This is a genomic window from Leptolyngbya sp. ST-U4, from assembly GCF_039962215.1.
Taxonomy (GTDB): Bacteria; Cyanobacteriota; Cyanobacteriia; order Elainellales; family Elainellaceae; genus Leptolyngbya_A.
In genome coordinates this window covers 57,672-115,342 of the sequence record NZ_JAMPKZ010000003.1, presented here as the reverse complement: position 1 = coordinate 115,342, position 57,671 = coordinate 57,672, and the positions used below count along the sequence as shown (strand labels likewise).

At 51.4% G+C, this 57,671-nt stretch carries 50 protein-coding genes and 1 pseudogene (1 of these 51 only partly in view); 22 read left to right on the top strand and 29 right to left on the bottom strand.

Translation table 11 applies throughout. The annotated features are described in order from the left end of the window. Positions 1–826: the 5' portion of a gephyrin-like molybdotransferase Glp gene (gene glp, locus NDA02_RS07925; RefSeq protein WP_190790838.1), read on the bottom strand. 428 nt of this gene lie to the left of the window's left edge; only the first 826 of its 1,254 coding nucleotides appear in the window; it begins with the start codon at positions 824–826; its stop codon lies off the left edge, out of view. Between the two features lie 102 nt (positions 827–928). On the opposite strand from glp, the gene rpmG reads away from it, so the two are divergent. The 4 genes from rpmG to xth all read left to right on the top strand — a co-directional run bounded on the left by rpmG (position 929) and on the right by xth (position 4,408). Then, entirely contained in the window at positions 929–1,117 is a 189-nt protein-coding gene (rpmG, locus tag NDA02_RS07920; protein WP_190790837.1) for a 50S ribosomal protein L33, read from the top strand. 79 nt (positions 1,118–1,196) lie between these two features. Next, entirely contained in the window at positions 1,197–1,412 is a 216-nt protein-coding gene (gene rpsR / locus NDA02_RS07915; protein WP_088892805.1) for a 30S ribosomal protein S18, read from the top strand. Between the two features lie 88 nt (positions 1,413–1,500). Further along, complete coding sequence (locus NDA02_RS07910) at positions 1,501–3,534, top strand: ribonuclease R family protein (RefSeq protein ID WP_348254748.1); 2,034 nt, start codon at positions 1,501–1,503, stop codon at positions 3,532–3,534. 88 nt (positions 3,535–3,622) lie between these two features. Then, the gene (gene xth, locus NDA02_RS07905; protein ID WP_190790835.1) at positions 3,623–4,408 is read left to right on the top strand and encodes an exodeoxyribonuclease III; all 786 of its coding nucleotides are present in this window, start codon (positions 3,623–3,625) and stop codon (positions 4,406–4,408) included. A gap of 87 nt (positions 4,409–4,495) precedes the next feature. On the opposite strand, the gene gloB is transcribed toward xth, so the two are convergent. After that, entirely contained in the window at positions 4,496–5,269 is a 774-nt protein-coding gene (gene gloB, locus NDA02_RS07900; protein WP_190790834.1) for a hydroxyacylglutathione hydrolase, read from the bottom strand. Positions 5,270–5,965: 696 nt separating this feature from the next. Between gloB and NDA02_RS07895 the strand changes: the two genes are divergently transcribed. Beyond that, complete coding sequence (locus NDA02_RS07895) at positions 5,966–7,156, top strand: glycosyltransferase (protein WP_190790833.1); 1,191 nt, start codon at positions 5,966–5,968, stop codon at positions 7,154–7,156. A 77-nt stretch (positions 7,157–7,233) separates the two neighbouring features. On the opposite strand, the gene NDA02_RS07890 is transcribed toward NDA02_RS07895, so the two are convergent. After that, positions 7,234–7,800, bottom strand: a complete 567-nt coding sequence (locus NDA02_RS07890; protein WP_190790832.1) for an NADPH-dependent FMN reductase — start codon at positions 7,798–7,800, stop codon at positions 7,234–7,236. 203 nt (positions 7,801–8,003) lie between these two features. Next, entirely contained in the window at positions 8,004–8,957 is a 954-nt protein-coding gene (gene crtR, locus NDA02_RS07885) for a beta-carotene hydroxylase (RefSeq protein WP_190790831.1), read from the bottom strand. A gap of 135 nt (positions 8,958–9,092) precedes the next feature. Here crtR and NDA02_RS07880 point away from each other — a divergent pair, with 135 nt between their 5' ends. Together NDA02_RS07880 and NDA02_RS07875 are read left to right on the top strand one after the other, a co-directional pair. Beyond that, positions 9,093–9,290, top strand: coding sequence for a hypothetical protein (locus NDA02_RS07880; protein WP_190790830.1), 198 nt, complete (start codon positions 9,093–9,095; stop codon positions 9,288–9,290). Between the two features lie 495 nt (positions 9,291–9,785). Further along, the gene (locus NDA02_RS07875; protein ID WP_199296419.1) at positions 9,786–10,481 is read left to right on the top strand and encodes a tetratricopeptide repeat protein; all 696 of its coding nucleotides are present in this window, start codon (positions 9,786–9,788) and stop codon (positions 10,479–10,481) included. A 106-nt stretch (positions 10,482–10,587) separates the two neighbouring features. On the opposite strand, the gene NDA02_RS07870 is transcribed toward NDA02_RS07875, so the two are convergent. The 4 genes from NDA02_RS07870 to NDA02_RS07855 form a co-directional block, all read right to left on the bottom strand. Next, positions 10,588–11,076, bottom strand: coding sequence for an FkbM family methyltransferase (locus NDA02_RS07870; protein WP_190790828.1), 489 nt, complete (start codon positions 11,074–11,076; stop codon positions 10,588–10,590). A gap of 72 nt (positions 11,077–11,148) precedes the next feature. Then, positions 11,149–11,394, bottom strand: a complete 246-nt coding sequence (locus NDA02_RS07865; protein WP_190790827.1) for a hypothetical protein — start codon at positions 11,392–11,394, stop codon at positions 11,149–11,151. Between the two features lie 329 nt (positions 11,395–11,723). Continuing rightward, positions 11,724–11,942, bottom strand: a complete 219-nt coding sequence (locus NDA02_RS07860) for a hypothetical protein (protein WP_190790826.1) — start codon at positions 11,940–11,942, stop codon at positions 11,724–11,726. A 225-nt stretch (positions 11,943–12,167) separates the two neighbouring features. Next, on the bottom strand, positions 12,168–12,473 hold the full coding sequence (locus NDA02_RS07855; protein ID WP_190790825.1) for a hypothetical protein: 306 nt from the start codon (positions 12,471–12,473) through the stop codon (positions 12,168–12,170). 134 nt (positions 12,474–12,607) lie between these two features. Here NDA02_RS07855 and NDA02_RS07850 point away from each other — a divergent pair, with 134 nt between their 5' ends. Then, complete coding sequence (locus NDA02_RS07850; protein WP_190790824.1) at positions 12,608–12,784, top strand: hypothetical protein; 177 nt, start codon at positions 12,608–12,610, stop codon at positions 12,782–12,784. 30 nt (positions 12,785–12,814) lie between these two features. Here NDA02_RS07850 and NDA02_RS07845 read toward each other — a convergent pair whose 3' ends face one another. Continuing rightward, entirely contained in the window at positions 12,815–13,231 is a 417-nt protein-coding gene (locus NDA02_RS07845) for a VOC family protein (protein ID WP_190790823.1), read from the bottom strand. Between the two features lie 92 nt (positions 13,232–13,323). Further along, positions 13,324–15,339, bottom strand: a complete 2,016-nt coding sequence (locus NDA02_RS07840; RefSeq protein WP_190790822.1) for a DICT sensory domain-containing protein — start codon at positions 15,337–15,339, stop codon at positions 13,324–13,326. 348 nt (positions 15,340–15,687) lie between these two features. Here NDA02_RS07840 and NDA02_RS07835 point away from each other — a divergent pair, with 348 nt between their 5' ends. Next, positions 15,688–16,437, top strand: a complete 750-nt coding sequence (locus tag NDA02_RS07835) for a HEAT repeat domain-containing protein (protein ID WP_190790821.1) — start codon at positions 15,688–15,690, stop codon at positions 16,435–16,437. 11 nt (positions 16,438–16,448) lie between these two features. Here the strand turns inward: NDA02_RS07835 and NDA02_RS07830 are convergent, their stop codons facing one another. Both NDA02_RS07830 and NDA02_RS07825 read right to left on the bottom strand, forming a co-directional pair. Further along, on the bottom strand, positions 16,449–16,952 hold the full coding sequence (locus NDA02_RS07830; protein ID WP_190790820.1) for a GNAT family N-acetyltransferase: 504 nt from the start codon (positions 16,950–16,952) through the stop codon (positions 16,449–16,451). Between the two features lie 116 nt (positions 16,953–17,068). Next, positions 17,069–18,229, bottom strand: a complete 1,161-nt coding sequence (locus NDA02_RS07825) for an RpoD/SigA family RNA polymerase sigma factor (protein ID WP_277879058.1) — start codon at positions 18,227–18,229, stop codon at positions 17,069–17,071. Between the two features lie 1,051 nt (positions 18,230–19,280). Between NDA02_RS07825 and priA the strand changes: the two genes are divergently transcribed. Continuing rightward, on the top strand, positions 19,281–21,845 hold the full coding sequence (priA, locus tag NDA02_RS07820) for a primosomal protein N' (protein ID WP_348247463.1): 2,565 nt from the start codon (positions 19,281–19,283) through the stop codon (positions 21,843–21,845). Between the two features lie 105 nt (positions 21,846–21,950). Here priA and NDA02_RS07815 read toward each other — a convergent pair whose 3' ends face one another. The 9 genes from NDA02_RS07815 to NDA02_RS07775 form a co-directional block, all read right to left on the bottom strand. Continuing rightward, positions 21,951–22,394 (bottom strand): ferredoxin, encoded by a 444-nt coding sequence (locus NDA02_RS07815; RefSeq protein WP_190792269.1) that lies wholly within the window; start codon positions 22,392–22,394, stop codon positions 21,951–21,953. A 72-nt stretch (positions 22,395–22,466) separates the two neighbouring features. Continuing rightward, positions 22,467–22,865 (bottom strand): DUF1257 domain-containing protein, encoded by a 399-nt coding sequence (locus NDA02_RS07810; RefSeq protein WP_190792267.1) that lies wholly within the window; start codon positions 22,863–22,865, stop codon positions 22,467–22,469. Between the two features lie 65 nt (positions 22,866–22,930). Next, positions 22,931–23,140 (bottom strand): DUF2997 domain-containing protein, encoded by a 210-nt coding sequence (locus NDA02_RS07805; RefSeq protein WP_190792266.1) that lies wholly within the window; start codon positions 23,138–23,140, stop codon positions 22,931–22,933. Between the two features lie 496 nt (positions 23,141–23,636). Next, complete coding sequence (locus tag NDA02_RS07800) at positions 23,637–24,221, bottom strand: hypothetical protein (RefSeq protein WP_190792265.1); 585 nt, start codon at positions 24,219–24,221, stop codon at positions 23,637–23,639. A 99-nt stretch (positions 24,222–24,320) separates the two neighbouring features. Beyond that, positions 24,321–25,556 carry a type II secretion system F family protein gene (locus tag NDA02_RS07795; RefSeq protein WP_190792264.1) on the bottom strand — a complete coding sequence of 412 codons (1,236 nt, stop codon included), beginning with the start codon at positions 25,554–25,556 and terminating at the stop codon, positions 24,321–24,323. Positions 25,557–25,713: 157 nt separating this feature from the next. Then, positions 25,714–26,829, bottom strand: coding sequence for a type IV pilus twitching motility protein PilT (locus NDA02_RS07790; RefSeq protein ID WP_190792263.1), 1,116 nt, complete (start codon positions 26,827–26,829; stop codon positions 25,714–25,716). 71 nt (positions 26,830–26,900) lie between these two features. After that, a complete protein-coding gene (locus NDA02_RS07785) occupies positions 26,901–28,901 on the bottom strand; it encodes a GspE/PulE family protein (protein ID WP_190792262.1) in 2,001 nt (666 codons plus the stop codon). A gap of 357 nt (positions 28,902–29,258) precedes the next feature. Beyond that, a complete protein-coding gene (locus NDA02_RS07780; RefSeq protein ID WP_348247465.1) occupies positions 29,259–29,768 on the bottom strand; it encodes a J domain-containing protein in 510 nt (169 codons plus the stop codon). A gap of 575 nt (positions 29,769–30,343) precedes the next feature. After that, positions 30,344–31,186, bottom strand: a complete 843-nt coding sequence (locus NDA02_RS07775; RefSeq protein WP_190794448.1) for a hypothetical protein — start codon at positions 31,184–31,186, stop codon at positions 30,344–30,346. 133 nt (positions 31,187–31,319) lie between these two features. Between NDA02_RS07775 and NDA02_RS07770 the strand changes: the two genes are divergently transcribed. Together NDA02_RS07770 and NDA02_RS07765 are read left to right on the top strand one after the other, a co-directional pair. Beyond that, entirely contained in the window at positions 31,320–32,393 is a 1,074-nt protein-coding gene (locus NDA02_RS07770) for an FAD-dependent oxidoreductase (RefSeq protein WP_190794447.1), read from the top strand. Between the two features lie 343 nt (positions 32,394–32,736). Continuing rightward, positions 32,737–35,373, top strand: coding sequence for an ELWxxDGT repeat protein (locus NDA02_RS07765; protein WP_348247466.1), 2,637 nt, complete (start codon positions 32,737–32,739; stop codon positions 35,371–35,373). 397 nt (positions 35,374–35,770) lie between these two features. On the opposite strand, the gene ruvB is transcribed toward NDA02_RS07765, so the two are convergent. Continuing rightward, positions 35,771–36,883 carry a Holliday junction branch migration DNA helicase RuvB gene (gene ruvB / locus NDA02_RS07760; protein ID WP_190794445.1) on the bottom strand — a complete coding sequence of 371 codons (1,113 nt, stop codon included), beginning with the start codon at positions 36,881–36,883 and terminating at the stop codon, positions 35,771–35,773. Positions 36,884–37,075: 192 nt separating this feature from the next. On the opposite strand from ruvB, the gene NDA02_RS07755 reads away from it, so the two are divergent. After that, positions 37,076–37,600 (top strand): hypothetical protein, encoded by a 525-nt coding sequence (locus tag NDA02_RS07755; protein ID WP_348254746.1) that lies wholly within the window; start codon positions 37,076–37,078, stop codon positions 37,598–37,600. 102 nt (positions 37,601–37,702) lie between these two features. Further along, entirely contained in the window at positions 37,703–38,155 is a 453-nt protein-coding gene (locus NDA02_RS07750; RefSeq protein ID WP_190794443.1) for a hypothetical protein, read from the top strand. A gap of 10 nt (positions 38,156–38,165) precedes the next feature. On the opposite strand, the gene NDA02_RS07745 is transcribed toward NDA02_RS07750, so the two are convergent. The 4 genes and pseudogenes from NDA02_RS07745 to NDA02_RS07730 form a co-directional block, all read right to left on the bottom strand. Beyond that, positions 38,166–39,506, bottom strand: a complete 1,341-nt coding sequence (locus tag NDA02_RS07745) for an O-antigen ligase family protein (protein ID WP_348254745.1) — start codon at positions 39,504–39,506, stop codon at positions 38,166–38,168. Between the two features lie 9 nt (positions 39,507–39,515). Continuing rightward, positions 39,516–40,958, bottom strand: coding sequence for an undecaprenyl-phosphate galactose phosphotransferase WbaP (wbaP, locus tag NDA02_RS07740; RefSeq protein ID WP_190794441.1), 1,443 nt, complete (start codon positions 40,956–40,958; stop codon positions 39,516–39,518). A gap of 24 nt (positions 40,959–40,982) precedes the next feature. Further along, positions 40,983–42,116 (bottom strand): glycosyltransferase, encoded by a 1,134-nt coding sequence (locus NDA02_RS07735; protein WP_190794440.1) that lies wholly within the window; start codon positions 42,114–42,116, stop codon positions 40,983–40,985. Between the two features lie 83 nt (positions 42,117–42,199). After that, positions 42,200–42,709 (bottom strand): annotated as a pseudogene (locus tag NDA02_RS07730) (M23 family metallopeptidase); the annotation flags it as partial. A 998-nt stretch (positions 42,710–43,707) separates the two neighbouring features. Here NDA02_RS07730 and NDA02_RS07725 point away from each other — a divergent pair. The 4 genes from NDA02_RS07725 (at position 43,708) to NDA02_RS07710 (ending at position 50,175) form a co-directional block, all read left to right on the top strand. Next, positions 43,708–46,167 carry an adenylate/guanylate cyclase domain-containing protein gene (locus NDA02_RS07725; RefSeq protein ID WP_190794439.1) on the top strand — a complete coding sequence of 820 codons (2,460 nt, stop codon included), beginning with the start codon at positions 43,708–43,710 and terminating at the stop codon, positions 46,165–46,167. A gap of 279 nt (positions 46,168–46,446) precedes the next feature. Then, positions 46,447–47,250 (top strand): alpha/beta hydrolase, encoded by an 804-nt coding sequence (locus NDA02_RS07720; RefSeq protein WP_190794438.1) that lies wholly within the window; start codon positions 46,447–46,449, stop codon positions 47,248–47,250. A gap of 553 nt (positions 47,251–47,803) precedes the next feature. Then, complete coding sequence (locus NDA02_RS07715; protein ID WP_190794437.1) at positions 47,804–48,187, top strand: response regulator; 384 nt, start codon at positions 47,804–47,806, stop codon at positions 48,185–48,187. Between the two features lie 113 nt (positions 48,188–48,300). After that, on the top strand, positions 48,301–50,175 hold the full coding sequence (locus NDA02_RS07710) for an ABC transporter ATP-binding protein (RefSeq protein WP_190794436.1): 1,875 nt from the start codon (positions 48,301–48,303) through the stop codon (positions 50,173–50,175). A gap of 4 nt (positions 50,176–50,179) precedes the next feature. Here NDA02_RS07710 and NDA02_RS07705 read toward each other — a convergent pair whose 3' ends face one another. Continuing rightward, positions 50,180–50,821 carry a class I SAM-dependent methyltransferase gene (locus tag NDA02_RS07705; RefSeq protein ID WP_190794435.1) on the bottom strand — a complete coding sequence of 214 codons (642 nt, stop codon included), beginning with the start codon at positions 50,819–50,821 and terminating at the stop codon, positions 50,180–50,182. A gap of 252 nt (positions 50,822–51,073) precedes the next feature. Here NDA02_RS07705 and phnD point away from each other — a divergent pair, with 252 nt between their 5' ends. Both phnD and NDA02_RS07695 read left to right on the top strand, forming a co-directional pair. After that, positions 51,074–51,982, top strand: a complete 909-nt coding sequence (gene phnD / locus NDA02_RS07700) for a phosphate/phosphite/phosphonate ABC transporter substrate-binding protein (protein WP_190794434.1) — start codon at positions 51,074–51,076, stop codon at positions 51,980–51,982. Between the two features lie 156 nt (positions 51,983–52,138). Continuing rightward, positions 52,139–53,923, top strand: coding sequence for an ATP-binding protein (locus tag NDA02_RS07695; RefSeq protein WP_190794433.1), 1,785 nt, complete (start codon positions 52,139–52,141; stop codon positions 53,921–53,923). A gap of 126 nt (positions 53,924–54,049) precedes the next feature. Here NDA02_RS07695 and NDA02_RS07690 read toward each other — a convergent pair whose 3' ends face one another. Continuing rightward, positions 54,050–55,540 (bottom strand): 1-acyl-sn-glycerol-3-phosphate acyltransferase, encoded by a 1,491-nt coding sequence (locus NDA02_RS07690; RefSeq protein WP_190794432.1) that lies wholly within the window; start codon positions 55,538–55,540, stop codon positions 54,050–54,052. A 123-nt stretch (positions 55,541–55,663) separates the two neighbouring features. Further along, a complete protein-coding gene (locus NDA02_RS07685; protein ID WP_347277930.1) occupies positions 55,664–55,873 on the bottom strand; it encodes an SMR family transporter in 210 nt (69 codons plus the stop codon). Positions 55,874–56,035: 162 nt separating this feature from the next. On the opposite strand from NDA02_RS07685, the gene NDA02_RS07680 reads away from it, so the two are divergent. Further along, positions 56,036–56,866, top strand: a complete 831-nt coding sequence (locus tag NDA02_RS07680; RefSeq protein WP_348247476.1) for an AraC family transcriptional regulator — start codon at positions 56,036–56,038, stop codon at positions 56,864–56,866. A 165-nt stretch (positions 56,867–57,031) separates the two neighbouring features. Continuing rightward, positions 57,032–57,511 carry a DUF3291 domain-containing protein gene (locus NDA02_RS07675; RefSeq protein WP_190794430.1) on the top strand — a complete coding sequence of 160 codons (480 nt, stop codon included), beginning with the start codon at positions 57,032–57,034 and terminating at the stop codon, positions 57,509–57,511. Positions 57,512–57,671: the final 160 nt, after the last annotated feature.

The following is a 57,671-nucleotide window of genomic DNA, read 5'->3' as shown; positions in this document are numbered from 1 at the left end:
CATGAATTTCTGCCCCCAACTCTGCCAGAATGCGATCAACATAATCATAATCCCCAACCGAAACGCCCCCCGACGACAGCACGAGATCCGCAGATTCGATCGCCTCAGCCATTTTTTCTTTCAGGACTTCCGGCTGATCGGGCACAATTCCGAGAGGCAGGGGCTTCGCTCCCATTTGAGCCACCAGCGCAGCAAGCGCGTACTGATTCGAGTCTACAATCTGTCCGGGCTGAAGCGGGCGATCGGGCGAAACGAGTTCATTTCCTGTGGAAAGAATTGCAACTTGGGGCGATCGATACACCGGAACCTGAAGACACTGAGCCGTCGCCAGCACTGCAATATCTGCCGCTCCCAGCCGAATGCCTGCATTTAATAAAGGTTGCCCTGCCTGATAAAAAGCGGCTCGATGTCGCACAAAGGCTTGAGGTTGAGGGGTAGTGAAAATCTTTACTCGATCGCCTTCTGGCTGGGTGTCTTCCTGCATGACGATCGTATCCGCCCCCAGAGGCAGCATCGAACCTGTGAAAATCCGCGCAGCTTGTCCGGGCTGAATCGTTTTCTGCGGCGCACTCCCTGCCGGAATTTCTTCGACAATTTCCAGCATCACCGGATCTTCTGCACTTCCCTGAGCCACATCCTGATGCCGTACTGCATAGCCGTCCATTGCAGAGTTATCCCAATAAGGAAAATCTTGCGTTCCTGTGACTGGGGCAGCAAGAATGCGTCCGGCAGCAGCGGGTAAATCGACCATTTCCCGATCGCTTTCTGGGTCGAGCGGCTGGGTCAGGTTCAAAATCAGAGCTTCAGCGTCTTGAGCAGAGAGCATAAGTTTTAGCAGGATTTCGCGTTTTCTTGCACAAGCTTGGATTCGTATGAAATAATAAGAATTTGTGTCTAATCGTCGCGCCCGGTAGAAACCGTTCCAACTATGGCTAAAGGTGTCCGAATTATTATCACTCTGGAATGTACGGAATGCCGTAGCAACCCAGACAAGCGTTCCTACGGGGTGTCTCGCTACACCACGCAGAAGAACCGCCGTAACACGACTGGCAGACTCGAACTGAAAAAGTTCTGCACCCACTGCAACCGTCACACGGCTCACAAAGAAATTAAGTAATTTCTTGCCTGAATCCTGGACTCACTGTTGACCGTTGATTTTTTCTAATTTCTTCTACAGATAAAGCAAATCTTGACCTATGACTTACTTTCGTCGCCGCGTCTCTCCGATCAAGCCTGGTGATCCGATCGACTATAAAGATGTTGATCTGCTCCGCAAATACGTCACCGAACGAGGAAAAATCCTGCCTCGCCGGATTACGGGTCTGACTGCCAAACAGCAGCGCGATCTGACTCAAGCAATCAAGCGGGCACGCATTCTCGCGCTCCTGCCGTTCGTGAATCAGGAAGGTTAGTGGATTCGGGTGTGGGTGGAGGGGATTCTATCCCGATATGCTGATAGTGGGAAAATTCCCTACGCTTACAACCCTCGTCACAGCACACATGGAAAAGGGCACTTTAGTTGAATTTCGACTGCAAGGCGATCAGCCGGAGAAAGGACGACCGCGCCGCTTGGCGGTAGTCGATCGCCCCGAAGGAAAAAAGCATTTGATCGTCCTTGATGAGCGAGGACAGTCCCACACGCTGCATCCTCGTCAAATCACCTATACGATCGCCAGAGAAGCTTATCAGTCCAAAGAGATTTCCGGCTTCTGGCAGTCGATTCAGCCCTATCTTGATCCTTCTAGCTTGGAAGTTGCCTGGGAACTGCTCGTGGAAGACGGAGAAGCAGTCGAACCCGCAACAATGGCAATGCTCCTTTTCTCCGACACAAGCCCATCGCTTTGCTATGCGGCTTATTATTTACTCTCCGAAGACAAGCTTTACTTTAAGCAAAAGGGCGATCGCTACGAGCCGCGACCCGTTGCCCAGGTGAATGAACTCAAGCATCAAGCCACGATCGAGGCACAGCGAGTCCAGGAATGGCAGGGATTTTTGTCACGCTTACAACAAGCCCTGACCGGAGAATCGATAGAATGGCAGGTGAGCGATCGTCCCCGGTTAGAAGCCCTTGAACGGTTCGCGCTGTTAGGTGAAGAAGCCACACATCGCACCCCAGCTCTGGAAACCCTGTCTGCACTGGGTAAACCGGAAACCGCCCAAGCTGCTTTTCAGCTTTTGGTAGACCTTCGCCTCTGGAGTCCCCACGAAAACTTGTTCTTGCGGCGGAGCCAGATTCCAACCCAATTCGCTCAAAGGGTACTTGAAATGGCTCACAGTCGCATTGCATCACCGCCGCCTGACCCAGACCGCGATCGGCTTGACCTGACTCAGCTCAAAGTTTATACAATCGACGACGAAAGCACCCGCGAAATTGATGACGGGGTGAGTGTCGAGTTTTTGCCAGACGGACGACACCGGCTCTGGGTACACATTGCCGACCCGACGCGCTGGGTCATGCCCGGAGACGACCTGGATCTGGAAGCCCGCCGCCGCAGCACCACAGTTTATCTGCCCACGGGAATGATCCCAATGTTTCCGTCCGAGCTGGCAACCGGCCCAATGAGCCTCAACCAGGGGCAGGTTTGTACCGCGCTCAGCTTTGGTGTGATTTTGGACGAGATGGGGGCGATCGAAGAATACGAAATTCATCCCAGCTTGATCAAGCCCACCTACCGCCTCACCTATGAAGATGTAGACGAAATGCTGGAATTACAGGTTGAGGCAGAACCCGAAATCGAAGCAATCTCAATCTGGGCAAAGCGACGCAACGCCTGGAGACAGTCTCAGGGGGCAATCAGCATTCGGATGCCCGAATCTTCGATCAAAGTGCGAGACGACGAGATTACGATCGACGTACTGGATGACTCGCTCTCGCGCAATCTGGTCGCCGAAATGATGATCCTGACCGGAGAAGTTGCCGGACGCTATGGCGAAGAACACCATCTGCCGCTGCCTTTTCGGGGACAACCCCAGCCCGAATTGCCTCCAGAAGAAGAGCTCATGCAGCTTCCCGCCGGACCCGTGCGCTACTGCGCGATTCGTCGCTGTATGCCTCGTAGCGAAGTTAGTTTGACGCCTGCCCGCCATGCGAGCCTCGGGCTCAACAACTATACGCAGGTCACTTCCCCCATTCGCCGCTATGCCGATCTGCTGGCACATTTTCAAATCAAGGCACACCTGCGGGGTGCACCGCTGCCCTTCTCGCCCGAAGAAGCCCAGGAACTGATTCAATCAGTTAGCAACACTGCCTACGAATCCACCCTGGTCGAGCGACAAACGAATCGCTACTGGGGCTTAGAGTATCTGCGTCGCCATGCCGATGTGGTCTGGCAAGTGCTAATGCTGCGCTGGCTGCGCGAACACGAGAATCTGGGACTGGTGCTGATCGAAGACTTGGGCCTGGAAATGGCAATGCGGTTTAACCGATCGGTTGAAGTGGGCGATCGGCTGGAAATCAAAGTGTCCTACGTTGACCCACGTCAGGACATTATCCAATTTACAGAAGTCACAGGCTCAATGGCGCAAACAGCTTAGGAGCTGCTTCGGCGTCCTCAAACAGCCCGAATTGCCGTAAGCTAGGAAGGCTGTTTTTTGCTGCCCGGACTGCCCTAGAGAGAGTGCCATGAAGATTGCCACCTGGAATGTCAACTCGATTCGATCGCGCCTTGATCAGGTGCAAACCTGGCTCAAATCCAGCGAAGTTGATCTGCTGTGCGTCCAGGAAACCAAGGTTGTCGATGAAGACTTTCCGCGATCGATCTTTACAGACCTGGGCTATCACACTTACATTTCAGGACAGAAATCCTATAACGGCGTTGCTCTGATTAGCCGCACCCCTCTGGAAGCTGTCAGCATTGGCTTTGCTGAAGTCGTTGGTAGTTCCGCAGCATCTTTTGAGGCACAAAAGCGAGTCATTAGCGGCGTTCTAAACGGCATTCGCATTGTGAATCTTTACGTGCCTAACGGCTCAGAAGTCGGCAGCGAAAAATACGAATACAAGCTAAACTGGCTTGCCGTGCTGCGCGACTACCTCAAGGCTTGGCAAACCGATCACGCTGAAATCCTGGTGTGCGGAGACTTCAACATTGCCCCCGAAGACCGGGACATCTACGACCCCAAAGGCAAAGACACTCACATTATGTCCTCGCCAGCAGAACGAGAGGCACTTCAGCGATCGGTTTTCGACCTGGGATTTACAGATGGCTGCCGTCAGTTTCATGAGGACGGGCAATTTACCTGGTGGGACTACCGCACGGGCGGCTTTCAGCGGAATCGCGGCTGGCGCATCGACCATCACTATCTCTCAGAGAAATTGCGCGATCGTGCCCAGACTTGTGCAGTAGATATTGTGCCTCGTGGCTGGGAGAAACCGAGCGATCATGCCCCTGTGACGGTGGAATTGCTTTAAGAGTGAGTGAATGGGGAGATGAAGCAAGGGGTTGAGACGATTCCCGGTAGGGAAAACTGCTTTGCGTCATCCTAGATTTGCATCACCCTAGAACTGATCCTTCATGCCTCGCAGTCGAGCGAAGGTTTGAATTGGGTCATGGCTTTTGACCTTCATTTGAAGGACAGGCTGATCCCAGCGTAGAAAGGGATTGGTCCGTTTTTCTTCCCCCAGCAGTGAGGGAATCGTTGCTTCCGATCGTCCTCTTAACTGATTAACCTGGGCTACGCGATGCTGTAAATCCTGGTTTTGCTCGTCCACCGTTAACGCAAACTGAAGATTTTTCTGCGTATATTCATGGGCACACCAGATGCGCGTATCATCCGGGAGCGATCGAATCTTGGTCAGGGAATTCACCATCTGCATCGGAGAGCCTTCAAACAGCCTGCCACAGCCGCCCGCAAATAGTGTATCGCCGCAAAACAGTTCACCGGGTTCTCCGGGATGAACAGGCGCGAAGTAATAGGCAATATGAGCCTTGGTGTGTCCCGGCACGTCCAGGACTTCCGCCGATCGATCAGCAAATGTCACTCGATCGCCCTCCTGCAAAAATATTTGCTGTCCAGGAATTCTGCCTCGATCGGATGCTCCACCGTGAACGATCGCCTCTGGAAAAGTTCGGAGAAGCTGAGCATTGCCTCCTACATGATCACTGTGGTGATGGGTGTTCAAAATCGAGACTAGTCTCGCATTCAGGTTGCTTAAACAGCGTAGAACTGGCTCTGCTTCAGCCGGATCAATTACGGCAGCAGTCTGAGAATTGGGATCATGCAGCACAAAAATATAGTTATCAGATAGGGCAGGAAGTCGGTGAATTTGCATTACTGAGTCCAGGGTTCACACAGTTCTTTCTGTATTTTCGCTCAGGTTTCCGAAAAATTGGCCTGCTAAAGTTAATTGAGGCTTTACAGGATTCTCACCCTCTCTTTGCCTGTGAGAAAGAAGCCTTTTGCGGAATAGAAGAACGGGCAAAGGCAACCAATTTGATTTCGCTTTAATTCATATCAGCTTCAACTCAAATCTAAACGTCCTGCCATCAGTTACGGTAGGAGTAGGGGTATAGAATGGTTCGCGTTACAGCTCAAAAATCAGCCGAAGCTGCTCGACGATTGATCAATCGCACCAGGTTAACCCAACAGATCAGCTGCAAAGATTATTTTTATCTAACTTCTGTAATTCTGGCAGATACATCACTTAGCGAGGCAGAAAGGCGACAGATTAATCGTCTTTTCGATGACGTTCAAACAGGGCATTTACATCTGATTGATTAGATTTGAGAGTTCGATTTGAATATATTTCAGTTTAGAGAAGTTTAGAGACATTAGTTCTTACTGCGCCAGTGCGTTCTTTGGGAAGGATGCACTGTTTTTTTCAGGTTCACTTTTTCTCGGTAATCTCCTCAAACTCCAGGGAATCCTAGAGCTAATCAAAGAGTTCGCCTAAATCAACCCCAGTGATGCCATTTTTTAACCTAAGTTGGCATCCATCACCTAACGCAGCAATTCAACATTAAAACTTATGGATTTTCAGCGTCGTACAACCAAGCCAACCGTCTCACTTGTAGTCAGTGACTTATCAAAAAGTGGTGCTGGTCGCTGGGGTGGAGGCGTTCGTCCGTTCCTACTGGCTCAAGCTTTACGGCAATTGGGACATCGCGTCAAAATTTTTGGATTTGGCGATGACCCTGCGATCGCTTATACAGTTGACTTGCCGATTGTGACGATCGCGCCAACGGATTATCCCAAATTCTTCCAGTCTGCGCGTCATCTCATGAAGCAAATTGATGGCGATATTATCTATGCCTACAAACCGAAGCCTACAAGCTTTGGAATTTCCCTGCTTCATCGTTTGAAAACACGCCGCCCTCTGATCCTGGACATTGATGACTGGGAGCTAAGCTGGCATGGCGGAGAAGATTGGAAATACTGCCCGACGCTAAAACAGTTTGCTAGAGATGTGTTGAAACCGAAGGGTGCTTTGCGACAGCCTGATCATCCGCTTTATCTAAGCTGGATCGAGAAGCTTGTCTCGCATGCGAATGCCGTAACAGTTCATACCCAATTTCTCCAGCACCGTTTCGGCGGCACGTGCGTTCCCAACGGCAAGGATATATCATTGTTCGACCCGCAGCGGTATGACGCTCAAGCGGCTAAACAGCACTTTGGACTTTCTGACTATCGAGTGCTGATGTTTCCGGGCGCACCTCGCCCCTACAAAGGGGTTGAAGATATTTTGATGGCGTTAGAGCAGCTCAACCAGCCCGACTTACGGTTAGTGATTGTGGGCGGCAGTCCCTACGACGATTACGACAGTCACCTGATGCAGCGATGGGGACAATGGCTGATCAAATTACCCGCGCTTTCGCATGAAAAAATGCCAGAGGCGATCGCCGCCAGCGATATTGTGGTTGTCCCCCAGCGAGACACGCCAGCAGCCCAGGCTCAGTTTCCGTTAAAGCTTACTGACGGCATGGCAATGGCAAAACCGATTCTGGCTACTCGTGTCGGTGATATTCCACAGATCCTAGGGAATACGGGCTATCTCGTTGATTCTAGTTCCCCCACTCAGCTTGCGGCTGAGATCACCCACATCTTTGCCAATCTTGCGGAGGCGATCGATCGGGGTCGGCGTGCCAGGGAGCGGTGCAGGGAGCATTACAGCCTGGAAGCAATGAGTCATCGGCTTGCCCCAGTGTTAGAAAACTGCTGATAATCGGTTAGAGGGCAGATTGGCAACTGCCCCAACAACCTGATTATGCTCTTACAGGAAATAGGGATAAGGAAACCCTAAACAGAAGCCATTTCACGCTCAGGCAAACTGCGAAGCTTGTGGGTGTTTTCCAGCAGGCTTTGAGCAAAGGCGTCTAATCGCTTCGAGAGATCAGAATCAACAAGTTCACCCTGCTGATTAAACGCTTTCCAGGCTTGTCCGATCGCCACCTGTTCAGGAATCGTCCAGGCATGAACCCAGCGCATGATAATTCGCAGATCATTCAGGGCGTTGCTGTTCGACTGTCCACCCAGAACGCTGATAAAGCCCGTTACTTTGCCAGAGAATTCTTCAAAGCCCATCAAGTCCAGCGCATTCTTCAGCACACCGCTAATGCTGCCGTGATATTCGGGGGTTGCCAGAATAATCCCATCTGCTTCACGGACTGCATCCCTCAGCTTCTCAACGTCTGGATGGTTAGGATAGTCTTTGCCACCATCACAAAAGGGAAGATCTAGCTCTCGTAAGTCTAAAACCTCGACTTCAGCGCCTAACGCCTCAATTCGCTCCATTGCAATTTCTAAGGCTTGCTGACTGTAAGAATCAGCTCTCAAACTGCCGCCAATACCAACAACCTTGATCATAGGGCTGAGTCCTTAGACAACTAATCTTAGCTATTTTTTAATATAGCTTAAGCAAAGTTGTAATGACTACGACTTAGGAGAGAGATGGAAAGCAGAGCTGAGGATGGAGAGCCGGAAACAAGAAAAGAGGGGAGTGAGATGTCCTTCGCTTTCTTCGGACGACCCATTCCCCCTAATGCAGCCAGAATCGGCAGCCAAAATCGCTATGCTGCTGATTGATGCGACTTATCCTGAATTGAGGTGATAGAAGCAGATTCAGCCTTTGCCGAGTCAGCAGTAAGCTTATGGCTGTGGAAATGGATTCCGAGAAAAACATCGTAAATGAAATTCCAGAAATCCTTGCCTTTCATCAAACCTAAAGTCTGATGGCAGCCTTTTGCGTCGAGGAGTGGCTTTGTGGCTCGATAAGCAGGCTGATACTTATACCAGGGAATCGAGGGCCATAGATGGTGGATCAGGTGATAGTTCTGCCCCATAATCAGCACGTTCAGAATTGGATTGGGGTAGACCCGCGCATTCTTCCAGCGATCGCGCTCCTGGAAGGGACGATGAGGCAGGTAGTCAAAGAACAGCCCCAAAGCCAGACCAACAATGCCCGAAGGAATAAACCAAAAATTAAAGATAAAGCCAACAAAGCCGTACTGTATCCCCAGGACGACGATCGTGATCACAATCAGCCGAGCGACTGCCCACTCTAGAAGCTCATATTTGCGCCACAGCCGTCGCTTAAAAAAATAAATTTCGTGGTAGAAGAAGCGAGCCGAAATCAGCCAGAGCGGACCGCCTCTAGACACATAGTGGTCGGGATCGTTCTCTGGGTCATTTACATTGGCGTGGTGCTGCATGTGGACGCGGGTAAAAACCGGATAGGAAAATCCCAGCAGCAGGGCACTGCCATGACCCATCAGTGCATTCACAATTCGATTGCTATGGGCAACGTTGTGGGATGCATCGTGAATGACTGTGCCCACCATGTGGAGCGCAAGAACATTGGCGCAAAAGCAGATCCAGTCGGGGACGTGCCAGCACCAATAGCCAATCGTGGATAGGATTGCCATGACTACTGAAACCAGGAACATGAGCAGCGTTGGATTCCATGCCCTCGGCGCGCCCAGGAATTCCCTCGGTACAGTCAGGGGCTGAACTGCCTCCGACATCGTCTGTTTTCTCCTTACAGCTAAATTGAGCGACTTGCCCTCGTTCGCAGGCCCATTCGCAGGAACGAGCAGGATGCACTGAGATAAAACTTTACACTATTTTCCCCTTGTTCTCAGAAAACGCGGCGCAGTTTTTTGTTTAAGACAAAGGAAGCGGTGCAAAAAAATATGTTTCAGGCAAGCTTTAAAGATTCTACGGTCAGAAGGGTTCGCTGTGCTGATTTCTACAAAATGCAGGAACACAAAAGAATGCAAGAACACAAAGTGGAACACACTCATTCGTCTCAGCGTCAGGCAATGCGGAACAATTCTTGCCTGGAGGCGATCGCATGAGGAAGGCAATTAACAATTTTGTTCAGCTTAAAAAGTCACTCCAGGTTTTAGTCAAACAAAAGGTTTATCGCAGCTTAAGAGAAATAATTTAGACTTCCTTAAACTTTTATAGAAAACGCAGGTTTACTCCGCAATACTACTGATAGAGATAGAAGCACGAACTAGCCGTGAAATCCTTACGGACTCTACCTAGCGACCCGTTTGCGGGAGATTGTCAAGATTCGAGAGCCTCCCTTGATTTCCGTAGTTTCAACCTTAAACTCGTACGATGGACAGCTTATTAAGTGACCTATAGAAGGATGTTTCAAACATCCAAAACTTAGAGACTGATCTTGAGATTCAAATCCGTTTGGCTCCACGAGCTTTAGCAACTGTGAGGATGGCATGAATATACGCACTTTCGCCAGCCAAAGTAAAAGAACTAATGGGAAGCAGTCCCCCTCACGGGATAACCGTACGCCCTGCCCAACTGGATCAGGAATACCCGATTGCAGCGTGAACCGTCCTCTTCAGCGACGCTGGCAGTCCAGGTTCACCAGAAAACAGCGAACAGCAGATTTTTCTCATACCCAGCCAACCATTAGTCGCGCAGAGCAAGACCAACTTCTGCGGCAGGAGGCACTGACCCAGGCGCAGCAAGGGCATTTTGATATTGCGGTTGCCCTGTTCAGCGAACTGATCGAGCGTTACCCCAATAGCGCAAGCGACTATAGCAACCGGGGCTTGGTTTACTTCCAGAGCGGACAGCTTGAGGCGGCGATCGAGGACTACAACCGGGCGATCGAACTCAATCCGCAGCTAGACAGTGCATACAACAACCGGGCGAACTACTATGCGGCTCAGGGTCAATTCCTGGAGGCAATTTTGGACTACGATGTTGCCCTCGATTTGAACCCTGCCAATGTCCGAGTCTGGATTAATCAGGGAATCACGTTCCGGGAACTAGAGATGTACGATCGTGCCCTGGAAAGCTTTGAGCTGGCGCTTTGTCTGGGTCGCCTGGAAGGACATATCTACGCCGAGCGAGGACGGACTTATCACCTGCGGGGCGACTGGAACTGTGCCGTTGGAGACTATCATCGGGCGATCGAAGCACTGCCCGCAACGAAAGGACAGTCACACCATCCTTCGGCTCGTCTGCGTCATCAGGTCGAAAGCTGGATGGGAGAGTTGCTCTACCCCTTTGCTTAAGTCATTTCTGCTTAAGACAGTTCCTGAGGCTTCTCAGACGCGAGTCACTGTTTGAAACCTCAATTTGAAGCCTTGCCTGGAGCCTTAATCGGCTACTAAACGCTTCTTAACCTTCTACCCATTCTCCAGAATCGGGTTGATGTCCTAATTGGCTGTAGAACGGCAGTAAGTAGTATCGCGGTGGGTGATAGTCATTTTCTGCGGTAAATGGTGCGGCGAAGCGATCGCCGACTAAATCTTCTCGCACAAAGAAAGCATTAACACCAGCAAGGTTGGAGCCAACAAGCCTGTAGCCTTTCTTTAAACCCAAGATTTCTAAAGCTTTGAGAGACGCACCAAAATAATCAGTCCCTCGCCATTCATGAGCAGGGTTATAGGCAATAGTCCAGTTCACAGGAGGGTGAAATTTGTCATTGTATTCAATGACAACGACCCGTGGAGAAACAGACTCAATGGCATTCCAAACATGGTAGTCATTACCATCAATATCAATACAAAGCAAATCGATTTCACCCTCGAAACCATTTTGAACAAATAAATCGTTTATGTTTTCTACAGTAATGAATTGATTGACGACTGTGAGAGCAATGGGCACAACAGGTTGAACGCTTTTTGCAATGATCTCGCAAAGCTTCTGACTGGCATCAATTCACAGTCCTCCCCACCTCTAGTAAAGCAGGTAAACAGTGTTATTTTCTAAGCCATCGCACACACCAAACTCAATGAATGCATGGTGTTTAATTCCAATTCTTTGAAAAATTTCTTGAATGATTCCGTCCTCATCGTTCTGGAAGTACGCCTTAAATCCAAAACGCTCCAGACGCTTGGGGTCTTCACATTTAGGGTCAGCTAATAGCTGCCTAATGAGCAGCCCCATATTAGCCGGATAGTTAAAATCGTTATACGCATTCATGCCATCAAGAAATAACTGTACTGCTCACTGCTCAACCTTTTGTCATTCAGTTCAATACAGCACTTCAACCTAGCATTTAATTGGAATGCAAATACAAATCGGAATGCAAATACAAAAATCGATCGCCGTCTGAATAGCATATCCCCCTTGCCATGAATAAACACAGGTTAGGAAAAGTGTGGCGATCGATCATTTTTGCGATTTTCTGATTGCCTAAACGATGATCTCTGCCTAGTGCAATCAATCAGGAAAGAGCAGTGCAGCATCTCGTTTAGCAAATCCTCTAACAAATCCTCAATCGGAAGGCTAATCCCTTCCAAGCTGGTGCTTTAATCGATCGAAATTTGCTGAGGACCGTTTCCGTTGCCATTGGTCTGGTTTGACGGCGTGCTTTGTGTGAGCGTGACACCAGACTGCTGCTCAAGCCAGCTCTTAACCGGATCGTCTGCGAGATTGAGCCGCAGTAGCCCAGAGACAAAACCTCCCAGAAAGGCGATCGGATGTCCGGCAAGTTCGCGGATTACAGGGGTCAATTCGTCCATAAACATGAGAGACACTTCGGGTAACTGTCACATTGATCCTAGCGTGAAGCGGGCAGACTCGCCTACGGGTTAGACAGTGGATTTAGCAGCTGGAGGGAGGGGAGAGAGGAAATGAGGAGGGGAGGAAGGGGATGGGGGGATAGCTAGGAGTGCGTGACCCAGGGCTGGAGCATGATTCTGTTGCCCGATCGTTGAAGGATTAGGGAAATGGGCGCGATGACTAAGCCCTGACTACCCAGACAAACTCGACCCGGGACAAATTTTATGGTTTCGGACGGCTGACCGAGTGCAGCGAGCAATGCCGTTAATTTGCATTAGCGGCAGGCCGACTGCCATCATCGCCCAGTTTTCTCTGGAAGGTGCGCCTTCTAACCAGAGTTCAAACAGTTTCCAGGCAAAGGAATCGGTTGCAGCACGATCGATCTGAGCCTGAACTGCCACAATGAACGGCTGGGAACTGTCTAATTTGCTTTGCCTCAGAGCGTTCAGTATTGCTTCAATTCGTGCATGATTCAGGCAATTATCCCCTTTAACCATCGCCGCGCCACTTGCGGAGCTTTTGACGACAGCATTAGCTCCAGCATAAACGGGGCTACTTCAGGAGCTTGAACACAGCTCGAAAACTCCTTGGTTAAGGAACGAGATGATCGTCCTTTTAACAGTTTTACCTTGTGCGAATCGCTCAGAAGGTGACGGAGCAATCGCCAGAGGAGGCTCAAGTTTTAGAATTTCTGGAACTAACCGACGCTACCCTCCGACTGCAAAAGACGCTCCTCCCATCAAACGAAACTCAGGAAGTCACGCTGACCGCAGTTGAAGACCAGTTCACCTGTCCCGACCTTCCCTGATAAAGACTCAGCCGCTCACTTGCTCACTCACTACCGGGCAAAAATCGCCTCATCCTGAGCAAACGCCTTAAATTCCAGCGCATTGCCGCTCGGATCGAGAAAAAACATTGTTGCCTGTTCGCCCACTTCTCCCTTGAAGCGAGTATAGGGTTTGATAATAAATTCAATGCCCTGCTGGGTGAGACGATCGGCGAGTATTTGCCATTCGTTCATTTCCAGAATCACGCCCCAGTGCTGCACCGGAACATTTTTGCCGTCTACAGGATTCGTGGGTGTCCCTGTGGCAGACGGAGCCAGGTGAGCGGTGATTTGATGCCCAAAAAAATTAAAGTCAATCCAGCGATCGGAGGTGCGCCCAATCGAGCAACCCAACAGGGTTTCGTAGAAATTGCGGGTTGCTGCCAGGTCAGTAACGGGAAATGCAACGTGGAAAGGACGAAGACTCATAGACTTGCGGTTAAAGCTTGAAAGAATGTTGGAGCAGTATCCGAGGTGCTGCATTGCCTCTTAAATCCCCATTAATAGGGGACTTTGAATGACTAACTCATTGCCGCCCGTCGATCGCTCGACTTCGATCGCGAAGATTTGGAGCTGCGAGGAGGCTTGGCGGGGGGAGGGGGAGGTTCCTTTTCCTGGGCGATCGGCAGCGTGAAATGAAACTGGCTGCCCTGGTCGCGTCCTGCCGATTCTGCCCAAATTTTACCGCCCAAGCCCAGCACAATCTGCCGACAAATTGCCAGCCCCAAGCCCGTGCCGCCTGCAGTGCGTCGCAGTGCCCCTTCTTCCTGATAGAAGCGATCGAAGACTGCCTCCAATCGATTCGGTTCAATGCCGCGTCCCGTATCGATAACCGTCACTTCCAGCATTTTGCCGCCGTTGGGCTTTGCCTCGATAGTCACTTCGCCTTCCGGGTTGGTGAACTTGCAAGCATTATCCAGCAGCTTCGATAACACTTCCACTAGCCATTCGCCGTCTGCCTTCACCGGGGGCAGCTCGATCGGCACTTCTGCGGTGATGCGCGGCAGTTCTTCGGTTGCTTGGCGGGTGCGAATGCTGCTCAACGCCAGGCTAACGACTTCCTCCAAAGCGATCGGCTCCAAATGCCACTCGACTCGTCCGCTTTCCAGCCGCGACAAAGTGAGAAAGTCCTGAATCAGCTTTCTCATGCGATCGGCATCGGTCATCGCCGTATTCAGCATCACCTGCCGCAGTTCGGGCATCATATCCGGTTCGCTCACCAGGCTTTCCAGACAGACCTGAATCGTAGAAAGCGGCGTTCTCAGCTCGTGTCCAGTAATGGCGATCAGGTTGCTGCGGGTGCGCTCCAATGCTTCAAGCTGCTGGTTCAGGTCTTCCAGGTTGGCATAGGATTCTGCCTGAATCAGGGCGACACCAAGCTGTGTGGCGATCGCCTCAACCATGCCGATTTCATCATGAGTCCAGGCGTGCGGTTCGCTCTTGCAGTGATGCAGTTCCATCATGCCGAGCAGCTTGCCTTGATACACCACGGGAACCATTAGCCACGAGCGAATTTGCCAGCGATCGAGCCGGGTCTGAATCGGGGAGAAATCAAACGTTGAATCCTGGGTATTGGGAACCGAGAGGCTTTCCTGCTTTTGCGCGACGGTCTGAAACAGGGGATTACGGCTCAGTAACCATTCCTCGCCCATCAGTGAACGGATTGATGGATTCGATCGATATTCGTAGCTAATCGTCGTCGTCGTATCCGTTGCCCGGCAGCGATACAGCACACAGCGACAGACTTCCATCGCCTGTCCCAGCTCCGCCACTGCCACCTTAAAGATTTCGTTGGGGTCGAGCGATCGACGAATGGCAGACGTAATCGAATTCACCAATCGTTCTCGTCGTTCCTGGGCAGCGATCGATCGGTATGCCTTGAGCAATTTGTATTGTCCCGCCTGCAAATAAGTCACCAGTCGCTGAGCAAACGGATCGGGGTCAACCCCCAGTCCTTCGGTCGGCAGGGGGTGGGTCAGGAACATTTCTTTTGCCTGCTCAATTTTTTCGCTTAGTTCCGGTCGATAAACCTGAATGCGGTTCAACAAGAGTTTTGCTGCCTGCTCGCTCACCTGGCGATCGAACGTCCAGATGCCCTCAAAGCGGCGCGTTTGATCCATGCCTGCCGCCTCTCCTCGACTGGTAACAGGAGCGGGATAGCGTTCCTGACAAAGCAAACAAGCCGCATACTGCTGCCCAATCACCACCAGGTGCCATTCCTGACTGAGGCGATCGTCTGGCTCAAAGGCGATCGTTTCATATTCTCTCGATGCGCTTGTAAAACTGGTTTCAGGTGCAGCCAGCACATATACTTGGGGCGTCAGAGCAGCAATGCGTTCGTAGCGGTGTGCCTCCTGGCGATAAAATCGCTCACGCTGGAAGCTGGCAATCACCAGTGAAGAAGTTGATCCGCCCGCCAGGACTTGATCCTCCATTGCGTGCGAAAGGGCAGTCAGGGAGGACTTGAAGTAAAGCTGGGGTCGCAGTTGGGGCGCGATCTGCAATAACTCTTCCAGAACGGAAGTTTGGAGGCTCATTGGCAGTACTTTGTCGATCCCTACGGAAAACAGGTCGAGGTACAAGAAGCAGCTTCCTTACAAAGCTTCGCACGACTCGCAATCGGTCAGCAGGAGGGTTGTTGCACAGAGTTGCTTAGAACGGCTGGGTTTGCAAGGGGTCTCAGTCAAATCGTAAAGCGGCGGCTAGCAGACAAATCATAAGATTTGCAACCAGACGCAACACAGTGCCTCATCCTGCTCAGGAAAGATCACCTCAACCAGAGCCGGATTAGCCTGATTCCAATATACCGTTTTGGTTTAAGCAGACGGAATAGACCTACCGATCGAGCGTAAACGACAGGGCAAGCTTTGCTGTAAAGTGGCAGTATGTATGACAACGACGACTTAACCGTACTCAATGCTGAGCTGGAGACTGATCCGCTAGATGCGATCGAGCCAATCGACGCTGAAGCCGAAAAGCCTGATCCAGACGTGATGCTGCGGCTGCTGGACTCTGACAATAACCAGCAGAAAATGCTGGCTGCCCGTGCATTTTGCGAGCTCGAAGACGATCGCGCCATTCCCGCTCTGATTTGCCTGCTTACTGATGCCTGTCCTCTGATTCGGGTCAGTGCTGCCTATGGCTTGGGGCGCAATCCCAGTTCCGATGCTGTAGAGCCGTTGATTCATCAGCTTCAGCGCGATTGGAATGGCTATGTCCGCAAAGGCATCGTCTGGGCACTAGGAAACTGCCGCGATCGTCGATCGTTAGAACCCTTGATGCGAGCCTTGAGAACCGATATTTCTGCGGTGCGGCTCTGGGCGGCGAGTGCCCTGGCGCAAATGGCAAGTATCGGCTACGAAGCCATTATTACCGCACTGCCTCCTCTCATTGAAGCTCTGCGACGCGATCCGGTAGCGGCGGTGCGAAGTAACTGCGCCTGGTCGATCGGTCAACTTTGCCGCGAACTGCCTTCAAACGTGGTGTATGCAACGGCGATCGATGCCCTGATCGAAGCCTTCGCCGAAGACGAGGAAATGGGCGTGCGCGAAGATGCCCGTTCAGCAATGCTGCGAGTTGGCGATCCACGTGGGCTTCAGGTGATTGAGACGATCGAGCGGGAAGGGTTGATTTAGGGGGGAATTGATTAAACCTGCTGTGCCAGTCGATCGATTGCCTCGCCCGTGACGCGACAGATTCGCCAGTCGGGAAGTACCATTGCGCCCATCCGCTCGTAAAAGCCGATCGCCGGAGCATTCCAGTCGAGGACGCTCCATTCCAGCCGCCCATAGTCTCGCTCCACCGCCAGTTTGGCAAGGTGAGACAGGAGGGCTTTGCCAATGCCCAGTCCGCGATAGTCGGGCAGCACAAACAGATCTTCGAGGTAGATTCCGGGCTTGGTTAAGAACGTTGAATAGTTGGTGAAGAACAGCGCGAATCCCACCAAGTTTCCGGCGACCTCTGCCACGATCGCTTCTACACAGGGACGATCGCTAAACAGATGCTGCTTGAGCAGATCAAGACTGCCCGTCACCTGATGCGACAGTTTCTCATATTCCGCCAGAGCTTTAATCAGCGCAAAGATATCTGCTGTGTCTGCGGGCTGTGCCGCACGAATCAGAACAGTTTGAGACGGTTGAACAGAAGTCATGGGAGATCAGGTTGCAAATCGCCTCAACCAGTATTTCAGCAATTGCTAGCGTTTGCGCGATCGTCTGAAACAAATTCCCAGTTCCGCCCAAGATTGTTGTTCGAAGAATTCCCGATTTAGCGCAGCCAGCTTTTGAGCCGAGCCGCCACCTGAGGACGACGCAACTTTCGCATTGCCTTAGTCTGAATTTGGCGCACCCGCTCCCGCGACAAGTTAAAAATGCCGCCCACTTCTTCAAGTGTGTGGGTTTCGCCCGTGGTTAAGCCGTAGCGCAACGCAATAATGTCCCGCTCCCGCTCGGTCAGAACTTCTCCCAAAACCGAGTAAATTTCTTGCCGCATCATCGATTCGCTCATTTGAGCTTCGGGCGACTGGGTGCTGTTGTCCTCCAGCAGTTCCATCAGTTCGGTGTCTTCGCCTTTGCCAACTCGGTGGTTTAACGAGAGCGATCGACGACGGACCTGCTGCAAGTTTCGCAACTGCTCTGGGGTCATTTCCAGGGATTCTGCCAGTTCAGTCTCGGTGGGGTTTCGGTTGAGTTCTTTCCGCAGTTCCCGATGCGCTTTTTTCAGCTTGTTTAGCTTTTCGACGATGTGAATCGGCAGGCGGATGGTACGGGCATCGTTCGCGATCGTGCGGGTGATCCCCTGACGAATCCACCAGTAAGCGTAGGTCGAAAACTTGTAGCCCTTATCGGGATCAAACTTTTCGGTGGCTCTGTTGAGACCGAGTGCGCCTTCCTGAATCAAATCTAGAAAAGGGACACCGCGATTGAGATAGCGTTTAGCAATCGACACCACCAGCCGTAGATTTGATCGAATCATTTTACGCTTGGCAACGCGGCTCAAATACAGCCGATGTTCGAGCTGCCGTTCAGAAAGCTCTAGCGCAACGGCGATGTCTGATTTAACCGGGGGATGTCCGAGCTGCTTTTCTAAACGGTTTCGCAGTGTTTCCACATCTGCCAGAAACTTGACGCGTCGAGCTAGCTCGATTTCTTCGTCGGGCTTCAGCAGCGGATAGCGTGCCATTTCTTTAAAGAAAGCACCCACCGCATCGTCAGATATCGTTTTGCGGTATCCCGAAGCAGGATTGGTCAATAACTCTTCGATTTCCTCAGAGTCAAATTCAATCATGGCTCCGCCGTTTTCTGCCGTGGATTGCGACTCGGTCTGCTCGATCGATCGCAAGTCAATTGGAGTCTGATGCAGCAAATCGGGCTCGTCAAAGGTCATTAGCTGAAGGGAATCTGTCATGTCCATAAGAGTATTTGTCATGCGTTTGTCGGAGTCAGGATGAAATTACAAGCTAAATTACAAGCTACAAAGGGCAGGATGAGATAAGCGAGAAGCTTTAATTCATAAAAAGCTTAAGTAACAGAATTAACAAAACGAATGAAGGCTGCGAGAAAAGTTTTAGTTGAAACTATTTTTCAAATTAAAGAATCATTTAATTTTTCCTATCTTGAACTGTTATTTCCTGCTGGATTTGTCCAAGGGCGATCGAGCCATTTGACCCTACAAACCATTAGATTTTCAAGGGAAATGCGGTTTACTCACGTTAAGAAGCTAATTATGGGTTAAAGCCCCTCCCCACAGGGGTTTCAACTTTTCCGCACGATATCTTCTAGCTAAGGCTAATCTACAGGAACTTTGCCAGAGCTAAGCCTAACTTTAGAGGGAGTTAAGCAATAAGCTGTTGACTGCTGACTGAGTAACCTAATGCGCCCTTTTGAACCGGTGCTTGCGTCGCGAATTTTCTACTGAAAATAGACAAACAAAAACCTAATCAGTTTGAACTTAGCCGAGACACCCACCATTATTGTTGCGCTCTATAACGCTGCTGAATGAATCACACTACTAAAGCGTTCATTCTGTTGCCATTGACCGGAGCGAGTAAAGTTGAGATTACTATAGCAAGCTTCTGGCAAATGGCAAGAGCAATGGTCTTTATTTTTCAATTCGTGCAGAAAGGTTGCTCTACAAAGCCTAAACGAGGCATCTTTGTTAACTTAAATAAATCGGAGATTAGCACTTTCCTTAATTCACCCCTTGCCGTTCGATCGAGCAGAAGGCAAATTGAGTCACCCGAACTCCTTTGATGCAAGTGATGCAAGACCGAATTCTGATGCAAGACCGAATAATGTATCAAGTCAGTCATAGTCTAATTGGATGCGTGTCTATCTATAGGCAGATTTGCGGTTTTTTCAGTATCAAAATCTCGATAGACTGGCTAAACTGCAACAACCTCACCCCAAACTGCTACACTCTGCTACATCCAGCGTGATTCGTCAACTACTGCGCTACTTTAACACTGCCGCTTGATCTTATGCCAACCGTTCGTCCACTGCGAAGCAGTTCCCCCACTGGGGTTGTCGCTGCAATGCCTGACACCCCCCTCACCGCTGCGGGAAAGTTACCAATTGCGGCTGAAGCAAACGTGTCCTACGGGTCGTTCCAGTGGGTTGAGGTGCTGGTGGATTGTCCAGGAACTCAGGGACTCTATACCTACCAGATCCCTGACGATCTCAAAGTGCAGCCTGGAGATGTGGTTAGCGTGCCCTTTGGGACACAGCAAGTAGGCGGCATTGCTATTCGGTTGCTTAGTCAGCCTCCCGACCTGGATGCGGCATCGATTCGATCGATCGCTGAAGTCGTCTCGCAAAACTTCTTCCCGCCGGAATATTGGTCGTTACTCAATCAGGTTGCCGACTATTACTGCACGCCACTGATGCAGGTGATCCGGGTTGCCCTGCCGCCGGGATTACTGGGACGATCGCAGCGACGCATCCGATTGAAACCTGAAGCGATTCCAACTGAGGCAGATTTATTCTTGCAGCCGATCGCTCGCCGATTGCTCGAACTGCTTCAGCAGCAGAAACAGGGCGATTATTCCTGGCAATATCTTCAGCGACAGGTGCGCGGAGCCGATCGAGGATTGCGCGATTTGCTGCGTCGGGGCTGGGTGGAAAGCTATTTAGAATCGCCTGCTCCCATTCGTCCCAAACAGCAACGTGCCGTGACTCTGGTTGCCGATCTGCCTGCAATATCGCTGACACCTAAACAGCAAGAAATTCTGGACGTGCTGAAGCGCAGCGGTGGTGAACTGTGGCTGACCGAACTGCTGCAAGTCTGCCAGGTTACGTCATCGGTGATCAAAACGTTGGAGCAAAAAGGCTGTCTTTTAATTCATGCTAGAGAAGTGCTGCGAAGGGAATCAGGCACAATCGCCTTCGACCAACCTAAGCAGCTGAATCCTAACCAGCAAAAAGCTTGCGCTGAAATTACCGCCTTAAGCACCTATTCAACGGTGCTGCTGCATGGCGTCACAGGTTCAGGCAAAACCGAGGTTTATCTTCAGGCGATCGACCCAGTACTGCGGAGTGGCAAATCGGTGCTGGTGCTGGTTCCCGAAATTGGCTTGACGCCGCAGCTAACCGATCGATTCCGGGCAAGGTTTGGTTCGCAGGTTTATGTCTATCACAGTGCCCTAGCAGACGGCGAACGCTACGACACCTGGCGGCAAATGCTCAGCGGCAGTCCTCAAGTGGTGATCGGAACGCGATCGGCAATTTTTGCGCCCTTACCCAAGCTGGGATTAATCGTTCTTGATGAGGAGCATGACAGCAGCTTTAAGCAGGATCAGCCTGCGCCCTGCTACCATGCCCGTACCGTCGCTCAGTGGCGAGCAGAACAAATTAATTGTCCTCTAGTGCTGGGATCGGCAACGCCTTCGCTGGAAAGCTGGCTGGCAAATCATTCAACCGTTGCTCAAGGTTTCGCTGAACAGCCCGGAACCCAAACTCTATATCTTTCCTTACCCCAGCGAATTCACGACCGCCCGATGCCGCCGATCGAAGTTGTGGACATGCGCGAAGAATTGCACCAGGGCAATCGATCGATCTTTAGCCGATCGCTTCAGTCTGCCCTTGCTGAACTGCCGCAGCAGAAACAGCAGGCAATTTTATTTATTCATCGACGCGGGCACAGCACCTTTGTCTCCTGCCGCAACTGTGGTCATGTGCTGGACTGTCCCCACTGCGATGTCTCTTTGACCTACCACCAACCTCAGCCCGGCGGCTATGAGTCTTTGCGCTGTCACTACTGTGGCTTTGGTCAAGGGCATCCGCGCACCTGTCCCGTGTGTGATTCTCCTTATTTGAAACACTTCGGCAGCGGCACACAGCGCGTTATGCAGGAACTCAATCATCTGTTTCCCCAGCTTCGCTGTTTGCGCTTTGATAGCGACACGACCCGCGCTAAAGGAGCACACCGCGCTCTGCTGACTCGCTTTAGCCAGGGAGAAGCCGATGTGCTAGTGGGAACCCAGATGCTCACGAAGGGAATCGACCTGCCCCAGGTAACGCTGGTGGGAATTGTCGCAGCAGATGGCTTGCTTTATCTCTCAGACTACCGGGCAAACGAGCGGGCATTCCAGACACTCACCCAGGTGGCAGGACGGGCAGGGCGAGGGGAACAGCCAGGGCGAGTCATGCTTCAGACCTATTCGCCCCCGCACCCGGTGATTAAAGCAGTGCAGGCACAAAACTACGAGGCATTTGTCCAAACGGAGCTAGAGTATCGAGCTGCGCTCAGCTATCCCCCCCACGGACGACTGCTGCTGCTGCGGCTCAGCGGGTTTGATGAAGCGATCGTCCAGCAGACTGCAATGGAAATCGCTGCCTATCTTCGCACGATTTATTCCGACCCCGACGACAAGCTGCTTGGACCTGCCCCCGCCTCGATCGCCCGTGTTGCCAATCGCTATCGCTGGCAACTTTTGCTCAAGCTCACGCCCGACTCCCAGATGAGGCTTGATTTTGCTGGACTGCGATCGGTTTGTCCTACCGGAGTGAGCTTAACAATCGATGTGGACCCGCTGAACTTCCTGTAGTCGAACTGTAGTCGAAAATTTCAAAAAGCGACAAAAACAAAAAAGGGAGCGTTATGCTCCCCAATGACCTACTCTTCTGACCTTAACCAAGACGATAGAAGTGCGTTACGACTTCTTTTTCTGCCGTCGCTTCGCTGCTAAAACTGCCTTATCTACAGGAAAACCCGCAACCGGAATCACCTGATACTTCCGCTCCTCTTCAAGCCGCCTTAGCTCGGTGTAATCGACCCAGTGAATACAGTCTACTGGGCAAGTGTCGATAGCCTCCTGAATCACCTCTTCTGAATCGCCATCCTGCCGAATGACGCGAGAGCGACCGTGATCGGGTTCGATATAGAACGTGTTGCGGGCAACATGGGCGCAGTGCAGGCAACCAATGCAGGTTACTTCGTCCACATAAACCCCTCTTTGACGAACTACGCCGCCCAATTCGGGTTCAAGTCCAGTTCGCTCAGGCGCATCTCGAAGCTGTCCCCCCAGCTCGGGCTCAAAACCGCTTGGAGCGGAGGAGTCAGTCGGGAGGCTATCAGAAGACCAAGCCGCAGACATCGGAGAAAATTCAGTCATCGCATCCGCACTCAAGAAAGAACTCGCGGAAATTAGGATTGTGCCTCGAAACAATTAAACGGCTGCGCCAGCAGTCCAACGTTGCAGCACCAGACGAATCGAGCCATCCTGGTTTTGCTGCTGTTCGGTCAGCTGAAAGCCTTGCCGAGCGGTTTCCTTCATTACTGTGTGGTAAGCATATCGCTGCGTTACCCTCTTCAAAAAGCCTTCAACCGAAAGCGGCTGCCGCCAGTATTGCAGGTCAGCGACCAATTCATACTGAGCATCATTCTGGCTAAAGCCGATGTCGTAACCGTTGTCTTGCTCGATCACAACATCAGCGGTCCGGCTCTGCCCACGATAGCCGCGAACAGGCTGTGGACCAGCTTTCCACTCGATTCCCAGATCGGTCAACGCCGACTGAAGCGAGGTCAGATCACGAATTTGGGTTTTGATTTGGCTAAAGTGAGACATGGGTAACTTTGTATAAAATCGTTTGGACTATGGTTTGGACTATTGCTTGAACGGCAAAAGCGGATCTACCACTCGCCGAAAGTGGTTTGAGCTTGAGCAGAAATCGATTGCTGCACAGGCTGAGCATAGTATTCCGAGGTCGTTTCTTGACTGATAACCTGACCAAGCTGAGCTTCGATCGCCGCTGTCACTTCGGCACAGGAGGCTCCAATAATCCCAGTCACCTTTTCTTGAACGCGACCATCTGGATGAATGATGAATTCCAGCGTCTCCATTCGACCCTATCCGCTTTCAAAAGAACCATTCGAATGAGATGAACTAGCCTGCGCTGTCGATCGCTAACCGCCAGCAGCCCACTAAAGTTGCCATAAACCTATCGGCTACCCAACTCAGCACCAAGCTTCATCAAAGTTGACCAAACCAGGAAAGCTGAGTTGAAACGTAAGAAATATTAGTAGACCCTTGAGGCTTTACTTCAACTCTTTAAGTTAGTTTCGCTTAACTCCTCATAGCAGTCAAGGATACCTAGAGATAGAAAAATTAATCTCATTACCTCTACCTTTCTAGAGAACTCAAGAACCTTAAAGAATTGTTAAATTACGTAACGCTCGTTAGAAGCTGAATTACTCCAATTTTCAGGAGCATCTCAGTTTTGCCCTTATAGTCCTCAGAACTCCCTATCGCTCGACTGATAGGAATGCTCCTACTTTATAGAAATATGTCTATGACTTCAGCGACTAAAAATATAGATTGGATCCGCAAAGCGGCGGTTTATTCTTCAAGATTAGATGCCTCTGCGGTTGGTAGAGTAAGGCTTTCATCTTCAAGGGCATAGACCGTTTGCATAACATAGGGTAAACCTGCGCCGCGCAGTCCACGCCGAATGCGATCGGGTGTTTCTGGAAACAGCACAAACAGAGGGTAGCTCTCGTTAGATCCCTCGCTGAGCAAATGAGCTTCTTGCTCTGACATCACCCATTCACAACCCGGATCAAGCAGAATTTGGGTTTTGCGCCAGCGACTCAGCATATCAGAAAAATCTTCGGTAGGACGGTGAATAAAGACAATCACTTCGCCACCTGCTTTGATCCGCCACTCTGGGTCGCACATCAGAATCGCCAGATCGCAGGGTAACTGAGCTGTCTGACTAGAAGAAGCGGTTGAGTCGCCCACCGTTGCCGCTCGAGTTCGCGTCCGAATTAGGGGCAGAGGCAGCGTAATCACGCTTTCATCCGGTCGTCGCATACTGGGAATCATTTCTAGATAAGGGCGATGCTGCTTCAGCAACTCGATCGCCCCCCGCCGATCGCTACATTCCGCCAGAAGTTCTTCGTATTGAGCTTGTTTAACAGGCATAGGCTTGGGCAAAGTCTCAGCAACAAAAGTTTCAGCAACAACAATGCCCCATAAAGGGGCAGAAACCGATTGCATTGATGACGATACGAAAGCAGAAGGTTAGCCTTTAATGGCATCCATCACGCTGAAGATGGGTAGATACATTGCAATCAGAATCGAACCAACCATTCCCCCTAACACCACGATCATAATCGGTTCCATGATGCTGGTGAGTGCTTTTACGGCTTGCTCGACTTCATCTTCATAGAAGTCTGCGACCTTCATCAGCATGGTATCAATTTCCCCGGTTTCTTCCCCAATGCTAATCATCTGAATCGCCATAATCGGGAAAACCTGCGCTCGCTGGAGGGCAAGACTGATCATGCCGCCCGTCTGGACTTCCTGCTTTGCTTCATCAACTGCATTAGCAATGACCTGATTTCCTGCGGTATCGCGCACAATCTCCAGAGCAGTCAGAATCGGAACCCCCGAGCGCGACAGAGCACCAAAGGTACGGCAAAACCGCGCTGTCGCCGTCTTCTGCACTAGATCACCAAACAGCGGCATCTTCAGGAAGAAGCGATCCATTGTCACCCGCCCAACTTTAGTGTTGTAGTACTGTCGGTATGCAAAAGCGGCGGCAAAAATCGCAGCAACCAGCAGCAGCACATAGGGACTTCTCAGAAATTTGCTAATCCCAATCATAAATGCCGTGAAGGGGGGTAGCTGCGCTCCCAGTTCATCAAAAATGTTGGCGAAGATGGGCAGCAGAAAGATACACATTCCCAGGAAAATAATCGTTGCCAGAGTACCAACGGCGATCGGATAAGTCATCGCTGACTTAATCTGGTTTTGCAGTCGTGCCACATCCTCTAGCAGCTTTGCCAAGCGGTTCATGACTTCGTCGAGTACCCCGCCGACCTCGCCCGCCTGCACCATACTCACGTACAACCCATCAAAACAACTTGGGTGCTTTCGCATGGCGTCCGAGAGATTGGTTCCCTGCTGCACATCTGCACTGACTTCCTGAAGGGCTTTTTTCATTTTGGGGTTAGGGCACTGATCAGACAGCACCCCCAGCCCTCGAACCAATGCAACACCTGCATTAATCAACACCGCGAACTGTCGCGAGAAAACCGCTTTATCCTTCACCGTCACACTGGTCATGGCGGTTTGGATGTCTTCTAGCTTAAAGGTGCTGAGCTTTTCAAGCAGCCCTCGATCCTCGGTCAATTCCTGCACGAACAAACCCCGCTCCCGCAGAGCTGTCCGGGCATCGCTGGGAGACTCAGCGACAATGCGTTCACGTTTGGGATTGCCTTTCGTATCTCGCGCTCGAACAACGTAGGTAGGCATAGTTCGCAACCAAATGAAATGACAAGGATTGAGCGTTTCGGCTCTGCTCAGTCCTGTTGATCCTACCCTGTTCTATTCATTTGACTGACAGGGGGAGATAATTTGCTAAATCAGGACTGGGGAAAGCCTAGAACGGCCGGGGCATCAAGAAGCGTGATTAGTGAGCCGCAGCCATTCCTGACTTTGCAGATCCCGCAGGCGGCGCACCAATCAATCTCTGAAGTTCATCGGGTCTAGAGGTTTTAGACATGGCAGATTCAAAAGAAATCAACCCAGACTTATACTGATCCGCCAGTACTTTCTCCAGGGTTTGCATTCCCAGCTTACCGCCCGTCTGAATGGCTGAATAAATCTGAGACGTTTTGCCCTCGCGAATCAGGTTTGAAATCGCAGGCGTCACGACCATGATTTCCTGTGCCATGACTCGTCCAAACTCATTGGGTTTAGGATTTTTGCGCGGTACAAGAGTTTGGCTAAAGACCGAGACTAGAGAGTTTGAGAGCTGAACTCTCACCTGCTGCTGCCGCTCGGCCGGAAACACGTCGATAATTCGGTCAACGGTTTGAGCCGCCGAACTGGTGTGCAGCGTTCCAAAAACCAGGTGTCCGGTTTCCGCCGCTGAGATAGCCAGAGAAATGGTGTCTAGATCGCGCATCTCACCGATCAGAATGATATCGGGGTCTTCCCGCAGAGCCGCCTTGAGCGCATTGGCAAAACTCTTGGTGTCCTCGCCGAGCTGGCGCTGGTGAACAATGCTTTTGATTGGCTCATAGACAAACTCGATCGGGTCTTCGATCGTCAGAATATGCTCTGCTCTGGTGCGGTTGATCAGATCGATCATGGCTGCTAGGGTTGTTGTTTTCCCGGAGCCAGTTGGTCCTGTCACCAGGATCAGTCCTCTTGGCTTTTCTGACATCTCGCGCACCACATCTGGCAAGCCCAGCTTATCGAAGTTCGGAATTTTCGAGCTAAGTGCCCGCAAGCAGGCGGCATAGGTTCCCCGGTCTTTGTAGACGTTGACCCGAAACCGCGCCAGTCCCTTCACACCATAGGAGCAGTCCAGCTCCCAGTTTTGCTCCAGGTTTTTGCGCTGGGTATTGTTGAGCATACTGAAGATCAGTCGCTGGCATTGATCTGCGGTCATTGGCTCATCGCCGATCGGAGTTAATTTACCGCTAATTCGGAAGTAGGGCGGAACCCCGGCGGACAGGTGCAAATCAGAGCCACCCATCTCGATGAGCTGTTCCATCAAATCTTCGATCATTAACTCCATGTGGTTATCTCCGTGATTGATGTGCGTCTACTGGCAGGTCTTTGTAATTCAGCCGGGGAAAAGGGCAGCAATTAATCCTGGAAGCGAGGCGTGGTGCAGTAGGGGCAGTCCAGCCACTCGATTTTTAAGTCTGCGGTACAGCAGCGACAGGTCAGAGAAGTTTTGCGTTTTGCCTTTAGCTCTGCTTCCAAACCTGAGTCCGTAAATGTGACCCGCTCAACTTCTTCCAGCGTGGTTGACCCCTGCCGCACCAAATTTAAACTGTAGGCTAGCAGCGTCTTCATTCCTTCTTCGACCGCAGCTTCCTTAATTCGTTCGGTGGGTGCGCCTTCGGTAACCAGGGTCTGGATTCGCTCGGTCACCCGCATCACTTCATAGACCCCGCAGCGTCCCTTGTAGCCCACGCCGTGGCAGGTAGAGCAGAGCGTTCCGGCGACTCTAGCTTGCTGCACTTCCTCATGGCTTAGACTGGTTGCCCGATACAGCATCAAGTCAGGCTCCGCCGAACTCGACAGCCCAAAGCGAGAAAGCTCTTCTGGCGTGGGGTGGTACGCAACCCGGCATTCAGAACAAACGCGACGCATCAGACGCTGTGCCAGGACGCCAATGAGCGAACTGGATACCATAAAGGACTCTACGCCCATTTCTTCCAAACGAGCCACTGCGCTTGCAGCATCGTTGGTGTGCAGCGTGGTTAAAACCAGGTGTCCGGTCAAGGCTGCTTCGATCGCCGTTTTTGCGGTTTCCTTGTCCCGAGTTTCACCCACTAGAATCACATCCGGGTCCTGCCGCAGAAATGCCCGCAGAATGGAGGCAAAATCCATCCCTTTTTCGCGAATCACCTGCACCTGAGTCAGACCGGGAAGCGAGTATTCGATCGGGTCTTCGGCAGTGCTGATGTTAACGCCCGGATCATTTCGCTCTGCCAAAGCCGAGTAGAGCGTTGTTGTTTTTCCTGAACCCGTTGGGCCTGTCACCAGGATCAGTCCGAAGGGACGCGAAACCATTTCTTGAACGATCTGCAGCGTTTCCGGGTCGGTGATTAGCTTGTCGAGTCCGAGCTGAGTTGCCGAGTTGTCCAGAATTCGTAGACAGATTTTCTCGCCGTAGCGACTGGGCAACGTGTTGACCCGAAAATCGACCTTGCGATTGTCGAACAAGCGGCGAATTCTACCGTCCTGCGGCACTCGGCGTTCGGCAATATCCAGGTTCGCCATGATCTTGAAGCGGGCAGTCAGTGCCGGGATGATTTTCTTTGGCAAAGGCTCTAATCCCTGACGCAATACCCCATCTTTGCGAAAGCGAATGCGGAGAAACTCTTCCTGTGGCTCAACGTGAATGTCAGAAATGCCATCCTGCAAGGCTCTCGCCAAAATTTTGTTTGCTAGAGCAACGATCGGTGCAGCCTCCGGGTCTTGAAGTGCTGCATCCAGGTTTGCCTCAGCATCATCAGCGGTGTCTTCCAGATCCAGATATTCCAGGTTTTCGATATCGCCTTTGACATCGACTTTGGACTCCAAATCAAGCTGCTTCTGGCGTTCGACCTGCTGATCCAGGTATTGGGAAATGAGACGCTGATAGTCTTCGGTCGTGATGACCATGCGCTGTAACGCTAAGCCCTGCGGTCGCAAAATGCGGTTCAGGTCGTCCTGCGCTGCTAGGTCATCCGGGTTGACCATTGCCACCAGCACAAAGGGTGGATCATCGCTGCGCGAAAGAGGAATGAATCGATAGCGACGGCACAGATCAACCGGAATGAGCGATTCAATGAGCTGGCCAATCTGGGTGGTATTGATCTGGCTGAGTTCCGGGTCGAGGGACTCAACGCCGTAAAGAATTTTCAGCTCGAAAAGCTGCTGCTTCTTATACTGGCGAATCAGATCGGGCGGTAAAGCCTGACCCGTCAATGTCATCAGCACATCGGTTAGCGGTTTACCCGATTTCCGGCTCTCTACCAGAGCTTGCTGCATTTGCTCAGTATTGACGTAGCCGGACTGAACCAGCTTATTGCTGAACGGGGAAAAGTTGTGCTGGACGACCAGGGCACGCCGCTGCGATGAGGAGTTTGCCATAGGCTGATGCTGAAATCCCTACAAAGCTGAAATCCCTACAAATAAGAGTGTGCCCACAAAAGACACCAGAATTAAACGGTTTGAGATGATCTTGGTAATGATGATCTTGGTAATGCGTAGAGCGGCACAAAAAACCAGAGAGGCATTCTATCGACAAATAAATTTGCCCCGTGCAACTGTCGGCAACAGGGTACGCATTTGCCATACTGATGGTAAAGGGATCTTACCTGGAGCGATCGAATCAGCTTGTGCCCTGGATCACAGTAAGACTGCAAAGCATGCGGACAGTTTCCCTCGAGCCAGTCTTTATAGCATGAGGGCATTGGGGCACAACACCTGCTGAGGATGTGGTGTGGCTCAGGGCAGAAGGGCGAAGAGCAGCGTTCTCAACTGTCCGATCGGCGGGTCGATCATTTGCAGCGCAGATCCACCTCGCGCATAGGCAATGGCAACGGCAATCAGCAGACAACCTGCAAACGTCAAAATCAGGCTAAACAGCGCGAACAGTTCTCCAGCAGACAGGGGGCGATCGGTGGGGTCGAGGTAAGCAGACGATCGATACTTGCGGCCTGCAGAAACAGGACGATTCAGATCGGCAGGCGGCTGAATGACGGTGAAGCGAGAATAACCAATTTTGCGATCGTAGGCAAAGCGTCGGTCGGGATTGCTGAGCGTGGCGTAGGCTTCGTTAAGCTGCTGAAACTGGGCAGTGGCGATCGAAGCGGGCAGGGAAGTTGTGTCGGGATGATAGAGCTTACTGAGATCTCGGAATGCCTGCCGAATTTGCTGCGGAGAAGCAGAAGGATGGAGCTTGAGCAGGTCGTAGTAGGTGGTGGTGCGCTGATTCTCAGATAAGGTTTCTGTCATCGCTTGCTTCCTAAATTCTTTCTTGTTAAATAAGTTTCGGTTCTGAAAGCGACTCTAAAAAGTAACAGCAAAGCAAGTGCCAAACCATAGAGCTAAAGGAAATTCAATTTGCTCTTATTATTCGATTTCTCCTTATGGGGAGAGCAGTGAAGTTAATTCAGGAACTACATCACCATTGAGCGATTCCGCAAATATTTTGTTAGTAAAGTTTCATCAGTCAACGTGGCTTTAAAGATGCGTTTCAAGCGATACGTTGTTTAACCCAAAAATAATTTAACTGGGAATAAAAAGGTTTGGGGAGCCCCAGAAAAAGATAGTCTTTTATCCAGAAGCATCTTCCTCATAAAGCTAACTTGATAAAGCTAACTTGCTCACTAAGCCATCGATGAATCAAGCGATCGCAAACTTTTCTCAAGTCAATCGAGCGACGCGCGCAGACTCCCCACATTTCTTAATGAGTAATTTGTATTCTAGTCGGACTCGTTCTGAACACCCTGAATAAAGCCATCTGAACAAAACCATCTGAAACTGCGATCGCTGCGATTAACGATTCTCTATCGCCAACATACCTTGCTTTAAGCAGGTTGAAAATCTGCCATTCGCGTGAGGCGGATTTGTGCCAGGGTAAAAATGACCGGAATGACACGACTGTAATTAGTTGCGACAGTACGCCATCCCAGATCGGCAAAAAACCACATCCACAACGCAGGACCGACGAACGCCAGCAGGCTACGAGCAGCCCCATATCGAGCCGCGTTAACCGCCATCCCACGGGATGCTACCTGGAGCGCAGCCTGATTTTGGATTTGAGCTGCAACTGCCGCTCCGCCGTGGACGACCGCCTCTTTTGCGACCTGATACGTTGCCCAGTGAATCGCAAACTGCCGGGCTAAAATCTGCAACAGCCAGGGACGAATCATAGAATTGACCGCCAGCGCACTGCCTCCCTTCAGCAGCAGGCCCACCGGATCATTTTGAGGCGATCGAGGCAATTGCTGAGCCAACTGCGATTCATTGACCACCTGCTGAATCTTGCCATTGAGTACCCGTTTTTCTGAGGCAGGCAAATTTTCCCAGGCGCGGTGCAGCAGATACAAAAAAATCTCGGCTTCTAGCTCTTCGGTGGTGAAGCTCTGGGAGTAGGGAAGCTTGAGATAGCGGCAGACCCGTACCAGAATTTGGCGATAGCTGATATCCGACGACTTGCGGCGCAGCACAGTTACACCATCCGCCGCCAGAAACCGAAATCGTTCTTCGATCGCGTCAATCTGCGCTTGGCGGGATTGGCTGCATACTTCGATCGGCTGAGGCGTGTAAACATAGTCAAGCGGATTAAATCGACGGCGAAATAGAATTTCGGTTAGGAGATGGAGTTCTTCGTCGTTTGCCAATTCCAGAGGCACTCTTAATTCGTCCAATGCTCCACCCTCCTCCATCATCCCGTGAACGTAATTTTTGAGAGATTTTTAATCGTAAATTCAGTGGCTATAATTTGACAGCCATTTCCCCATATTCTACTGAAAGATAGAGGATTTCATCCGAGGGACATCAATGGAAAGTGTGGATGTCGCTGTAATTGGGGCAGGACTAGCAGGGTTAACCTGTGCCCAGCAACTTCGGCAAGCAGGCTATCAGGTCATTGTGCTGGAAAAATCACGCGGATTGGGCGGCAGAGCAGCCACCCGACGATTGCTCGACACCTGCGCCGACCACGGGTTGCGTTATCTGGACGAGCAGGGCAACCGATCGCAGGAATTCATCGATCGGCTACTGAGCGCGGGCGTGATAACTCGCTGGACAGAAGTAGCTCATACCCTAAATACCTCTGGGCAGATCAGAGCCGATGCTACACCCTCGCCTCGCTACATTGCACCTGCGGGCATGAGTGCGATCGCAAAAGAGCTGGCGATCGATCTAGATGTGCGGCGAAATCAGCGAGTGGGGTCAATTTTTCCCACCCGGCAGGGCTGGAAATTTACGATCGAAGCTGAGCAGACAATCGCTGCTCCGGTGGTTGCTCGATCGTTGGTAGTTGCCATTCCTGCACCGCAGGCACTCGCCTTACTGGAGCCAATCGCTGATTCCGAAGCGTTCGCTGATTTTGAAGAATTAGAAGAATTAAAAGAAATGCAGCTCAAGCTGCGATCGGTTCAGTTTGACCCCTGCATAACTGCAATTGCCGTTTACCCCGCAGCGCGACTGGCTGACTTACAAGCCGTTGTTTGGAAAGCCCTGACGCTGGAGAGCGATCCGATTTTGAAATGGATTGGGTTAGACAGCAGCAAACGCCCCAACGCTACTCAGCCCGTTTTGGTGCTGCACAGCACTGCTGCTTTTGCAGAACAGATTTTTGATGCGCCGGATCTGCGAGCGATCGGTCAACAGATACTCGATCGGGCTGCCCAGCGGTTAATGCCCTGGTTCAACGCGGCGGAGTTACTTCAGGTTCACCGCTGGCGATATGCATTTGTGAGGCAATTCCTCACCGAATCCTGCCTGATCAGTCGAGTGCCGCTGCCGATCGTCTGCTGTGGGGAATGGTGCGGTGGACAACAGGTAGAAACCGCATTAGCCTCTGGGGCAGCCGCAGCCGTGCAGATTGAGACAATGCTTAATAAGAATTGAGGGGCGATGTCGCTGAACGAATGACGCAGGACGCTCTCAGTGCTTTGGGTTTAATTGTTTTGGGTTTAATCCTGTCCTTTTACTTACCCCGCACCTGACGATTTCTCTCAACTGCTTTACTGCTGCCAAGATGCAATCCGTGAATTCCAGGTTCATCCGCTAACTATCAGCAACCATTACTAATATTGCTCTGTAAAATTACGATCGCTGCTTTTTCCGTATTTTTTGGAGTTCTTTGTTTCTTAATTAAGCAGTTATGAACTGCGAAGCGAATTTGTCAAAGTTATGACAGGTTTATTCGCGGCACGGGGAAAGCTAGGGCAGAAGCAATTGGGCAATCGATATGCAAACAAGAGCCGATCGTGATAGCCAACTGGGCGGAGCAAAACTCCTTGGCTCTTCTGCCAAAGGTTCTCTAAAGCAGAAAACTGACCTGGATGATCTTTATCGCTTTAGCGTTAATGGACGCAGTCGTGTCGACCTTGCACTGACAGGGCTTGCAAAAAAGACCAATGCAAATATCGAGCTATATCGACTGGCGCGCCCGTTGCGTCAAGTTGTCCGCAGCATTGGCAAAATCGACTTTAGACAACTCCGAGGAAATCAGCGACGGGGAAATTTGCAGCTTGTCGGAGCATCCAGACAGGGTGGTAACCGCAATGAACTGATCAGTACAGAACTGGAGTCGGGCGATTACATTGTGCGAGTTACGCAGCGTCAGGGAAACTCTAGCTACCAGCTCAGACTATCCAATACTCTGATTCTGCCTTCCGTGCCTCCGGTTGCGCCAACTGACCCGATTTCGCCTCCTCCGCCAACTGACCCGATTTCGCCTCCTCCGCCAACTGACCCGATTTCGCCTCCTCCGCCAACTGACCCGTCTGTGCCAATCCCGTTGACTATTCCAACCTCAAGTCCGGTTTCAGGTGCAGTGAGCGATACAGCTCAGCAGACGACCTACTCTTTCAGCATTGCAACTAAAGGCGATTATCTGTTTAATCTGGCTGGTTTGACGGGCGATGCCAATTTACAAATTCTGGGTGCAGATCAAACCACGATCGTTAGGACTTCAGCGAATGTAGGCGCGAATCCAGAACAGTTCCTCCAGTCAATGGCTCCGGGCAACTATTTCGTTCGGGTTTATCAAAAAGCTGCGGGGGAAAACTCAAACTATCAGCTCACCATTACCGCCCAGACCGATGGAGTCAGCAATCAGCAGAATCCTGCGACTTTGATTCCCGGACTTGCCGATGCCACATTGACTCGCCGCAACTATGTAGGGAACGGCTTAGCATCTCCCGTAGACTACTATGAATTCACCACACCGTCCAGCGGAGCTCAATTCTTGACGGTGGAAATGGTTGACTTGTTTGACAACCTCGATATCGAGCTTTACGAGAAACCTGCTGATCCCAATGCTGCTCCTGATAAAAACATTGGGCCCTCAAACCGACCGGGAACCAGCGCAGAAATCTTTGGGGGAACGCTGGGCGCAGGTAAAACCTTTATTCTCAAGGTTCTGCCGGGTAAGGTTCTGCCGGGTGAAGAAGCTGGAACTGGCTCAACCTATCGGCTAAATCTTCGCCTCAGCCCCACCCAGTCACTCCCCAGTGTGGCTCGCGATATTGCTTTTGGTAGCTCTGGCTCTAGTGCATCCAACTTAACTGCGGTCGGCGGCTTTGCCTATTTCACCGCAAACGACGGCACGGGTAACGGGCTCTGGATCAGCGACGGAACGCTGGACGGAACCCGAGAACTGGGCAAGTTTAGTGCGATCGGTGAATTTGCTGCTGTGAACAACACGCTTTATTTCACCGCAAACAACGGCGCAACTGGTCTGGAACTATGGCGATCGGATGGAACTGCCGCCGGAACGAAAATCGTTGTGGATAAACTGCCGGGAATCACGAGCTTTAACCCCACCAAGTTTACCGTCGTTAACAACCGTCTCTACTTCTTTGGGCAACCTGGAACCAGTGCCGCGTCGAAAGGTCTGTTCTATGTTGATGCAACGGACACTTCAAGCGACCCGATTAAGGCAGTCGTTGATTCCACTAACAATGTTGCGTTTAACCCGCTGTCATTCAACAATCTGACTGCGTTGGGCAACACGCTTTACTTCACAGGCAGCGAGGGCACGGGGTCAAGTGGCACAGGCAACGAACTGCTGCGGATTCAAAATGCGAACACTTCTACCCTGATCAGTACCGCAAAAGACATCTGGCAAGGAGCCGATCCCTCTAACCCGCAACACCTCACACCCGTTGGCAATAGCCTTTTCTTCCAGGCTCGCGCTCCCCTCAACGGTCCAGCCCAAACCGAACTCTACCGCTTAAATGCAGACGGCACCACGCTCACCGCATTTGATCTGCCTCCAGAACCGCTCAACTCAAATCCGAGCAACCTGTTTGAAATCAACGGAACGCTTTACCTCACAGCAAATGCAGGTAATACTGGCATAGAGCTATGGGCACTGCAAAATGCTGAAACGGCAGTAGGTTCGCAGGCTGCTACACCGCAGATTCCTGTGCGGGTACGCGATATTAATCCGGCTGGCCCATCGAGTCCGTCTAACTTTGTAAATCTGAACGGAACGCTTTACTTCATTGCAGACGATGGCACAGGGAAATCGCTCTGGCGGACAAAGACTGAAACCACGAATGGACAAACAGCAATTACCGCAGAGAAAGTGTCTACGGTTAACAGCAAATTCAATGGCGTAACGGATATCAAGAATTTGACTGTCGTGGGTCAGGGTACGGCAGCGCGGCTCTACTTTGTGGCAACTCAAAATAACGACACAGAAGTTTGGTTTAGCGATGGCACCGCAGCCGGAACGGGCTTCTTCGATGTCAATAGTACGGGGTCATCCACTCCGGGGCAGCTCACCAACATTAATGGTCGCCTTTTCTTTATTGCCTCGACAAACGAGCGCGGTGCAGAGCTCTGGAGTTTTTCTGGAATTCCTGTTCCGTCCTAGCCTGCCAAAGTTGTACCCCTGTTGTAGCTAGACTTTTATTTCTACTGCATTTCCACAGTCATACTCAAAAGTGATACTTAAAAGGGAGGTGAGCTTCGATCGCTGATCTCCCTTTTTAATTTAATAAACTTGCTTGGAAAATTGCGTTTCATCCGTAATGGTAAGCGCGATCGCGATCATCGTGTTTCCCGCATGAATCAGAGGAATTGTGCCAGTTGGGGACAGAGGGATTGCAAAAGCGGAATGGGTATAGCAGAACCCTGCCCAGAATTGACCCGCGGGGGGAGACGGTTCGAGCAGTAATTAATGACTTTTCTAAACTGCCTCTAGCATCACAAGCTAAACAGCCGTTATTTAATGCCCATATTTAGTACACAGGCAATAGAGTTTGCTTCTCTTACCGCAGAAACGCCATTTGTTGACTCGGCGGCTCGTAGCCCAGATGCTTCCAGGCCGCAGGGGTAGCAATTCGTCCGCGTGAGGTGCGCTGAAGGTAGCCGATTTGCAGCAGGTAGGGTTCGTAAACTTCTTCGATCGTCTGAGCGTCCTCTCCTGTCGCAGCAGCCAGCGTTTCCAGGCCCACCGGACGACCCGCAAAATTTTCGATCATCACGGTCAGCAGACGGCGATCGGTCAGGTCTAATCCGCAGGGATCGACCTTGAATAGTTCCAGCGCATCGGCGGCAAGGGGTTGATCGATCGTGGCTCCTTTGGCTCTGACTTCCACAAAATCTCGCACGCGGCGCAGTAACCGATTGGCGATTCGGGGTGTGCCTCTGGCGCGGCGGGCAATTTCGCTGGCTCCCGCTTCAGTGGTGGGAGTGTTGAGAAGCTGGGCGGTTCGCAAAACAATTTGCGTCAGTTCGTCTAGCTCGTAAAACTGGAGCCGCTGGATAATGCCGAAGCGATCGCGTAGTGGCGAGGAAAGTGCCCCCACCCTGGTCGTTGCTCCGATTAGCGTAAACCGATGCAGCGGAATGCTTCGCATCCGGGCACTTTGTCCTTTGCCGACGGTGATATCTAGTCGGAAGTCTTCCATTGCCGGATAGAGAATTTCTTCGGTGACTCTGGGCAATCGGTGAATTTCGTCGATAAACAACACGTCGCCCGGTTTCAGCGTCACCAGTAGCCCAGCGATATCACGTGGACGTTCCAAAGCCGGAGCGGTAGTAATTTTGCACTCCACACCCATTTCTGCCGCCAGAATCAGCGACATTGTAGTTTTGCCCAATCCGGGCGGACCGTAAAGCAGCAGATGATCCAGTGCCTCTTGCCGTGCCTGAGCCGCTTTAATCGCAATCTCCAGCACTTCCTTCAGTGCCTTTTGTCCCACGTATTCTTTGAGCTTTTGGGGACGCAGGGTTTCTTCTTGCCGACCCGCTTCTTCTAGGCTGGCACTGGGCTGAAGCAGGTCATCCGGGGCAGCGACGACTCTGCCTCGGGTTTTGCCATTCGAGCCACCCGGCTTTGGGCTGTCTGGTGAAGGTTGCTTAGAGGAAATAATTGCCATAGGGCGAACTGCTGCTATCCGAGGGACACGCTGGATTTAGTACATCTGGACTATTCCAGGCTTGACTGAATTCTATAGCGTTTTTAACAAAGTGAGAGAGGCTTTTCGCTAAATCTGCGGCATACCAATGTCTGCGGCATACAATGAAAGCTCCTGAGTGAGAAAGTTCCCGACTGATGAGGAAGCAACCCTATGCTAGCCGTTCCTGCCAATATTTCCTTTCAGCAAGCGATCGAGCTAACTCAAGCTTTAGTGTCTCGCATGGAACAGGGTACACTATCTGACGCTGAAATTGCACAGACAATTGCGGCTTTGGTTCAGACGGTAGACGGCGCACGCGGCTTTTTTGTGGGGTATCTGACGGACGATCGCTCCCTTGCCGACCATCCAACCGAAGCAGTAATCAGTGCCCTGCGAACGTCACCTGAAGTCGCTGCTGATTTGCTGGTGAAAAACCTGGCAATGTCCACCGCGGTGGCAATCACTCACCGTCGTAATGACAATTTAGATATGGCGCAGGGATCGGACCGGGTTCGATCGCGTACAACCGCCTTAATTCAAAAGCTTCAGCTTCCTGAAATTGAGCAAAAGGCGAAACAGCTCCGGGCAGCTACGGAAACGGGCGGCGGGGAGTATGAGGATTTTTTGAATCGATGGAAGTATGACGCAGAGCAGCGGTTGGCGATTCGGGAGGCGATCGAGCAGGTGTCGGAGTAGATGGGTGAATGGCTGGATGAGCGAGGAGATGAGGGGACAGGGTGTGGGGTGCGGCTTTAAACGACCTTTGTTAGATCGGCGGGTTAGGTCGGGGAGCAGAGAATGGACTGGACGCAGGGATTGGGGAATCGGGCAGTTGAAGGGTTTTGGCGATCGCTGATTGCGCCGATTCAGGAATGGCTCGATCAGTATCCGTGGCTAGAATGGCTGTTGCAGCATCCGTTGTGGCTAGTGGGGCTGTTTGTGCTGGTCGTTTTTTTGTTTGCCGGGCTGCTTCAGGCGATCGGGCGGCTGACGGAGAACATTTGGCTGACGCTGCTGGGGCTGCCATTTCGCTTGATAGGCTGGGTGGTCGTGGGGTTGGTTTGGCTGGTGCGGTTTGTCTTTGGCAAGCGTCCGTCGGAAGTGAAACCAATCTCAGAAGTGGAGTTAGCTGAAGTGAAGCCCGAAAATCGGCTGCAAGAATTGCTCGCTCGGCTAGATGCGATTCGCTCTGAAGAGGAAGCTTTGCTGCGGGAAGTAAAAGAGATTTTAGCGGCGAAGGAGGACAAGTAGGGGCACTCGATCAGGATTGGGATGCAGGATTGCTTTTGGGGATAAGCGTGTAAAGCCCGCCCAGGGCCAGCCAGTTGAGCAAGTTTACGCGGATGTCGTGATAGGTGACATCAAACAGGGCAAAGACACTGAAGGCGAGCACTGCCAGTAGATAGCCTGTGAGCAAGGCTTGACGGTTCGATCGAATCAGGTTTGGATCTTTTGCCGCGTCTGAGAAGATTGCCCGTCCTGCCCGAAAGCATAGCCAGCCAATAAACAGGGTGAATCCGATCGCCAGGGGAAACCCCGCTTCACTCGTCAGCAACAGCCAGAAATTGTGAGGATGAGTTGCATCGGCGCATTCGACCGGAATCACACGATAAACGCGACGCTGAGCCACGCATTCAGGGAACTGAGCCAGCAGGCGATCGACATACAAAAACTTAAAGTTGCCCAGCCCCCAGCCGAGCCAGGAGCGATCGTGAATCAGTCCGCCTGCGATTTGCCAAATCCGTAAGCGGGAGTCATCGAGCCAGGTCAGGGAAAGCGATCGTCCGCCAATGCCAAAGCCGATCGCGCCTGCCATGATTCCGGTGAGGCTAATCAGTCCAGCCATCAGGACAATTCGATTCGATCGATTCAGAATGCTATAGACCAGAATTAGCAGAATGGCGATTAGCAGACCGTTGCGAGAACCCGAACTGAAGATGCCGAGCAGCGTGGAGTAAGTGCCGACATACAGCAGCCGTTGGCGGAGGGACGGCAATCGAGGCGGCGCAGTTTCTCCTGGAGAGCTATCAGGTTTGAATGACTGGCGAACGCTTTGGTAATACAACACCCCCAGCCCCAACGCTAGAATCACGACCAGATAAACCGCCAACGAATTCGGGTGATTAAACATCAGCATTGCCCGACCTGCATGAGGCGCAGAGCGTATCCAACGCACAAAGGGAATTCGACGCAGCGATCGGGGTAATCCGTCTGCCTTGAGAACCGCCTCGACACCGGCATAAAGATTAATCGGAATCGTGGCAATGACCCAATCTGTCGTTAGGAGTGCTAACCGCTCTGCGTTCTTAAAAAAGTGGGGCAAGACGGCAAACAGCAGAAAAAAGGGCAGAAAGTGAATGAGCTGGAGGAAGGCTTCGCCGCGATCGTAGGCAAGCAAAGAACTGAGCATCAGCAGCCCACTCAAAATTAGTAAACTGTTGCGCGTTGGACGATCGATGGCTGATTTACCGTGAGTCAGCGCGTAGCCCATTGAGGCAGCAATGCCCGCCATGCTGATCACATACAGGTATAGAAAACCAGCCAGCGACCCGCGAAAAATGCGATCGAACAAACGGTTCTGCGAGGAAGGCGTTTCGGTCATTCGTTCAGTCTAGTAGGCTCCTTCCCCAGTCACCACGACCCAGATCGTCCGCGCCAGAATGTAGACATCGAGCCAGACCGACCAGTTTCGCACGTAGTAGGCATCAAGGCTGACCCGCTCTTCGTAAGTAATGTTATTGCGTCCCGATACTTGCCAGAGTCCGGTGAGCCCGGGGACGACTTTGGTATAAAGAGAGAATTTGTCTTTATAGCGTGGAATTTCTTCTTCAACGATCGGGCGAGGTCCAACCAAGCTCATTTCGCCTCGCAGGATATTCCAGAGTTGGGGCAGTTCGTCCAGGCTCGTGCGGCGCAAAAACCGTCCCACCCGAGTGACACGCGGGTCATAGCGCAATTTCTGATCGCGCTGCCATGCCTCGTTCATTTCAGGATGGGCTTCCAGGTAGTCCTTTAAAACCCGATCGGCGTTCTGAACCATTGTGCGAAACTTCCAGGCTTTGAACTCCTCTCCACGCTGACCGAGACGAGTCTGCCCATAAAAGATGGGTCCCGGTGAGTCGAGCTTGATCAACAGCGCAATGATCACAATCATCGGCAGCAGAATAAACCCGCCTAGCAGTGTGGCAATCAGATCGATCAAAAACTTGGCAAATCTGGGTCCGGGCAACAACAATCGCTGCCGCACTTCCAGCCCCAAAACGCCGCCCATGTCTTTTGCCGAAACCCACAGACTTGCAAACTCAAACAGGTCAGGAATAATCAGCAAATGGGCAAAGCCGCTGCCGTATTGCTCAATCACATATAGCAGCCGATGTCGTGCCACTCCAGGCATCGCCACGATCGCATAAGGAATATGTCGTTTGCGTGCCAGCTTAGGAGCCAGTGCCATTCCACCAATTACCGGAACGCCGTGCAGCAAACCATGCTTTTGCGGGTCGTCGTCCAGCACCAGGACAGGCTTCAGACCGATTCCGGGACGACGCTTCAGCGTCCGAATCACCATTTCCCCGGTTTTGCCTGCCCCCAGCACCACGACCGGATAGCCCCACCAAGGCTGTGGCGCAAAGATCGATCGCACCAGGCCGCGACACAGGGGAACCAGCACCAGCGAAAACATCCAGCCCAGCACAAACACGCCCCGGTCATATACTTCGCCTTCGCGCTGCATAAACAGGGTGGCTGCCAATGCCAGATAAATTAGCGTGGTAGACAGACTGAGCCAGCGCATTTCATCCACTGGGCTGATCGCAACCGCCGGATACAAGCCGATCGTTGCATAAGCCAGCACAAATAGCCCCAGCGTCGGAAAGAGCTGCCAGTAGAGGGTAGGCTGCAACTGTCCTTCTAGAAATAAATGCAGGTAGACGCTCAGTATTGCTGCAAAGCAGAGTGCCAGCACGTCTGAGGCAATCATCAGCGCAAACGTGGGTAACGATCGCGTCGAGAGCGATAGCGTCACTAAGGCAGGTCGTAACGTTCGGTTTAACTGCATTGCAATCGATTACTCCTCACGTCACTACTCTAGGGCATCTCCTGCTGAATCTTGCTGAAAATCTGACCATTTTTGCGCTACATACTCAGAAAATGCCTGACGAAAGCGATCGGTTGAGAAACGATCGGCATTTTGCTGTAAATCAGCAATCTCAAACGCAAATTTGCCCGATTCAAACAGACGCACGGCTGTCATTAAGCTTTCGACCGTTTGTTCAGCAAACAAAATCCCGGTTTTGCCTGGAATCACCGTTTCGACCGCTCCCCCTTTACCGTAGGCGATCACGGGTGCGCCTGCCGCCTGTGCCTCAACCAGCGAAATGCCAAAATCTTCTGCCGCCGCATAAACAAACGCCCTGCATCGTTGCATATAGTGGACGATCGCTTCCTCCGATTGGTGTCCTAAAATTTCAACATTTCTGCCTGCGATCGCCCGGAGCTGTTTTTCGCCCGCTCCGCCCCCGATGACCACAAGCGGCAAGCCCAGACGGGTAAACGCCTCCACAATTACATCCACTCGCTTGTAGGGCACAAACCGGGACAAGGTGAAGTAAAAATCTTCTCTTTGGGACGGGGCACGAAATCGATCGATCGCGACGGGCGGATAAATCACGTCTGCCTGCCGCCGATAGGTTTTCCGGATCCGCTGCGCCACATAGCGCGAATTGGCAATAAAGTGATCGACCCGGTTAGCAGTCGCCAGATCCCACAGTCTGAGATAATGCAGCGTCAGGTTAGCAACTCCCGCCTTGACTCCCCTTTTCAGGTTTGCGCCTTGAAGATACTGCTGCTGCAAATCCCAGGCATAGCGGACGGGCGTATGCACATAAGACAAATGAAGCTGATCGGGGCGCGTTAAAACGCCTTTCGCCACTGCATGATTGCTAGAAAAAATTAAATCGTAATTGGATAAATCAAACTGCTCGATCGCCAGAGGCATCAGGGGTAAATATTGCCGGAAGTGAGGATTGGCAAACGGAAGACGCTGGATAAACGAGGTCTTAACCGACTTGTTGCGAATAAAATACCGCAAATCTTCCGGCAGAAATTCGACCAGGCTAAATAAATCTGCCTCTGGATAGAGACTCAAAATCTGCTCGACGACTCGCTCCGATCCAGCGTGAGTCACTAGCCATTCATGCACGATCGCAACTTTCACTGCTGCCTCCCACCCCGACGCTCTGTTTAAAAATTGTCCCAGGTTGAAGGAGGTTTCAACAAGTTTTGTTGCTTTTCGATCGATTACTGCATGCCCTGACGGCTGACGCTGGCTGCCTGCTGCTGATTGGCATACATTGCCCGAATTACAAGAGCCGGATCGACCCAATTGCTATCGTATTTCAAGCCCCAGTGCAGATGCGGCCCAGTGGTGCGTCCGGTCATGCCGACTCGTCCGATTCGGTCTCCTGCGCCGATGGTTTGACCCAGCTTGATTTGTAGTCCACCTTCGCGATCGAGCAAGTAGCGTCCGCTGCCGTCTTCTTCGACGTGACCTTGCATGTGACAGTAAATGTGCGTCCAGGGTCCAGATTCCACCACCACCGAACTGCCACAGTTGGTATTGTCGGTGACTTCAACCACTTTGCCCGCCCACCAATTGCGAATATAGCTGCCTTCGGGAGCTGCCAGATCTAGCCCGTAGTGAAACTCCTGGCTGTAGCCACCCGTTGCAGACTGCCGATAGCCAAAAGGCGACGTATAAGCCTGGAAATTTTCGACCGGAAACGATGCGCCGTACCAGTTGCCCGTGGCGATCTGCTGCGGATTGACCTGAGCGACCTGCTGCGGTTCCCTAGCCGAGTTCAGGGCGATCACCCCTTTGGAGGACTGCGAAGCCGACTGCGATTGCGATCGGGACTGTGGCTGGGGTGATTGCGACTGCGATTGCGCGACTGTTGAACCCGAAGCAGGTCGCACCTCAAAATTTAGGGCAGTTTCCTGCGAGGGAGGAGCCGGAATTTGAATGGCAGGGGTGCGATTGTCTAAAGCAACATTCGGCTGATTGCTCAAGTCCCAAGCGTTGACCATTTTTTCGCCAAACTGGAGGGCGATCAGGGTACAGAGGCTAATTCCTGCCAGCAGAAAGAACCTGGCATAGCGTTTAACTGTTTTCTGCGTCATTTTTCTGCGTCATCAACTTTCTGCAATCTGGTCTGCAATCTGGATCTGCAAGGGCTTCCGGCACAGGGGGCTGGAATGGGTCAAAAATTCACGCACAAGGAAAAAGTTTCGATCGATCGCCTTTCAGCACATTCAGGCGGAAACGACTGCGATCGGTAAAATCCGAAGCGTCAACACAGTACCTTAGCAAAAATTGATTTCCGATGACACTAAAAGCTTAATCAGCCCCTAAAACTTTAAAGGCAGAAATCAAAGCAGAAATCAACTTAAGTGCTAGATGTGAGCATTGGCTCCGGTAAACAACGCTAGACTTGACTGGCTTTTACAAAGAATAGACAGATTTTGACAAATTTTCCAGAGGTTGAGCAAGGTTGAAGCCGGTTGATTATTGCGACTGCCGTAACCCGATCGCTCGAATCACTCCGGTCGCAAATAAAGTCTTAGTGAACTCAGGGGATCTTCGGTTGACTGTCATCCAACAAAGAGGATTAATCAGTATGGATACGAACAGTTACTTAAAGCAAAAGAAAAGTAAAATTTTCCTTAAGTAGTTTTACAAGTAATTCTAGCTTTACAAGTAATTTGACGTTTTGCCTTTTCCCGCACCGCTGTGGTGATTAATAATGGTCATGAGTGACGTTTCCCCCAGCTTACTGACTGCCCTCGCTCAGGTCGATCGGGCGCACGGGCTAACCGAGCGGATGCAGGCATTGCCCCTGGAGCAATTCCAAAAGCTTCTGGAGCGCATTACTGGGGAGTTTCAGCACTTTCTCAAGGCAATCGAGCTAATCAACGACGAAACGCTAGAAACGCTGCTGGAGCAAATTCTAGAAGCATTTACGCTGAAGATCGGGCAGCTTCTAAACGCAGACCGCACCACCATTTTTCTGGTTGATCGAGAGAAGGAGCAGCTCTGGTCAAAAGTTGCTCAGGGCGCAGACGGAGAGCTGATCGAGATCCGCGTTCCCCTACGAGCTGGGATTGCAGGTCAGGTGGCAGTGACCGGAGAATGCCTCAATATCCCTGATGCCTACGAACATCCGCTGTTTAACCCCGAAGTCGATCGCCAGACCGGATACCGCACCCGCACTATTCTCTGTATGCCCGTGCTGAGCATGAGCGGTCAGGTGGTTGCTGTTGTGCAGCTCCTCAATAAGCAAAGCGACGCTCCATTTGATGCTCAGGACGAACGTCTGTTTGGCGAGTTTGCTAAATCAATAGGCATTATTCTCGAAAGCTGTAATTCTTTCTACATCGCAGCTCGAAATCAGCGCGGCGTATCAGCTTTGCTGAAGGCAACTTCTTCGCTAGGGCAAAGCCTCGACCTCGAAAAAACCCTGCGCGTTGTCATGACCGAAGCCCGCATCCTGATGCAGGCAGACCGCAGTACCCTGTTTTTGCTCGATCGCGAAAGCAACGAACTCTGGTCAAAGGTAGCAAAAGCAGACGGCGAAACCCTACTCGAAATTCGCATTCCAGCCGATCGGGGGATCGTGGGTTTTGTTGCCTCCACCGGACAATCGCTCAACGTTCCCAATGCCTACGAAGATCCCCGGTTTGATTCCACCGTCGATCGTCAGACCGGATACCGCACCCGTACCATTCTCTGTATGCCCGTCTATAACTCTGAGGGCAAACTGATTGGTGTAACTCAGCTCATCAACAAACTCCAGGGCACGTTTAACGCCTCAGACGAAAAGTTTATGCAGGCGTTCAATATTCAAGCCGGGGTCGCGCTGGAAAACGCCCAACTCTTCGAGCGAGTGCTGCTGGAAAAGCAATATCAAAAAGACATTTTGCAGAGCCTTTCGGATGCGGTGATTTCAACCAATACTAAAGGCGAAGTTGTCACAATTAACGAGGCAGCTCTGCGACTACTGGGCTGTGGTGCTCCTAAGCAGGAATCCGCCCAGAGCGATCGATCGCGGCAAAACCATGAACGGCAGGAACACCAGGCATGGCAGCAACGGTTGAGTGGTCAGCTCGTCTGGGAGGTTGTGCCGATCGATCACCTTCAGATGCGCCTGCACGATAGCCTCACCTACGGAGCGAAGCACTACGTCCCCGAACAAACGCTGAACCTGGGCAATAGCCCGTTCTGGCAACAGTTTGAATCACAGGGGCATCAGCCGATCGAACACAGCATTAATTTAACAGTGAATCCGCTCACTAACCCGGAAGGACAGGTGCGGGGCGGGCTAATTGTGCTGGAAGACATCAGCCAGGAAAAGCGCATGAAGGCAACGATGTATCGCTACATGACGCCGAGCGTGGCAGAACGAGTAATCACGCTGGGCGAAAACGCGCTGCTGGGTGGCGAACGCAAAGAAGTCACAATCCTCTTCTCGGACATTCGGGGCTATACCTCCCTGACTGAAAAGATGGAGGCGGCTGCAGTGGTGTCGCTGCTAAACCACTACTTTGAGACGATGGTGGAAGCGGTGTTTAACTTTGAAGGCACACTCGATAAATTTATTGGCGATGCGCTGATGGCCGTGTTTGGCGCACCCCTGCCGATCGAAAACCATGCCTGGAAAGCTGTTCAGTCTGCCCTCGATATGCGCCGACGACTGGCAGAGTTGAACCGCGCTCGCACTCAAGCAGGGAATCCGCCCCTCCGCATTGGCATTGGCATCAGCTCTGGGGAAGTCGTTTCGGGCAGCATTGGCTCCCAACGCTTGATGAATTACACGGTCATCGGCGACGGCGTGGATGTCAGCTCTCGTCTAGAAGGAACCACGAAAGAATACGGCTGCGATATTATCCTCAGCGAATACACCTATCGCCTCTGCGCGGATAAAATCTGGGCACGCGAACTCGATCGGATTCGGGTAAAAGGCAAAACCAAACCTGTTTTGATCTACGAGCTGTTAGGCGATCGGCGATCGCCCCTTGATACCAACACACAGGAATTTCTGCATTTTTATCAGGCAGGGCGCACTGCCTACAGCAACGGCTGCTTTGGACAGGCGATCGACTACTTTAGACACGCAAAACGGCTGAGGAGCTTTGATCCGGCAACCGATTTATATCTGCAGCGATCGCAAAAACACTTGACCAACCCCTCCGCAGCCTGGGAAGCGGGCTAAAGCTCGTTTGGGGAAGAATGCTCTTTTACGTGAATCGGAAGGCATCATGCTAAAGCTGGATGTTTTTCGTCCATTTAATAAATTATTCTTATTTTGATACATACAAGCATTACAGCCTTTTTCACTCACTTAAGGTATGGGGAGTGTGGAGGCTTCGCACCCATCCAAGGGTAAAACTTCTGCACCCCATTTTTTATACTTCTTTTGTACTTCATCAGCCTGAAAACGGCTGTATTGCTTCATCACAGCACTATTGCGAAACACGGCTTAAGCAATCGAATGAAAGACCAACTCAGAGGACACTCTATTCAGCTCGGACAGGGCAAGCTGTTCTATCGAGCGGCGGGCAATCTAAATCAGCAGACCCCCATTTTCTTTTTACATGGTTGGGGCATCTCGACGGAACCTTATCAGGAAGTGCTGTCGCTATTTGCGCGTTCCCATGCGCTGGTTGCGCCAGATTTGCCTAGTTTTGATCAGTCCAGCGATCCCCGGCTGTTTACCAGTTATCAGAGCTTTGCCGATCGCCTGATCGAACTGCTCGATCTGCTGAAGCTGGAATCGGTGCATTTAGTCGGCCATTCACTGGGTGGCGGGATTAGCATTTGGCTGGCAGCGCACTATCCCGATCGCGTCAAAAGCCTTAGTTTGATAGACAGTACCGGAGTTCCGTCAGGTTCGGTTCCCGAAGTGCTGCTGAGGCGATCGATCGAGATGCCGTTGCAGCTTTCATTGCCCAAGCTGAAGCTTCAGTTTGTGGACATTCCTCAAGTGTTTGCCAACAATCTGCTGATGAATTTGCCAAATGTGATCAGCGCACTGCTGATTTCGCTAATGGAAGACATCACGCCTCTACTGCCCCGGATTCAAGCTCCCAGTCTTATTTTATGGTCTAAAAAAGACCTGACCACGTTGCTGCCCTGCGCTGAAACGATGACGAAAATGATTCCTGATTCTCGTCAGGTTCTCGTGGAGGAAGGCTATCACGAATGGGGACTGCTCTATCCCGAAAAAATGACGACGATCGTGCTGAATTTCATTCATGAAATTGAAGCTTGTGCTGCGGTGGGCAGCGTGAAATAAAACGAGGTTCCCTAGTTGGGGCAGCTCTTCAGGACGCGAAAATTTAATCGCATTGCTAATAAGATTCTGAAAAAGCTGAACGAGCAGCGTTTCATTTCCGCTCCCCGTTGGCAGCAGATTTCTATCAAGGGTTGTTTGTTCTGCCAGGATTGAACTGCGTAAATTTTCGATCGCCTGCTGTATAACCGGATTTCAGTAAACTAATTCAAAAAACTAATTCAAAAATCTGTGCTTCAGGCTGAGTTCTGCCATACTTCAGCGTATCCACGATGGTTTTTTGCATTCGATGGGTTGCCGTTGCGATCGATCCCAAACATTGTTTCGCATCTTCATCCAGCGATGCCTAATATTTCACTGTTGTGATTTGCTTAAAGAGCTTCAAATGGGTTGAGTACAAAGCTTGAGGTGGAAGGACACGCTCAATCGTTAGCCCTCAATCACGATAAAAGGCTAACCAATCTGGGTACTCTACCCCTGCTCCTCGTCGTTAACAAACGATCGCCGGAACACAAGCCATAACAGAATTGCTAGAAAGGATTTTGAGTGGAAGCTGATGAACGCGAAGCGAATTTTAATCATCGATGACGAAGAAGACATTCGAGAAATTGCACAAGTAAGTTTGAACCTTATGAAAGCATGGGATGTTGTCACCGCCGCTTCGGGTGAAGAAGGTACGAAACTAGCAATCCTGACCCAGCCCGACGCCATTCTTCTAGATGCAATGATGCCTGAGGTAGATGGAGTCGAGACGTTAAAACGGCTCCAGACGCACCCCGCAACGCGAGTAATTCCAGTCATCATGCTAACAGGGGCAACGCAACCTTCAAAGCGGCAAATTTATCTTCAGGCAGGAGCCAGAGCGATTGTGCAGAAACCCTTCGATCCGGCTCAGCTTGGCTGTCAGATTGCGGCTGCTCTGGAGTGGGCACAGACATAGGACGATAAGACGGTAGCTATTTGCCCCGATCGATTTCCCCATTGATTCTTGGCATTGATTCCCCGCATCAGGACGGCACAATAGAACAATGTCTTTAAGGAACGCTGATTGTAATGAAGCCTCGCCGTCCTGCTACTGATTTGTCTGCCTTGCATCCTGCCCCTGCCGTTCATCCACTTCGCCGTCTGCTGGACTATGGGCGACCCTATCGATCGCAGATGCGACTGGCAACGCTCTGTTCAATTTTGAATAAATTTTTTGATCTGGCTCCTCCTGTCCTGATCGGTGTGGCGGTGGATGTGGCAGTGAATCAGCAAAACTCCTGGCTGGCAAATCTGGGGATAGTGAACATTCGATCGCAGTTTGTGATTTTGGCGATTCTCACGTTTATCATCTGGAGTCTGGAGTCAATTTTTGAATATGCCTACGGGTGGCTATGGCGCAACCTGGCACAGAAGCTTCAACACGACATGAGACTCAATGCCTACCAGCATTTGCAGGAGCTAGAGCTAGAGTATTTTGAGGCGAGAGACAGCGGCAGATTGATGTCAATTCTCAACGACGATATCAACCAGCTAGAGCGGTTTCTTGACTTTGGCGCGAACGATATTTTGCAGGTGCTTACAACAGTGCTTGTGATTGGGGCGGGCTTTTTTATCCTGGCTCCCAGTGTGGCGTGGATGGCAATGCTGCCGATTCCGTTTATTTTGTGGGGGTCGATCGCTTTTCAAAAACTGCTTGCGCCGAGATATGCAGACGTGCGCGAGAAAGTGAGCCTACTCAGTAGCCGCTTGTCGAATAATCTGGGCGGCATTGTCACGATCAAAAGCTTCACCACCGAAGCGTATGAGGTCGATCGTCTGCGTCAAGAAAGTGAGGCATATCAGCAAAGCAACCGCCGCGCCATTGCCCTCAGTGCTGCCTTTGTACCGCTGATTCGGATCATTATTTTGCTGGGATTTACGGCTTTGCTGGTGTTTGGTGGTCTGCAAACGGTGGAAGGCAAGCTGGCAGTGGGAACTTATAGCGTCCTGGTCTTCATGATTCAGCGATTGCTGTGGCCCCTCACCCGGCTGGGCGAAACGCTCGATCAGTATCAGCGGGCAATGGCTTCGATCAATCGCGTTATGGGCTTGCTCGATACCCCAATCGCCATTCATTCTGGCGAAATTGCCCTCAATCGCAACGGTTCCACGCCACCTGCCCCAAGCCTGCATCCGGCCAACGGCTTCCATGCCTCAACGTCCACGGTACGCGGTGAACTGGTGCTAAAAGACGTAACCTTTGGCTACCGCGATCGTCCTCCGGTGATTCAAGACCTGTCGCTGCATATTCCTGCCGGAAAAACAATCGCGATCGTTGGCTCTACCGGATCGGGCAAAAGTACGCTGGTAAAGCTCTTGCTGCGGCTTTATGAAATCCAGTCGGGCAGCATCACTCTGGACGGCATCGATATTCGCGATCTGGAACTGCATAGTCTGCGGCAGGCGATCGGCTGGGTCAGTCAGGATGTGTTTCTATTTCACGGCTCTGTTCTGGAAAATATTATCTACGGCGACCCCAGCGCAAGCTTGTCAGAAGCGATCGCCGCTGCCAAAATTGCCGAAGCCCATGACTTTATCGAACAGTTGCCCCAGGGCTACGACACGATCGTCGGTGAACGGGGACAAAAGCTTTCCGGTGGTCAGCGGCAGCGACTCGCCATCGCCCGTGCTGTGCTGAAAAATCCGCCGATCCTGATCCTGGACGAAGCCACCTCTGCCGTTGATAACGAAACCGAAGCCGCCATTCAGCGATCGCTCGACCAGATCACCCAAAACCGCACAACGATCGCGATCGCCCACCGCCTCTCGACCATCCGCAACGCCGATCGAATCTACGTGATGGAATACGGCAGGCTGATCGAACAGGGCAAACACGAGGAATTGATCGATCGACAGGGCGTGTATGCAAGCTTATGGCGGGTGCAGTCCGGGATTCGATCGTAGTGGATCAATTGCGCTGAGCAATTACCGCATAAAAAGGGTCAGTTCCGCCAATCCCCAACATTTGCAGGAAACTGGGAACGTTGCCCTGCCGCATCACCACTTCGGGTTCGCTGAAACCGGGAATCGCTTTGAAATAGCGTTTCACTAGCTCCACGCGATCGTCTTCAGAGCCATCTCGCCACGCCTGAATCGCCTTCTGGTAAAACATCCGATTCGAGAAGCTGACGATCGCAATCCCACCCGGTTTCAAAACGCGGTGAATCTCCGCAAACACCGCTTCGGGACGCTGAAGATACTGCACGGAAACCGTATTCAGCACGGCATCAAAGGACTGATCAGGCAGGGGAAAAAGCTGATTGTCGTTCAAATTCTGCACAAAGTAGTGATCCAGACGCGGATTGCGGGCAAGCTCCTCGGCGTTGAGTCCGTGTCCTTCGACGTGAGCAAACTTCATCTCGTCCGGCAGATGGGAAACCCAGCTACTCATCATGTCAAAAATGCGCGTATCAGGCTTCAGCCGTTCCCGGTACAGGTCGGTCAACTGCTGAATAAAATGCTCATCGACGTGGGTGACAAATCGCGGCACGCTGTAAAACTCGCGATCGTCCGATTCATCCAGCTTGGTGCGTTGAGGGGGTTGCAGCATCGGGGGCAATAATCATGACTCTACTCTTCCTAGTTTAGAAAACTTATTGCAGGAAACGAGTTGAGCAAAGGCTTGTCCCAAGCGGCTTGTCAGGAAGGCTATCAGATTTGAGCTAAGCAATTTCACGGGCTGAAGCGTTTTGCACCAGAAGCAGCAACGCCAAAAAAACGAGTACATTTACATACCCGCTGACAGGAATTTACTTGATATGGTGTAGGCGAATTAATTTTATTCTTAACCTTAGCATAACCTATGAAACGACGCAACTTTATTGTTTGTTCTACGTTGTTCGTCGTCTCCAGTTGCACAGCCGCAACAACACAGCCAAACCGCACGAGTGGCAACCCATCTGCTGGAACTCAGATGAGCAAGCCTGAAAAACTGCGCTTTGCGGTGTCTGATGTCAAAGGTATCGAGGATCTGCAAAAGGACTATGAAGCACTGCGAGTTGTCCTGGAACAAACGCTGGCAACCCAGGTTGAGTTTTTCCCGGTTGAGAGCTACATCGCGGCGGCTTCGGCTTTGCAGCAGGATCAGGTCGATCTGGTGTTCACGGGTCCGTCGGAATATGTGGTGATGCGTGCCCGCACGAATGCGGTTCCGGTTGCCGCCATTAAACGCGACAGGTACTACCCGGTGGTTGCGGTTTTGGCAAATCGTAATATTCAGTCGCTGAATGACTTGAAGGGTAAGACGATCGCGATGTGGGAAGTGGGTTCGACCAGCGGCTATCTGGGTCCAACAAAGCTGTTAATCGATGCCGGGCTAGACCCTAAAACCGATGTCAAAATCGAGCTGATCGGCAAGAAAGGACTTCCAGCCCTCAAAGACGGCAAAGTAGATGCTTGGGCAGGCTCAATTCGGCGATACGAGCAGTTTCTAGAATCTGAACAACTGACTCCAAACAATTTGCCGCTATTAACCAAAGGAGCCGATTTACCCGCTGATCCCTTTGTGGTGAGCAGTAAGCTGGATGCCGAATTTGTCGCAGAAATGCGGAAACAGTTGTTTCAGAACCAGGACAAGCTTTTAGAAGCGATCGCCCCGGCGGATGGTGCAAAGTTTACTGGAGCCAAATTAATTGAGGCGCAGGATGTCGATTACGACATGATTCGCGAAGTCTATCGAGCGATCGGACAGGGTGCGTTTTTGCAGGGCTAATTTGAATGGCGTTAGTTTTTGGTTATGCATAAATTTTGGGAACCGGGTAGAGCCAACTCCCCCAACGAGGTAACTGCTTCACATCGTTCTGACCCCTGCGCTGATTCGAGTTCACCAGAAATCACGCAGAATGCGCTTTGTAAATGGTGGGCTAGAGTGTCGCAACCGGGTATTGCCAGAAAAATTGGCTATGGCTATATGCTGGCGATTGGGGTTGCTACACTGGGAGCAACGATCGGCTTGATCGTGGGTGACTATTACCAGAAACAGGCGCAGACCCAGCTTGCGATCGCCCGTAAGCAACAATCGCTCCTGACGAATCTGGAACACGAAATTTTAGAACTTCGATCGCATCCCCAACGCCTGGTGATGGTGTTTGGAGACTCAATCTGGTTTGATTTTGAGCGAACAGCATTTCTGACTCGCGTTCGCGAAGCACAGGAGTTGGTCGCTGAACTCAACGCCTTTATTGAACGCAATCCCCATAATCTGGCGATCGGGGCGACTGGATCAAAAAAGCTGGCAGAAGAATACGAAACGAACACAGAAGCCTATGCTGACTGGGTGCGAACGATTTGGCAGCAGCTCAACCCAGGCAGCCTGACTCAGCCGGAAATTCCAATTGCTCAACAAAGCCTCCTGGCATCTCTGCGGCAAGAACCCGCGATCAGGCTGGATGTCAAGTTTGAGCAGCTTGCAGAGCAATTACATCAAGCCCTGGAAACCGCGCAGAAGCAGCAGGATGATGCCGACATCCAGCTACAAACTGCGGAAGCCCTGCGGCTGCAAATTATCCTGACGGGTCTGGCAGTTGCAGCCGCCATCGCAGCTCTGCTAGCACTCTACACCAGCCGTGCCATTGCTCGACCAATCGAAGCCGTCACTCAGGTTGCACAGCGAGTCAGCCGTGAGTCAGATTTTCAGTTGCAGGCTCCAGTTCTCAGCCAGGATGAAGTGGGGGTTTTGGCAATTGCTTTTAACAATCTGATTCGGAAAGTGGCTGAGTACACCCATGCGCTCGAACTCAGCCGTCAAACGCTAGAAGACCGTGTAGAGGAGCGAACCCAGGAACTTCAGCAGGCACTTGACCATGTGAAGAAAGCCCAGTTGCAGCTCGTGCAGGCAGAAAAAATGTCCAGTTTGGGGCAGCTTGTGGCGGGCGTTGCCCACGAAATTAACAATCCAGTGAACTTCATTCACGGGAATCTCAGCCACGCCAGTCAATACACCCAGGATTTGCTGGAACTGCTGGATCTTTACCAGTGCCAACTGCCCAATCTCCCGTCGGCAATTCAGGACAAAGAAGAGGACATTGATCTGGCTTTTTTGCGCCACGACTTACCTAAACTGCTGCAATCGATGAAGGTTGGGGCGGAGCGAATTCGAGAAATTGTTCAATCGCTGCGAACTTTTTCCCGGCTGGATGAAGCCGCAATCAAAGAAGTGGATATTCATGAAGGACTGGACAGTACGCTGATGATTCTGCAAAATCGCCTGAAGGGGAAATCCGATTATCCAGCAATCAAGGTTATCAGGGAGTATGGCGTTTTGCCCCTGGTTGAATGCTACGCCGGACAGCTCAATCAGGTATTTATGAATATTTTGAGCAATGCGATCGATGCTCTAGAAGAACGGAATATTCAGCAATCGCTCGTTGAAATCGCAGCCCCGCCCCGCACAATTACCATCCGCACTCAGGCGATCGATCGCACTCAAGTTGCCGTTTGGATCAAAGACAATGGACCGGGTATGACTTCGGAAGTTCAACAGCAGTTATTTAATCCGTTTTTTACAACAAAGCCTGTGGGTAAAGGAACAGGAATGGGGATGTCAATTAGCTATCAGATCATTACTGAACGTCACCGAGGAAGTTTAGAGTGTATTTCTGAGCTGGGGAAAGGGACGGAATTTGTGATAACGATTCCAATTCGATCCATGTAAGTAGCTGGGCGCAATTAAACGATGGATGAAGATGGGGGTGGAGGGGGCACAATCCCCTCCTTGGGGCTTCGCCTCAAACCCCGCTTAATCTGCCATTTAATTACTCTGCCATTTAATGGCAATGACCTACTTAGTACGGATTTGCTCTGCTGATATAAACGATTCGTCCTGCGAGAAAATCATTTGTTCCAGAGCATTCTGTAAATCCTGAGTCAGGGTGGCGACGGCTTGGCGGCGATTGGTTTGATAGCCTGACCATCGATCGCTGATCGAAATGGGTTCGCCGATCGTGATAAAGGCTTTTTGTTTACCCAGGCGAGGACGGGGGAACGGAAATTTTCCTTTCAGGCGAGTGACCGTATCCCAGACGAGCAGCAGCATTTCGGCAAAGCGTTCGGCGGTGGGCTTTTCGAGAACATAGCGTCCGGTGACGCTGACGAAGGTTTCGACTAAGCGCATGTGCCACAGCCGCAAATCGGATTCTTCAGCAATGCGATCGGCTAGACCTCGCTCCACAGGCGGCAACTGCTCAATATCTTTAATGTCTTCGCGATAGATCCAGTCCCAGCCAGCCTGCTCCAGACGGCGACAGCGATCGGTCAACGTTCCTTTGGGAAGGACTTTGAAGAATTCCTCGGCGACAGAAAGAGCCGTATTCAACAGGGTTTGCAGCCGCATGGCAAGCCGTATATTCGCTGGATCGCTTGCCTCGATCGCGCTAGGCGTAGGAATCATGCCTGTTCCCGCTTCGAGCGTCGTCGGGGCTTTCAGTTCCCGGTGATAAAAGCGGATGTAAAACTGCTCCATCTGCGTCAGCAAATGCTCTCCCAAGCGAATCAGCCTGCGATACTGACGTTCCTGAGCGGGAGTGAGTTTAGCCTCATCCGGGAGAGGAACGCTCTTAGCCTCCACTTCGCCCGCTAGCCCGCAGTCTGTCTCCAATTCCGTCATCAAGCGATCGATCGCTTCCCACGGTTCCGAGACGTAGTGATACTGAATGCCGATCGGCAAAATCACCACTCGCTCGGTGCGTCCGGCTTTGTGCAAATCTTCCTGACACCAGAAGCCAAACTGGGCAACACCGGGTTCGATCGGGCTAACGATTTCGTTGTGTCCGTTGGTTGCGCCTTCGGGAGCAGCGGCGATCGGGAATTGTCCTTCCGCAAAAAGCTGTCGTGCCGATCGCAGTCCGGGGAGATCCACTTTGCCGCGTCGAATCGGCGTGCCGCCCAGCCGGGGATAGAGCCAGGAGACGAGCGAACCTGCCCAGAGGGGAATGCCGCGATCGTAAATAAAGTGCGAGTGAACCGGAGCCTGAAGCCGAATGCCCATTGTTGCCGCCGTTCGGGGAACGCAGCGCGAAACGAGATGAAACATACAGAGCGGGTCATTCGAGCTGGGATGCCGGAACGCCATCATAAAGCGCACCTTACCCGCCTGAAATTCTTCGTAGAGCTTCACCAGTGTTTCGACCTGGTTTGCCTCTATGTCTACCACCTGCTCACGCCAGCGTATCCAGGAAGGCGCAGCAAGATGAGTCATTTGACGTACCAGAGGATCGTAGTTTGGCGGCAGAAACTCAAGCGGTGGCTGAGCCTGGGTGATGAAGTTCGGCAAGGGACAATCTCCAGCAGTGCGGTCTTTAGTGCTGTCTTTATTGTGCAAGCTGGTTTTGCTTCTGGGGCAATCTTTGTGCCGCGATCGATCACTGTCTCAATTTGTTGTTCATTCCCTTCCGACCTACCCCTTGCCCAAATTCAGCCCAACCCTGCCGATCGTAATTAGCGCAATACAACTTACTTTTCCCAGCCCCATTCCTTCGCCAAACAGCAGCACACTTAGAATGGATATACCCGTCACGCCAATCCCAGACCACACTGCATAGACAACGCTAATTTCAATTTCTTTTAAGAACAAACTAAAACAGAAAAAAGAGAGCGGATAGCCGATCGCCGAGCCAATTCAATAAACAGGCTTGATGAATCCATTCGCAAGTTTGAGACAGACCATTGCAAAAATTTCGGACGCGATCGCCAGACTGATTTGCAATTCGGTCTGCGATAGTATGAAAACCAAAAACTATCTATCTCTGTACTCGGATATTAGTAGGCGATGAGTTATCGAATTCAGCAAAGCACAAAACTTTTATCATTTTCAGAGTTCGACCACCTAGACCTATTTCAGGCACAGGCACTTCACTATCGCTATGCGCGTCATTCTCACCCTACCTATTCGATCGGCTTAATCGAAGCAGGACTTGGAGGCAATTATTACCGAGGTGCGACTCATCTGGCTCCGCCCCAAAGCATGATTTTAATGAATCCAGAAGAGGTTCATACAGGCTATTCTGCCGAGGGATTACCGCTCACCTATCAGATGCTTTATCCCAGTGTGCAGTTAATGGAGCAAATTGCAGGTGAACTTCAAGGCGATCGATTTCCTGATTTCAGAATTCCTGTCGCTCAAAATCAGTCTTTAGCAGAAAAATTCGCTTCGCTGCTGCACAGCCTTGAATGTTCAAAGGATAAGTTCACTCAGCAGTGTTTATTGATTGATGTTCTATCGCTGATCATTACTCAGCATGCAGGTATCAAATCTCGATCGATTCAATCGAATCAGGAACATCAGGCGATCGGTTTAATTAAGGAATATCTACACGATCAGTACAACACCAATATTTCCTTAGAACAGCTTGCGGAACTTACTCATCTCAACCGTTCTTATCTGATTCGAGTGTTTAGTAAAGCAGTCGGAATGCCCCCTTATACTTATCTAACTCAGGTGCGGGTAGAAAAAGCAAAAGAGCTGCTTCGGCAGGGAATGTCGGCAGCAGAAACAGCGATCGCGGTTGGAATGGCAGACCAGAGCCACCTAAATCGCCACTTTAAGCGAATCGTAGGGGTAACGCCGGGACAGTATCGCCATATTTATTCTCAGCAATAGGTTTCGGAATGGGTTTCAGGAATGGGCTTCAGGAATAGAGCAATCAATTTCAGGGCAGCAATTCACGTCTAAAAAGATACTGAAAGCAGATGTCAATATCGTTCAAGATGGTTTTCTGAAAGGGTTTAATACTGAGGTCATCGTTCATTACACTTCACTCAACCGATGGCTTCTCAAGATTCATCCCAGGCTTATTATCTTGCCCAAATCAACATTGCCCTGATGAAAGCTCCACTTCACGACCCAATCATGGCCGAATTTGCAAATGCTCTGAATGCAGTCAACGCGATCGCCGATCAGAGCCAGGGATTTGTATGGCGGTTAAAAGACGGGGATGGAAATGCAACGAATATTCGCGCCTTTGATGATCCCCAGATTCTGGTGAACCTATCAGTTTGGCAAAATGTAGAGTCGCTTAAAACCTATGTTTATCAGAGTCTCCACGGTAGTTTTTTTGTGCGCCGCCGCGCCTGGTTTGAAAAATATCCAGGGGCACATTTCGCAATGTGGTGGATTCCCGCAGGTCACATTCCTTCAGTCGAGGAAGCCAAAGCCAAGCTAGACCATCTCTGGCTGCACGGAGACTCAGAAACCGCCTTCACTTTTGCCAAACCCCATCCGCAGCCGATCGTTTCACATTACTGATTTCCATTCACTTCACTCATCTCCATTAACTTCTAACTTCTCAGAGATACGGCGTTTTTCACTCCCGTAAGGTACGGGGGGTGTGGGGGCTTCGCCCCCACGCAGGGGCACAGCCCCTGCACCCCATTTTTTGTACTTCAATAGCTTGAACAAGGCTGTA

Excerpts from the sequence above, each read along its gene's own strand:
- rpmG (WP_190790837.1), top strand. The coding sequence starts at position 929 with ATGGCTAAAGGTGTCCGAATTATTATCACTCTGGAATGTACGGAATGC.
- rpsR (WP_088892805.1), top strand. The coding sequence starts at position 1,197 with ATGACTTACTTTCGTCGCCGCGTCTCTCCGATCAAGCCTGGTGATCCG.
- NDA02_RS07910 (WP_348254748.1), top strand. The coding sequence starts at position 1,501 with ATGGAAAAGGGCACTTTAGTTGAATTTCGACTGCAAGGCGATCAGCCG.
- xth (WP_190790835.1), top strand. The coding sequence starts at position 3,623 with ATGAAGATTGCCACCTGGAATGTCAACTCGATTCGATCGCGCCTTGAT.
- gloB (WP_190790834.1), bottom strand. The coding sequence starts at position 5,269 with ATGCAAATTCACCGACTTCCTGCCCTATCTGATAACTATATTTTTGTG.
- NDA02_RS07895 (WP_190790833.1), top strand. The coding sequence starts at position 5,966 with ATGGATTTTCAGCGTCGTACAACCAAGCCAACCGTCTCACTTGTAGTC.
- NDA02_RS07890 (WP_190790832.1), bottom strand. The coding sequence starts at position 7,800 with ATGATCAAGGTTGTTGGTATTGGCGGCAGTTTGAGAGCTGATTCTTAC.
- crtR (WP_190790831.1), bottom strand. The coding sequence starts at position 8,957 with ATGTCGGAGGCAGTTCAGCCCCTGACTGTACCGAGGGAATTCCTGGGC.
- NDA02_RS07865 (WP_190790827.1), bottom strand. The coding sequence starts at position 11,394 with ATGAATGCGTATAACGATTTTAACTATCCGGCTAATATGGGGCTGCTC.
- NDA02_RS07860 (WP_190790826.1), bottom strand. The coding sequence starts at position 11,942 with ATGTTTATGGACGAATTGACCCCTGTAATCCGCGAACTTGCCGGACAT.
- NDA02_RS07855 (WP_190790825.1), bottom strand. The coding sequence starts at position 12,473 with ATGGTTAAAGGGGATAATTGCCTGAATCATGCACGAATTGAAGCAATA.
- NDA02_RS07845 (WP_190790823.1), bottom strand. The coding sequence starts at position 13,231 with ATGAGTCTTCGTCCTTTCCACGTTGCATTTCCCGTTACTGACCTGGCA.
- NDA02_RS07840 (WP_190790822.1), bottom strand. The coding sequence starts at position 15,339 with ATGAGCCTCCAAACTTCCGTTCTGGAAGAGTTATTGCAGATCGCGCCC.
- NDA02_RS07835 (WP_190790821.1), top strand. The coding sequence starts at position 15,688 with ATGTATGACAACGACGACTTAACCGTACTCAATGCTGAGCTGGAGACT.
- NDA02_RS07830 (WP_190790820.1), bottom strand. The coding sequence starts at position 16,952 with ATGACTTCTGTTCAACCGTCTCAAACTGTTCTGATTCGTGCGGCACAG.
- NDA02_RS07825 (WP_277879058.1), bottom strand. The coding sequence starts at position 18,229 with ATGACAAATACTCTTATGGACATGACAGATTCCCTTCAGCTAATGACC.
- priA (WP_348247463.1), top strand. The coding sequence starts at position 19,281 with ATGCCAACCGTTCGTCCACTGCGAAGCAGTTCCCCCACTGGGGTTGTC.
- NDA02_RS07815 (WP_190792269.1), bottom strand. The coding sequence starts at position 22,394 with ATGTCTGCGGCTTGGTCTTCTGATAGCCTCCCGACTGACTCCTCCGCT.
- NDA02_RS07810 (WP_190792267.1), bottom strand. The coding sequence starts at position 22,865 with ATGTCTCACTTTAGCCAAATCAAAACCCAAATTCGTGATCTGACCTCG.
- NDA02_RS07805 (WP_190792266.1), bottom strand. The coding sequence starts at position 23,140 with ATGGAGACGCTGGAATTCATCATTCATCCAGATGGTCGCGTTCAAGAA.
- NDA02_RS07800 (WP_190792265.1), bottom strand. The coding sequence starts at position 24,221 with ATGCCTGTTAAACAAGCTCAATACGAAGAACTTCTGGCGGAATGTAGC.
- NDA02_RS07795 (WP_190792264.1), bottom strand. The coding sequence starts at position 25,556 with ATGCCTACCTACGTTGTTCGAGCGCGAGATACGAAAGGCAATCCCAAA.
- NDA02_RS07790 (WP_190792263.1), bottom strand. The coding sequence starts at position 26,829 with ATGGAGTTAATGATCGAAGATTTGATGGAACAGCTCATCGAGATGGGT.
- NDA02_RS07785 (WP_190792262.1), bottom strand. The coding sequence starts at position 28,901 with ATGGCAAACTCCTCATCGCAGCGGCGTGCCCTGGTCGTCCAGCACAAC.
- NDA02_RS07780 (WP_348247465.1), bottom strand. The coding sequence starts at position 29,768 with ATGACAGAAACCTTATCTGAGAATCAGCGCACCACCACCTACTACGAC.
- NDA02_RS07770 (WP_190794447.1), top strand. The coding sequence starts at position 31,320 with ATGGAAAGTGTGGATGTCGCTGTAATTGGGGCAGGACTAGCAGGGTTA.
- NDA02_RS07765 (WP_348247466.1), top strand. The coding sequence starts at position 32,737 with ATGCAAACAAGAGCCGATCGTGATAGCCAACTGGGCGGAGCAAAACTC.
- ruvB (WP_190794445.1), bottom strand. The coding sequence starts at position 36,883 with ATGGCAATTATTTCCTCTAAGCAACCTTCACCAGACAGCCCAAAGCCG.
- NDA02_RS07755 (WP_348254746.1), top strand. The coding sequence starts at position 37,076 with ATGCTAGCCGTTCCTGCCAATATTTCCTTTCAGCAAGCGATCGAGCTA.
- NDA02_RS07750 (WP_190794443.1), top strand. The coding sequence starts at position 37,703 with ATGGACTGGACGCAGGGATTGGGGAATCGGGCAGTTGAAGGGTTTTGG.
- NDA02_RS07745 (WP_348254745.1), bottom strand. The coding sequence starts at position 39,506 with ATGACCGAAACGCCTTCCTCGCAGAACCGTTTGTTCGATCGCATTTTT.
- wbaP (WP_190794441.1), bottom strand. The coding sequence starts at position 40,958 with ATGCAGTTAAACCGAACGTTACGACCTGCCTTAGTGACGCTATCGCTC.
- NDA02_RS07725 (WP_190794439.1), top strand. The coding sequence starts at position 43,708 with ATGAGTGACGTTTCCCCCAGCTTACTGACTGCCCTCGCTCAGGTCGAT.
- NDA02_RS07720 (WP_190794438.1), top strand. The coding sequence starts at position 46,447 with ATGAAAGACCAACTCAGAGGACACTCTATTCAGCTCGGACAGGGCAAG.
- NDA02_RS07715 (WP_190794437.1), top strand. The coding sequence starts at position 47,804 with ATGAACGCGAAGCGAATTTTAATCATCGATGACGAAGAAGACATTCGA.
- NDA02_RS07710 (WP_190794436.1), top strand. The coding sequence starts at position 48,301 with ATGAAGCCTCGCCGTCCTGCTACTGATTTGTCTGCCTTGCATCCTGCC.
- NDA02_RS07705 (WP_190794435.1), bottom strand. The coding sequence starts at position 50,821 with ATGCTGCAACCCCCTCAACGCACCAAGCTGGATGAATCGGACGATCGC.
- phnD (WP_190794434.1), top strand. The coding sequence starts at position 51,074 with ATGAAACGACGCAACTTTATTGTTTGTTCTACGTTGTTCGTCGTCTCC.
- NDA02_RS07680 (WP_348247476.1), top strand. The coding sequence starts at position 56,036 with ATGAGTTATCGAATTCAGCAAAGCACAAAACTTTTATCATTTTCAGAG.
- NDA02_RS07675 (WP_190794430.1), top strand. The coding sequence starts at position 57,032 with ATGGCTTCTCAAGATTCATCCCAGGCTTATTATCTTGCCCAAATCAAC.